Source organism: Pseudomonas sp. R5(2019) (assembly GCF_009905435.1).
GTDB lineage: Bacteria > Pseudomonadota > Gammaproteobacteria > Pseudomonadales > Pseudomonadaceae > Aquipseudomonas.
Genome location: NZ_JAAAMT010000016.1, coordinates 1 through 57671, shown reverse-complemented (window position 1 = coordinate 57671; position 57671 = coordinate 1). Strand labels below are relative to the sequence as shown.

The following is a 57671-nucleotide window of genomic DNA, read 5'->3' as shown; positions in this document are numbered from 1 at the left end:
TGCCAGAACGGGATTTTTATGAGGGCCATCACGAATATCACTACTCGGCGACTAAAAAATGTTTACTTCTATTTGTGAATGATTATTATTACTGGCATTCCGACCTGAAGGACCTGCGTCAGTGATACGAACCTCTCCGGTATTTTCCCGGTTACAAGAAGGGAAAAACGTCTACGGCTTGCTCAATTCTCTACCTTCTCCGATGCTCTGCGAAATGCTCGCGTTTGCGGGCTACGACTTCGTGATTCTCGATCTTGAGCACTTACTGCGCTCCGAAGAAGACATCATGCATTGTGTCCGCGCTTGTGAGGCCGCTGGCATTTCGCCGTGGTTGCGCATACCGCAAGTGGACGAAAAACTGATCGGTCGGGCGCTGGATGCCGGCATCGAAGCCATTGTCCTTTCACGCACCGAAAGTGCTGCGCAAGTTCAGCGCGCCATCGAAGCGGCCCTCTTTCCACCCTTGGGAAAACGCGGAATAACCGGCGGACGTATTACCGGATTCGGTCGCCTGCCATTACCCGAATACATCGATCTGGCCAATCGTCAGACCCCCATTGTTCCCATGATCGAAAGCAGCGCCGGGGTCGACGCTCTCGGCGAGATCCTGCAACTGCCGGGGGTCGGCATGATCATGGAAGGCGCACTGGATCTGTCGCTCGATCTCGATCTGGGACCCGACCCGCTCAATCCTCAAGTCTGGCAAACGCTGCAATACATGGCCGATGCCTGCCTCAGCGCCGGAATACCTTTCTGCGCAAACCCCCGCACTGTTGAACAGAACGCACTGTGGCGCGCTCGCGGGATCCGAAGCTTTCTGGCCGGTGAAGACCGGGGCTTGCTGCATAACGCATTGAAAGCCCGCCTGCACTCTCTTCAACAGCAAAAATGAGCCAACGCAGTTCAAATGAAAACAACAACATCCCTACACTTTTCACTCAGTCTTATCACACTGGGCATCTGCCACGGTGCCATGGCCGCCGATCAATCCGTCGAGTTGTCCACCGGACCTGCCAGCGGCAAGTTACTGGCGCCCATGGTGATTCAGGGTGACGTACTCGGGACGGCCAGCGATCAGGAGGTGCGTACCTATGCCGGCAGCCGCAGCGTTGTCGACTCCAGCGAACTGAAAAAAGCCAGCGCCCGCGGTCTGGACGACGCGCTGCAACGGGTACCTGGCATCAAGGTCTTGGACGAAACCGGCACCGGCGCCTTGCCACAGATTTCGGTACGCGGGCTGTACGAGAGTCGCAGCGGCCGGATTCAAGCGTTGTCGGATGGCATTCCACTGGCACTGGCGCCGTACGGCCAGACCGGTCTGTCGCTGTTTCCAATGACCATGGCCACTGTCGACCGTATTGATATCGTGCGTGGGGGCGCAGCGGTGCAATACGGTCCGAACAACGTTGGCGGGGTGATCAACTTCATCAGCAAGCCGATTGCGCACAAGTGGGCAACCACTGTGCAGGAGAAGATCACATTCAACGCTGGCGGGCGCCAGTTGTGGGACAGCTATCTGGGCACCGGTGGCTACCTGACCGACCACTTCGGCCTGCAACTGGACATCAACACCCTGAGTGGCGAATACGGTCGCGAGCACTCCGACACCGATGTGCAGAACTACCGTCTGCGCGGCCAGTGGAACATCGACGACGATCGCGATCTGAGCTTTGGTATCCAGCGCTACAAGGCCGACATGGACCTGGCCGGAGCGCTCAGCGTGCAGGATTACAAGAATGATCCACGGCAATCGACGCGTCCGCTGGACCGCTTCGAGGGCGACACCAATCGCGTCTGGGGCACCTACACCCAGCGCCTGGGCGCCATGGGGCCGTTCGACTCAGTAGAATTCAGCTGGACCAACTTCGCCCACGACAGCTACCGCAACTTCGTGGTCGGCCTGCCGTTCACCCCGAACAGTACGGCAGTGACCAAACAGGACGGCCCACGCGACTTTAAAGTCTGGGGCACGGAGCCGCGTATCAGTGCCACCATCGATGGCGACACCGTCGGCCAGACCTGGTTGCTGGGCGCCCGTTATGTCAGTGAAGACATCGACTACAAGGTCAACCGCCAGAGCACCGCTACCGGCGTGACGGCGCCGTTCCGGGACTGGAAGTTCGATGACGACGCCCGCGCGTTCTATCTCAGCAACGCCATCAGTCTGCTCGATCATCGCCTGACCATCACCCCCGGCGTGCGGTACGAAAACGCCCGCATGGATTACAGTGACGGCATCACCGGGTTCTCGCGCGAGAACAAATCCGAAGAATGGCTGCCGGGCCTGACTGTGGGTTATCAGGCGACCGACGCCTGGTACGTCTACGCCAACGCCCAGAAGTCCCTGCGTCCTCCACAAGTCACGCAGATCGTCAAGGAAGGCGATGTCGGCGCCGAACTGGCGTGGAACTACGAGACCGGCGTGCGCTATACCCCGTGGGACGGCCTGCGCGTCGACTTCGGTCTGTACCGCATCGATTTCGATGACCAGATCATCTACAACGCCAGGACCGACCGCTTCGACAACCTCGGCAGCACGCGTCATCAGGGTTTCGAGACCGAGATTTTCTGGACGCCGCAAGCAATGCGTGATCTAGACCTGCACGCCAGTTATGCCTACCTCGATGCCAAGCAACGCAACGGCACATTCAAGGACAACGAGGTGCCGTACTCCTCGCGCAATCAGTTCACGGTTGACGGTCGTTACCGTTTTGCCGAGCACTGGACCTACAACCTCGACGGCCTGTACGTCAGCAGTGCTTACACCGATGCTGCTAACTCCAGCGATGAAGATGCCACTGCCAGCGTGGGCAAACTGCCTGCTTACTGGGTCTGGAACACCGCCCTCGAGCGTGAGTTCGTGCTGGCAGACAAGAGCGTCCTGACCGCGTCCGCGGGCATCAGCAACCTGTTCAACCGCGCGTACTACTTCCGTGGTATCGACACCAGTCCATGGGGTCGTCAACCCGCACCAGAGCGCTCGCTCACCCTAGGCGTCAACTACCGCTTCTAAACCGCGCACTTGCGCCCCTGCAAACCAGTTGCCCGATCCTCCGGGACGGGCGACTGCTGCCCCCAGGAAACTGCCATGCAACGTCCATTCGTCATCCTTGCTCACGTCGCCCACCCTGCCATTCTCGAGGGTTTCCTGCCTGCCGCGCACAAACGCGGGTTGCCGATCGTGATCATCACCGACCACGCTCAGGAACACCGGCGCCTGCTCGCCACCTCGCACATTTCGCCGGAACTGCTGCACGTCATCGAATGTGATGTGTTCAATCCGCTCGCTGTCATCGAGACACTCAACAGTCAGGGCTTGCGCCCCGTCGCAGTGTTCTCCAACAGCGATCACCTGCAGACCGCGACAGCGATGGTGGCCGAGGCATTCGAATGCCCTGGCAAGGACTGGCGGCTGTGCTATGCGGCGAAGAACAAGGCGGCCATGCGCGAACGCATGCAACGTCTGGGTCTGCCCGGGCCATGGTTCCAGGTGCTCACATCGAATTCCAAACTGCCGACCGATGCGCCATGGCCGGTGGTCGCCAAGCCTCGTGAAGGCGTCGCCAGCCTGGACGTCAGACTGTGTCACAACGCCGCCGAGCTGACCGCTTACTGCGAGCAGTTCTGGCAGCAGCAACCGGACCGGGCGCTGTTGCTGGAGGCATACATGGAAGGTCCGTTGTTCACCCTCGAAACCCTGGGCGACGGGCGCAATCTGCAAGCCATCGGTGGCTTCGACGTCACCCTTTCACCACCGCCGCATTTCGTAGAACTCGCCGCGCGCTGGAATGGACAACTCAGCCGCGCCCAGCGTGCCGCCGCGCTGGCTCAAGTAGCAGCGTTCGGGGTCAATTTCGGTGTCTGCCACAGCGAATTCATTCTGACCGCTCAAGGCCCGGTACTGGTTGAAATCAACTATCGCAGCATCGGCGATGGTCGCGAGTTCCTGCTTGATCGGCTGCTGCCACAGGGTTGGTTCGACCGCATCGTCGCTTTGCATTTGGGAGACAACCTGATCGACGCGCAACCGGCGCAAGCCGAAGCAACCGTTCATTACCTTGTGGCCGACCGCTCGGGACGTCTGGATCAGGCCAGCGCCAGCTTCAACGTCGAACGTGAGGGCCATTGGTGCGATTACCGTGCACTGCACAATACCGGCGACACCGTGACCATCAGCCATTCCAACAAGGACTACGTCGGCGTACTGAGACTGATCGCGCCGGATGACGTGAGCCTCGAAGCGCAACTGAACTCGACCCTGAACGACCTGAAGTGGGTGGTGGCATGAGCCTGCATCCGGAGGACGCGGATCAGGCGTTCATGACTCGACGCATCATCGATTGCTGCCTGCGCGAGGACATCCGCGGGATCGTCAGCAAAGGACAGATTTGTCGGCTGCCGGAAGAACTGAGCCAACACTTGCAGCATCAGCCCGACGCCAGCTGGCTGCGAATCGCCCATCTGGGCGCCGACGAACTATGGCTGCCGGTGGTCAAGGCGTATCCGTTGCAGGACTGGATCGGTACGGGCGACGCCTGGATCAAGGTGTCGCCGCAAAGCCACGGCGAGGTTCAACGCGGCTACCGGCTCTGGCTGGACCACCTGAGCCACGGTCTGGACGAAGAAAGTCTGACGCTGTTCGCGGCGTATCTGAAAGAAGCGGATTGCGCGACCGAACACCGGACCCTGTGCAATCAGGCGTATGGCCAACATGCGCCCGCGCTGAGCGACGTGACTGACCTGAAGGACTGGTCACAGAGGCTGCTGAAGATCGATCAACTGGCGAGCTACCTGGATCACCCGTTCTATCCAACGGCGCGGGCCAAAAGCGGCTTCGATGCCGCCGCGCTCAAAGGCTACGCGCCGGAGTTTGCGCCGCGCTTCGAACTCAACTGGCTGGCGATTCCCAACAACGCCCTGACCCTGACCAGCCCGCAGCCGCCGCACTGGCCGGACTTCGAGGATGTCGGCTTGTCACCGACCTTGCAAAACAGCCATTCATTACTGCCAGTACACCCGCTGACCTGGGGCGAGCTTGCGCAATACGGCCTGCCTGAAGGCACGCTCAAGGCTCCACGTACTGCCATGCAGGTCGAGCCTACGCTATCCGTGCGCACGGTGGTCTGCATCGATCAACCTCAGTGGCACATCAAACTGCCGTTATTGGTCAGCACGCTCGGTGCGCGCAATTTGCGCCTGATCAAACCCAGCACCCTATACGACGGTCACTGGTTCCAGACCACCCTGCTGGCCTTGACCGAGCGCGATCCGGCACTGGCGTCACGTTATCTGCACGTCGACGAAAAACACGGTGGTCATGCCGCCGAGAGTCGTCATCTGGCCTATATCGTGCGCCGTTACCCGGCGGGTCTGGAGAACAGCACGCTGGTACCTGTCGCCGCGTTGGCCAGCCCGCTTGCCGATGGGCAGCTGTTCCTCGAGCAACTGGCCGAGCGCTTCTATGCAGGTTCGTTGCAACACTGGCTGGACGATTATCTTGATCTGCTGCTGCAGGTCCATCTGCGACTGTGGCTGCATTACGGCATCGCGCTGGAGGCCAACCAGCAGAACGCCGTATTGATGTTCGAACAAGGTCAGCCATTGCGGCTGCTGATGAAGGACAACGACGCCGCTCGCCTGTGGCCTCAGCGCTTCGCCAATGCCTGCCCGGATCTCGCTGATCTGCCGGCCGCCTTGCAGGATGAGCGCATTCGCGTCGACAGCAGCCAACCGTTGGCCGAGATGTTCTGCACCATCACCTTGCAGCTGAACATCGTTGCGATCCTGGAAGCGATAGCGACCGCAGGCCTGGCCTCTCGATCCAGCCTGTATGGCACGCTGCGTCAGCGTCTCATGACCTGTCTGCAAAAACTCGAAGCAGAAGGCATCGACTGTCAAGACGCGCGCCGATGGCTGCTCGACAGCCCGAAACTGCCGGTGAAATACCTGCTCAGCGCCGGCAGCCTGTTCAGCAAGGCGCATTCCGGTGCCAGCGACATCAACAAGTTCTATGGCTACAGCGCGGCGAACTTCCTGCTGGAGGACGCTCCATGCAACGACGTCTGATCACCAGCGTCTTGCTGGGGCACTACCTGTCGGCCTTCACGGCGCTGGGTATTCCGTTGTACCTGCCGCGCATCCTCGCCGACCTCGCACCTGATACACCAGGCTGGGCCATCGGTGTGCTGTTCGTACTGCCGACACTCTGCACCGCACTGGCGGCGCCGATCTGGGGACGCTGGGCCGATCGCAACGGTTGTCGCCTGTCGTTGCTGCGCGCTCATGCCGGGCTGTTCGCGGGCTTTCTGCTGGCAGGCTTCAGTCCCAATCTGCCGGTGTTCGTCCTGGCGTTGATCATCCAGGGCACCTTCGGCGGCGCGATGGCGGCGTCCAACGCCTACCTGTCGACCCAGTTCAAGGAGGGCGATCTGTCCCGCGCCCTGAACTGGACGCAGTATTCGGCACGTCTAGCGATGATCAGTGGCCCGATCCTGTTGGGGCTGCTGACCTCGCAAGGCTTGGGATTAAGCCTGTATCGCTATCTGGCCTGGTTACCGCTGCTGGCCTTTGTGCTCATCCTGCCGCTGCCCAAGGACGCACCCAAACATGCCTTGGGCAGCAAGAAAGCCCAGGCATTGGGCGAACTGCCGGAAGACATGCCGCGGCTGCTGGCGGTGCAGTTTCTGTTCAGCTTCGCGATGGTCGTCACCTTTCCCTACTTCGTGCCCTTCGGCGAGCAACTGGGCATTGGCAACGATGCCTTGATCGGCGTGCTCTACAGCCTGCCGCATCTGGTTTACCTGCTGGCCCTGCCCTGGGTTCAGAAGCATCAGGGCAACCTGCTGTTGCCGGGGCTGGCGCTGCTGGCAATCAGTAACGCGCTGCAATTCTGGAGCGTGCAGGCCGAGCCGCTGTTCGTTCTGCGTCTGCTCAGCGGAGCCGGCATGCTGCTCAGTTTTGTCGGGCTGCACCGCTGCCTGAGCCAGCGCAGCCGCAAAGGCAGCGCCGGTCGCCTGTTCGGCTGGTTCGACTCCAGTGGCAAATGGGCCGGCACCGCTGCCGGTGTCACTGCCGGTCTGGTCAGTCAGACCTGCGGCATTGCGTCCCCCTTTCTCGTTGCGTGCCTGGCGGCCATGGCAGCCATGGTGCTCGCGCGCCCTCTATTGATGACTTCCCGGGAGATTCCGGCATGACGCTCGCTATGAATACCGCATCGCTGAACACCGTATCCCTGCATGACCATGCCCTCGATGGCGAAGCCCAGCGACATGCCGTCGAGTGCCTGCTCAATTGCTATTTGCGCGAATACGCATTGCCACGCAACGAAGCGAACCTGAACTATCAAGCACAGGATCTGCCGATGAGCCTGCGCCAGGCCAACGGCCGTTGCATCAGCATTCGCCTGCCCAGTGGCCGGCTGGTCGTACGCATCGACCGCACCAGCCTTCTGGGCCGTTGCCACTACATCAGCGCACCCTATTTCAAAGGTAACAACCAGAGCTGGCGACCGTTGAACGCCCACGAACTGGCGCGCCTGCTATGTACCCCGCTCAGTGGAGCCGACCGCGTCGGCGAGATGCTGCAACAGGTCGCCAACAGCCTGCAGATCACCCGCACCTTTCTGCGTCATTCACGCCCGGCCAACGAAGCAGCCGACAGCCTGCTGGCGTCCGAGCAACATCAGCTGTGGGGCCACGCCCTGCATCCGACGCCGAAAAGTCGCGAGGGCATCTCCCATGACGATTTGCTGGCCTGCTCGCCGGAAGTCGGGGCGCGCTTTCAGTTGCACTGGTTCAAGGTCGATCCGACGCTGATTCGTCATCAGGGCGAGGATCCGCGCAGTACTCTGCGACAACTGTCGGGGCGCGACGACGCCTATCCGTGTCACCCCTGGGAAGTCGCCCGCGTGCTTGCCGACCCGCTGGTGCAGCGTGCGCAACAACAGGGCTTGATCGAATACCTCGGCCCCCTGGGTCAGGCCATGTACCCGACGTCGTCGGTGCGCACGCTCTACCATCCGCAGATGGCCTATTTCATGAAGTTCTCGATGCACGTGCGCCTGACCAACTGCGTGCGCAAGAACGCCTGGTATGAACTGGACAGCGCCGTCGCCCTCACTCGCCTGCTCGGCCCGATCATGAGCGAGTTGGCGACGCAACAACCGGGCTTCCTATTGATGCCCGAACCCAGCGCCACCAGCCTGGACCTCAGCGCCCTTGGTACGCTGGAGGAGGCCCGCGAAGTCACCGAATGCTTCGGTATAGTTTACCGGGAAAACCTTCCCGTCGCCGACCGCGAGCGGTATCAGCCGCAAGTGGCAATGGCGCTGTTCACCTGGGATCAACAAGGTCGCAGTGTCTGCCGCCAGCAGGTACAGCGCTACGCCGACAACACCGGTTTGAGCATTGAGGAAGCCACGCTGAACTGGCTGGATGCCTATGCCGGTCAGATGCTCGGCGGCGTGCTGTATTGCCTGTTCCGTCAGGGCGTGGTGCTGGAGCCGCATTTGCAGAACACGGTCATCGGCTTCGCTGAAGACGGACTGCCCAGCCAGGTCTGGATTCGCGATCTGGAAGGCACCAAGCTGGTCCCTGAAATCTGGCCCGCCGAACGCCTGAGTGCGCTGGATGAACGTACCCGCAGCTCGGTGTACTACAGCGCGCAAAAGGCCTGGCAACGAGTGGGTTACTGCGCACTGGTGAACAATCTCGGCGAAGCGATCTTCCATCTGGCCAACGGCAGCGACTCGTTGGAACAACAGTTGTGGGCGCGAATCGGCGACCTGCTGCACGCGCAATCCACGCGTCTCGACCATCCGACAGAACTGCGCGAGTTGTGCGCCGGCGCGCCCTTCCCGAGCAAGGAAAACTTCATGACGCGCCTGATGATGCGCGCCGACCGCGAGGCCGGTTACACCTCACTGCCCAGCCCGCTGGCGATCATTGAAAAGAGGAAACGCGCATGAGTCTTCCTGTCTCCGTCACCCGACGCATCGAGCAGCTCAAGACTGAACACGACGCACCATTGTGCGCCTACGTCTACGACCTGCCTGCCCTTGAACGGCACGTAAAGGCAATGCGTCAGGTACTGCCCGAAAACTGCGAATTGTTCTACGCCGCCAAGGCCAACCCCGAAGCCCTGGTGCTGAAAACCCTGGCGCCGTGGGTGGACGGTTTCGAGGCTGCCTCGGGCGGCGAACTGACGTGGCTGCATGAGCAGTGCCCCGACCAGCCGCTGATCTTTGGTGGCCCCGGCAAGCTCGATCGCGAACTGGACATCGCCATGCAGTACCGGATTTCGGCGTTTCACGTGGAGAGCGTGACCGAACTGCGCAGCCTGGCACGCATCGCCCGCGAACGCGGCGTGCGGGCTGCGGTGATGCTGCGGCTGAATCTGAAGCTGGCCCAGGCACCGCAGAGCCGATTGGTCATGGGCGGCAAACCCACGCCATTCGGTCTGGATGAAGAAGGTCTCGCAAGCGCCCTGCAATTGCTGCGCGAAGAGCCATCTCTGGAGCTCAAGGGACTGCACTTTCATTTGCTGTCGCACCAACTGGATGTCGACGCGCACCTTGAATTGATTCGCAGCTACTTCCTGACCTTCCGCCAGCTGTGCGCCGACCACGACCTGCAACTGCCGCTACTGAATGTCGGCGGAGGGATGGGCATCAACTATCAGGACGCGGCGCAGTCGTTCGACTGGCCACGGTTTTGTCAGGGCCTGGAGGGGTTGATCGATGAGTACGACATGGGCGCGACCCGCATACGTTTCGAGATCGGCCGCTTCATCAGCGCTGCATGTGGCTACTACGTCATGCAGGTGCTGGACATCAAAAGCAGCCACGGCGAGTTTTTTGCCATCGGACGCGGCGGTACTCATCACTTCCGCACGCCTGCGGCTCAAGGCCACGACCATCCGTTCACGGTACTGCGAGGCACTCAGCCGGCACAGATCAGCGATCAGTCCGTCACGCTGGTGGGTCAGTTGTGTACGCCAAAGGACGTCCTTGCCAGACAACAACCGGTGGCGCAGCTAGCGATTGGTGACCTGCTGGTGTTCACCCTCGCGGGCGCCTATGCCTGGAACATCTCGCACCAGAACTTCCTGATGCACGAACCGCCGTTGAAGGTTTTTATCGAGGGCTGATTCCACGCTATTGTCAGCCTCTGTGCTGCCATTCCCGTATCTGTGGCTGCTTGTCCGATGTGTCCTTCAAACTCTTCGGACAGGACAGCTTTAATTCTGTCTGAATTCTGTCAATCTGCCGCTGGGCGATTGACAGTCGATCGTTTCTGTTTTGATTGGCGCAAGGCGCTGAACCATCCAAGGTGTGGGCCAAAGCATGGGCTGGATTTTTTATCAGACACGCAGAAACGAAAAAGCCCTGAATAAACAGGGCTCTAACGTATAGGTATGGCGGAGAGATAGGGACTCTCCATGAAACGGTAAAAACCCCAGAAAACACAGTATTCACTGGCCTTCACGTCAATTTTACGTACAATTCCTACGTACAATTGACCATCTAGGGCTCGGCATGGCAAACAATCTCGAAAATCAGGACGGCACTTGGCATGTCCGTCTGGCAATCCCCGCAGATGTACAGAAAGCGTTCGGCGGCAGGAAGATTCTGTCTAAGTCGCTGGGGACTGGCCTGCGATCCGAAGCCATGAATCGGCGCCTACCCTACCTCACCCAATGGAAGGCGGAGATTGCAACAGCTAGAGAACAACTAAAGGCACTCAAAGAGAGCTGGAGGCCTGAACTGGCAGCGGGCAGTCTGATATTGGAAAAGGACCTCGATGGCATGTTGCTGGCGTCAGTGAAACCTGACGAGGACGCAGATAGAGTTAAAGAGGATTTGCTTGCCTTCCTTGACCAACGGAGTCCGGGGCTCAGGACGCAACTTGAAGCAGCGCCCCGCCCCACTGTCGCGCATGTACAGCGTACAACTCAGCTTATCCGTGAGGCCGCAGTGCAGATGGCTGAAGGAACGTACAGCCTTACTGCTGCTGAGGTTGAAGAGGCAAAGAGGATTGTACATCGCCCTTCTTCGTACAAACCGAAGTCACCGATTACCACGGTAAAGTTAGCGGCGTTCCGTTCCTTCCGAGAGGACAGGGCAGTCGATAACAAGACGGTTGATCAGCAGGAGTCGAAGCTTAAGAAGCTATCGGCATTCCTTGCTGAAACCGGCAAGGCCTTGGACTTCGATTGCGTGTCTGCGTGGCTCGACTCTCTCAAGGTCGTCCCCAAGACGAAAGCCCAGTACCTTCTCGCTGGCAACATGTTCTGGAACTGGGCAATGAAGTACGACGCCCAGTGGCGCCAAGACTTCAAGGGCGCCGTTAGCCCGTTTGAGAAACACGACCTGCCCCAGCTACGGGGCAAGGAAAGGGTCGAAGCCCAGCGCTCCGCCTTTGAACTGGCTGAGCTGTCCACACTGCGCGCGAAAGCCCACACGAAGGGATTGCATACACTCGCTGACCTGATCCTCCTGGGAGCGTACACAGGCGCCCGAATTGAAGAACTCTGCCAGCTACGCACCGAACACATCGTGATGGTGGATGGCGTGCAGAGTTTTGATATCAAAGAAAGCAAGACGGCAGCGGGTATCCGAGTAGTGCCTATCCACCCCGCCCTTACGGCTCTGGTGCAACGCCTGAAGGATGACGCACAGGACGGCTTCCTTGTGCCATCCGCCTCCCGCAACAAATATGGCAATCGGTCTGACCCGCATAGCAAAGCGTTCGGTAGACTCAAATCATCGCTGGGATTCGGCTCGCGCCATGTTTTCCATAGCATCCGTGCGACGGTAGTCACCCTGCTATCGAGGGCCGACGTACCATTCTCGTTGATCGCCGAGTTGGTCGGCCATGAAACTGGCACCGTGACCTTCGATGTCTACAGCAAGGGCGCCAGTGCAGCACAGAAGCTGGCAGCAATCTCAAAACTCCCCACCCTGCCAGCCAGCACCCCCTAATCAGCGCGTTCCTACGTGAAATCTGAGTGTCTAACAAGGGCCAAGTGCTACAGATTCCACGCAAGAACGCACGCAAGAAACTACCGATCATCACAAAAGTCTTGACTTTCCAGCATGAAAGTGCTTGACAAAATCAATAAAGTGTGTAGAATAGGTAGCCTGCTTAGATACAACTCCCCCAGCAACTCCCCCTCCAAGTTTCCCCAACTGCTGCAATATAGTCCGGACCCTTCCTTTCCAAACTTGTTGCTCGAAACTTGTTGTCGATCCAAGTGCAGAAGATCGGCAAACTTCAGCGAGAAGACAGCTGCACTGGATGATCAAGGCTTTGGCATATTGGACCTTGCATCTCAAAGTAACCCCCGCCGTGGGTGCAGTGTAACGGCGACTAATTTCTAGATTTGCTGCATTGCAGCATCCCCCGCACTACCCTAGTGCGAACAACCTGAACGCCAACCTCCCCGAAGTCCTACATGGATTTGCGGGTTTTCTTTGGCGTTCGATAAGCACCTACACACTCGGAGTCAACTATGTCGAAGCGTTACCCATTGAAGAGAAAAGCCTGTGATCATTGCGGAAGTACATATTACAGCCGCTCTCATAGATCCCGCTGGTGCAGCCATGTTTGCCAGACACGCAACTGGCGAGCAAGCAACAGTAAAGCAACACCTGAGCAACTTGAGAAAGAGTATCTGCTCCAAGAACAAACTAACAACCAACCACAAGAGACAGCAGCATGAACCTGTTCCACGAGATCAATCCCTCAACTGGCGAGATTGTCCGGCTCTGTGATGGCAAACATGACCCAGTAAATTTTCATTATATCCGCGAGCAGGACTCCGATTGGAGTTTTTTCCACGCTTGGCAGAAATCCTGGCCAACCATCCGCCCCCTGCTCTCAGAGCTGAAAATCTTTAGACGGTACATTAATGCTGATCGCCGCTTCCGGACGGTTGGCGATAGAAAGGAGTTGCAACCACAATGACACAGAAACTATACCTAGAGGTCCTGAAGTCTAACGATGCCATCATGGGGCTGACACATCATCCACGAGAATCAGCCAGCTTCGACTTCGTTGAAGTGACGCAGATGGAACTCGATTATCTCAACGGTCTTGAGGACCATGTTTTCCCAGCCGGGATGATTACAACTCTCAGTGACTTGCTCGACTTTAGAAAGTTGAAACAAGAGTCCAAGATCAAGGCAGCACAGACAGCCGTTGCCAAGTCTGCTCAAGCTCAATCGGCGGCTAAAGTTAAGGTGGACAAAGTTAAGGCCGAACTAAACTTGTTCATGGAGGCAGAAGCTGCAAAGCGAGGCGTCTCCCGTGCAGAGTTAGAGACACTACTCGAAGCCCGCCAGAATAAGCTAGCCAACCCCGCTACAAGACCCGCCAAGGCTGCCAGCAACGCCAGCAACGCCAGCAACGCCAGCAACGCCAGCAACGCCAGCAACGCCAGCAATACTAACCCACCCCCTAGCGACGACAAGGCCCGCCAGAGCCTTATCCAGCAGATTAAAACACGTAACAAGTACAAGTAACTCACAAGGAATAAACTATGACTAACACCACGCAATACCAGTACGGAAAAGATGTAGCAGAAGTCTTCAAACACTCGGAAGATGAACTTCAGGCGCTGATTTCCAAGAAAGAGAGGGAGTACTATGAACGCTCAGAAGGTCTCCATTTTAAGGGCCTTGCCGCACATGTAGACTTTGTTCGCTATTCGCCGCTTGAACAGTCGCTGCCAGAGTTGCAGCAGTTTATCCAAGATGGCTACACGATGGGGACGATCATTAATCGACCACTCTACCTGCATGTGATCTTGCGGAAGCCAAGTTCAATCATTGAGGCCGAACTGCCAGAACTCACCCAACAAGCTGAGGCGGAATACGCAGCAGAACGTTACCAACGCAACGTGGTTGAAACTCAACGTCTTATGGAGGTTACGATTGCCCGCCGCGCGCGGGAAGCTGCTGCAAAGGCCGCAGAAGCTGCTGCAAAGGCTCAGGCGACTGAAGAGAAAAAGGCCCTAGCCGACCTATTAGCTGCATATCACAAGCCCGAGGTAGCAGCGTGAGTAAGGACAAACAGCAATCCAACGCTCACCAGCGATCACTGTCAGTGCGTCTCTCGGATGAGAACTTTCACACCCTCTGTTATCACGCCCGGAAGCACCAGATGGATGCCCGGTCTTTCATCGGGTACATGGCCACCTGTTACGTGACCGCTATGCGGGCGGAAGAAGCAGCATCAAAGTGACCTGCCCCCCTTGACGACTGGAAGAAGTATCGTAGGATAGTTATCCCTCCAGCTCCCACAGAGCTGATTGCCCACATCCCCGAACAACCGCTCCCGACAATCAAGCCGATTTGGCCCACTGATTTCGTCGGTATCGTGCTGCTCGGGGGAAGGGTTTGAAGGTCGGAGGTAGTATAGAGATGTGTCCGCCTTAATTGATCAAACCCGCATGGCATAAGGGCTTCAGCCCAATCCGATATGCGTACTTCCAGAGAAAAACCCCACATAGAGAGGAACGAAATGAGAGTTTCAGTGTACCGGCCTGACCATCAATTCAAGCTGCTCAGCTTGATGGAACACACAGGCGTAAAGAACCCAACCCGTATGGTTGAACAATTGATTGAAGAAGCTGCCATGCGGCTTGATTCCCTAAAGAGTGGAACGAATGTTAACGAACACCAAGGCCAAGAAGGCCAAGTCTACTGAATATGATTACACCTGCTACTCGTGCAAAGATTCCTACAAAGGTAAGCGGGAGCAGGAAGACAAGAGTAAACGCTTCTGCAAAGATGCCTGTAGGAAAGCCAAAGCTAGAGCCGCCAAGAGAGCAGAGAAGAAGCTAACCCGCGTAGAAGCCCAGTTCATCCGCTACTACAAGAGCACTCACGGTAAATACGTCTTCGACTATTGTAGAGATGCGGGTACAGTCGGCATCTTACTAGGCCACACTGCAGCCTCCCTGTTCGAGCTGAAGTCATTACATAACACCAGTTACATGTGCAACGGCTGGGGTCAGGATGAAAAGAAGTCTACATTCCACCGCTGCCACATACAGGCCCATAAAGGTACAGACGGCTCAGTAGGTGCATTGCACCCTATCAACTTGTTCATTGGTGACGGCCACACGAACCAGACGTACGGGAACAAGCTAGTTTCCACTGATGCAGGCCTGAAGATCCCTGCCAGTAAGTTGAAATCGACGTGGCAGGTGTCCAAGACGGACACGAACGAAGAAGTAGCACAGAAGATCCGCAAACTTTTGGGCAAGGAGTTCACTGAATACCTCTCGCAGTCTGATGCCATCGTAATGAATCAAGTGAACACCTTGGCTCAACGTATCTACAACCGCCAGCAGAAGGGCACAGCCGTACAGGATCTAGACCAACGCTACACCAAGGCGGAGCTTGAAGCCTCCCCCCTTGAAGAGCTGGAGTATATGGACGCTTATCAGCGCGGGAAGGATTCAGTATCCAAGCACAAGTCAGAGCGTGCTGCCCGTGCCACCCTCTGTGTATACGCTGATGAACTAGAGCGGATGGCGAACACTTCCCCCTCAGAGCGCCAGCGGGACAACTGCCGCTTCATGTTAGGTCTAGTACGGGTGCTGGGAGTGTTCATCGCCCAGATGGAAGACCAGCAAGGCTTAGCCCACAAGAGTTTCTTGCCGCTGGGCGATACTGAGTGGAAACCGCTGTCTCACTTTTATCTGAACAAGCAGCAGCCGTGGGGCAAGCCATCGCAGCGCCTGATTGATGCAGACCGGGAGTTCCTGATAAAGAACCTTACCGAGCATTGCTTCCATGCTCTAGCTGGCGCGGACATCCCGCAAGGACTCTTAAGGGCTCGCCTACTGAAGCGGCTAGACGTGGCCACACTGGTTCCGACAGTGCAGGCTCCTGCTGATTGGCGGTTCAAGGCGTTCGGCTCCTGGGACAAGTTCATCGAGGGCCTATACGCCGATGCAGAGCCAGTGTGGCAGGCGTTGCTGGACATTGGCCTATGCACCGCTGCGCAGATCGAGGAAGCACGTACGGGGCTGCTCTGGAGTTTGCAGGAAGGGCTTGAGAGAGAGCGCCACCGATACCGCAATCAACCCTGCTTCAAGCGGACGTATAAGGGCAAGTACTACACCCGTTGGGGCTGGAAGGACTACCCCGAGCATCTGGAGTACCCGCCTGTTCTCGCTGAGTTGTTCCTACCGGGTGATGAGGTTGCAGCCCTGCCACTGGCTGCCTGATGCAGAAGCAATGGGAAAGCAATCGATATCTAATGCCCTTGGGGGCCACCCTTACAGCCCCCCGCGCCACCAGATCCTGCCAACCCCAGCAAAACCGGGCACTTCACCACTGGTGGGGTCAAGCAATCCGCGCCACACACGCAGATTTCTCGCTGGAACACTCGCAGCAGTGGCGGACTGATCGTCTTCCCCAGCAATCTAATCTCCTGCAACGCAGGAAGTTGAATTCGCAAGGTCACCCCGGCAAACCAGTGTAGAGCAGGCCAGCAGCCAGCAGCCTAGAGCACTAGTACCAACAAACGACCGACAAACGATACGCTCAAAACACCTGTTTTTCGGCACCATAAAAATAGGCTTTATTTGTTGGTGATACCTTGATACACTGATACCACCTTAAGCGATACCATCGGAGCCACCCGCCATGTCCCGCGCCTTCCTTTACTGCCGCGTTAGCACCTCAACCCAGTTCACAGAGAATCAGGTGCAGGAGGTGAAAAACTCTGGCTTCGAGGTGCAGGCCAGCCGGGTAGTGGAAGAGACTGTCTCAGGCAGCATCCCTGCCAGTGAGCGCCCCGGCTTCCAGAAGCTGCTGGACCGCATGGAGTCAGGTGACGTGCTGATCGTGACCAAGCTTGACCGCCTCGGTCGTAACGCGATGGACGTACGCTCTACGGTTGAGATGCTGGCAGGTCGTGGTATCCGCGTTCACTGCCTCGCCCTTGGCGGTGTGGACCTGACCAGTGCAGCAGGCAAGATGACTATGCAGGTTCTGGGTGCCGTGGCTGAGTTTGAGCGTGACCTGCTGATCGAGCGGACACAGTCGGGGTTGGCGCGTGCGAAGAGTAAGGGCACGAAGCTTGGACGCCCTGAAGCAACAGCCACCACAAAAGAGGTGCAGCGCCGTAGGGCAATGAACATGACGCAAAGCGAGGCAGCGGCTGACCTCAAGATCGGTATCGCTACTGTTAAACGGCACTGGAATAGGGCCTTGGCACAGTAGGCAGTCTACTGCTATCCAGTACGGATGCCACTGTAAGCTCCTGTAGCGCCACCTTAGCAACGATATGCAGGTGGCCTTTGTCACCACGAGATTTTAAAATCAAACTCGTGTAGCGCCTTATAGAAAGCTATGTCGGGTCAAGGCCCTCGCCACATAGTGTCCAGTTCCAGCCGTTTACCAGAACGCCCCTTGATATTATGCCCAGCGATTCATGACCGTATATTAGCGCAGGGCAAGTGGTCGTTTAGAAAAAGTTGGATACTCCCCGATTTTGAAGTTGGTCAATTTCCCGCACTAGACATGATGCGAGTCTTACCTTCATTTACTGCACTGACCGCACAATACCACTTCACTCTTGCGGCATTACAATACGAGCCTCTATCCCGACGCTTTGCAAATAGTGAAGCAGCCCGCCACCATCCACCAGTTCAATAGGTTTTCCTTTAGCGAAATTAAAAGCATCTGGACCGTAGCCGCTTGTGGTCACCAAAATACCCTTATTTGCTCCTTCATTCATCATTGTTCCGTATAGATCGCGTACGGCGGAAACTCCCACAGTATGTCGATATCGCTTCGCCTGGATAACTACTTTGCCACCGATGATAGGGCGGACGTCGTAAGCTACGCAGTCAACACCGCCATCTCTCGACGCCTGAGTTAACTTAGAATCTAACCCCAAGTCTTGAAAAAGCTTCACGATGAGCCTTTCGAATTCGTATGGGTTTAGGCCCATAAGATTCTGGGCAGAGCTAAGAAAAGATACATCTCCTTGATCTACAAATCGTCGGTCATTCATGTTGAACTCGATGATTGGTTTGACCGCCTGTAGCTCTGACGCGCTTCTGGAAACGTGTGCTCCTAGATTTCTCACACAGAGCGCCGGATCGACGTGAGCCAAATCGATACGTTCAAATACCTGCTTGGTCACCCGAGTGGACACTAGGCACGGCCTGACCTTCATTCCTGTAGCCCTGTCTACAGTGTCAAGGTAGCCGTTAAAACAACATACCTCAATATGATTTTCCGTGTCTGATTCAAATACCTCGTAAAGCGATTTCAAAGCGAGCGCCGATATCAGACTAGTATAGTCTGCATCAATATCTCTCTGTTTCCTGCCCCGACCAATAATTTCATCTTTTGATTTAATATAGCGGTAGTCAACTGTTTTAGGGATCACGGCGACCTTGGGCAATGCATATTCCACAATCAGCTGCTTTGACGCAGCAACGTATAGCGTATTGACCTGACGTGATAACCAACTGGGATAGGGTGATAACTCTAGAATCTTCTTTGCGTACGCCGCGACAATAAACTCATCGCCAGCCGCATAGTTTACTGCCAGTCTTTCACGCTTTTGACGGATCAGATCGTTGTGAGATATAGCCGCTGACAGCCTTTCTTCAAACTCTATTCTGAGTTGTACAATGGCGTCCGCCCGACCTTTCTCCTGCTCTTCCCAAGCGATAAGATCATGGTGATATAAGTTTGACTGCTTTTCTTCGGCCATAGCCCTCCTAGCCGCGTAGCCTGGCCAGCACCTACTTATAAAATCATTTACCTTTCGTTGCCGATAATTGTTGAGAGCGGGTCGCGGCAAGGCGCGTGTCAAATGAGCCGGCACGGTGAGAACGGGTAAACTTTGGTAGTCATATAGGGAGTCAAAGTCTAAGTGATGCTGCGCATTAAGAGTATCGTGAAGAATTTCACGGTACGCATAGTGGATCTGGTCATTTTTTTTGTTCTTAGCCGCTGCTTCCGCCTCGCGGCGCCGTAGGTATTGATCTTTCTCCTCCCGGGGAGTGAGCTGGCGATCCTCTGCATTCTCCACCTTCGTCAGTCGGTGTAGTGCTACGGCGCCCCCTGCTCCGCCATCATCGCCTATCGGAGCGAAGCTCCTCCACTTCCTGCGCCCAGCAGCAAAAATCAGATAGGAATAATAGGCAACGAATAGAATAAGGAATGTATAGAGGAATTCCATTTTTCTTGGCTTCCGTGGGTAAACAGACTTGTCGAGGCGTGCAAGCAGATTGCCACCCGTCCACTAGTGAAGCAAGACACGCGAAATGACCCATAACATTTCGCAGATGAAACAGATATTGGCTTAGGCAGACCGTTTGCTTTGACCTATCCGCATCATTCGACTATCTCTACACTCCTGAACGCGCCGCCCAACCACTGCTCATCGATAACGCCCTCGTAATCGCGGTTGATATCCTCGACAGGCTACAGCATTCCACTGCCAGCCACGGTGATCGAACGTTGTCGCGTGCAGACCGCAACGGTTATCAGGAAGCAGCAGCATTGATCAGGGCAAGATAGTTAGAGGGAAAAGGATGCAAGCGTTACGTACAATTCCTACGTACAACCCAGAAACTAAAAAGCCCCGTAGACCTTGATCTACGGGGCTTCACGTATAATGGCGGAGAGATAGGGATTTGAACCCTAGGTACTGTCGCCAGTACAACGGATTTCGAATCCGTCCCGTTCGGCCACTCCGGCATCTCTCCAGTGGCGCGCATCATACCAGCACTTTCGCAGAAGGCGAAGCCCCCAAGCGAAAAAAATTGCGTGCTATCAGGCGCTTGCGTGAACTTGCCGCTTAAAGCGGCACGCCCAGGCGTTTTGCGACTTCTTCGTAGGCTTCGATGACGTCACCGAGGCCCTGACGGAAGCGGTCCTTATCCATCTTCTTGCGGGTTTCCTTGTCCCACAGGCGGCAACCGTCCGGGCTGAATTCGTCACCCAGCACGATCTGGCCGTGGAATACGCCGAATTCCAGTTTGAAGTCGACCAGCAGCAGGCCAGCGTCATCGAACAGCTTGTTCAGCACGTCGTTGACCTTGAGCGACAGCTCTTTCATCTTCGCCAGTTGCTCGGCGGTGCCCCAACCGAACGCCACGACGTGGGATTCGTTGATGAACGGGTCGCCCTTGGCGTCGTCCTTCAGGAACAGTTCGAAGGTGTGCGGGTTCAGCTTCATGCCTTCTTCGACACCCAGGCGCTTGACCAGGCTGCCGGCAGCGTAGTTGCGCACCACGCACTCGACCGGAATCATGTCCAGCTTCTTGACCAGGCACTCGTTGTCGCCCAGCAGTTTGTCGAATTGGGTCGGGATACCCGCTTCTTCGAGCTTCTGCATGATGAAGGCGTTGAACTTGTTGTTCACCATGCCCTTGCGGTCGAGTTGTTCGATACGCTTGCCGTCGAACGCCGAAGTGTCGTTACGAAACAGCAGGATCAAGCGGTCAGCGTCGTCGGTCTTGTAAACCGACTTGGCTTTGCCGCGGTAGAGTTCTTCACGTTTTTCCATGATGGGCTCCGCTTGCTAAATAGATGGGCTAGGCGATTTCGCGCCAGTCGAGCCCAGAATCTTGATCGGCCAATTGCAGCCAGCTCGGGTCACACCCAAGGGTGTCGACGAATCGTTGCCGGGCCAGCTGCGGCAGGTTGTTCTTGCTGCTGAGGTGGGCCAGTACCAGATGTTGCAGGTGCTGCCAGCCCAACTCGGCCACCAGGCCGGCCGCCTGGTGGTTGTTCAAATGCCCCATTGAGCCGCCAACCCGGTGCTTGAGAAAGCTTGGGTAGGGCCCCCTGGCCAACAAATCGCGGCAGTGATTAGCCTCGATCATCAAGGCGTCCACGCCGTCATAACAGTCCAGCAGGTTGCCATCGTACGAACCCAGGTCCGTCAGGAGGCCGAAACGCCTGCGGCCGTCGCTGAACACGTACTGGGTCGGCTCTTGCGCATCATGCGCGACGGCCACCGCGCCAATACTCAGCGAGCCGATCTGCAGGCTTTCGCCACCGGCGATAAAACCCGCCGCCTCGACCGGCTTGCGCATCCCGCGCAGGGTTCCACGACTGAGATAGACCGGTAGATTGTAGCGCCGCGACAGCAACTCGACCCCATGCACGTGGTCGGCATGTTCGTGGGTCACCACCACGGCGCTCAATTGTGACGGGGTGATGCCCAGACGAGCCAGCCGACGCTCGGTTTCTCGCAGGGAGAAGCCGCAATCGACCAGCACACAAGTATCCGAGCTGGCGACCAGCGTACCGTTACCCTTGCTCCCGCTGCCTAATACCGCGAACCGCACTTAACCCAGGTTGTCCTGGATCAGTGTCAATACGCGACGGGCTACATCGGCCGGTGCCACGGTGTTGATGTTCTTCTCGACGGTCACCTGGACGCTGTCGCCCACTTTGCTCAGGCGGACCTGATAACGCTCGGCGCGGGCTTCACGCTCTTCCTTGGTCGGTGCATTGCCAAACAGCTTGCTCAAGAAGCCAGGCTCCTGGTCACGCTGCTCGGCTTTTTCGGCCAGGTTGATGTAGTACAGGCCCAGGCTGCGGTTGATGTCTTCGATACGCCAGTCGCCCTGCTCCAGAGCGCGGCCGACACTGGACCAGGCGCGATCAAGGTCAGCACCCACGTTCAGGACCGGGTTGCCGCTGCCGTCTTCTTCCAGGGTGACGCGCGTCGGTGCGTCGAAATCACGCGCTGCCAACAACGACACCGAACCGCCCTTCTCGGCGCTGCGGGTCATGCTGGCCAACAGCTCATCGGTCAATGCCGCATCGATACCGCTGCCCGACCGCGCCGGGAAGTCGACTTGAGCGGTGCTGCCGGCAGGACGCTCGACGCTGGTCACGTAGACTTCACTGGTGTTGCGCTGCACGCCAGGTTCGATACGCACCCGCACACGGGCTTCGTTGTCGCTGCTGGCTGCACTGCTGGCCAGGCGCTTGGCCATGCTGGCGGACAGCTCGTCGAAACGCTGCCAGGTGGTGTTGAATTCACCCGTTTGCGGGCGCTCTTCAGCGATCCGGAAACCATTGTCTTCGAAGAACTGACGCGCCACCGGCCAGACTTCAGCCGGTGCGTGCTGGGCCAGGACCCAACGCGACTCGCCGCTCTTCTGCAGGCTGTAGTCGCTGGCTTCGGCGGAGGCTTGCAACGGCAGCGGGCGCGGCACTTCGTACTCGCCCTTGACGCTGCTGTCGGCAACATTGCGGGGAATCGGCAGCAGAGGGTCCAGTCGCTTGCTGGTGCTGACATCCGGCGGCAGCTGCATGGCAGCCGTTGGGTGCGCCTCCAGGTAATCGCTGCCACGATCGCGGAAATAGCCATCCTCGCCCCATAACCAGCCGCAACCGCTGGTACTCGAGATCACCAGGGCAAGGGCAGAAAGACCAGCCAATCGCTTCATGCGGTGTACTTCCTCAAATTTTCCGAATGCCGGACGCGCGCAAGGCGTTCCGCACTGTTTCATGATATTTAGCGCTCAACCAGGTCAGCGGCAGGCGGATGCCTTCCTGCATCAGGCCCATGTCGTACAGAGCCCACTTGACCGGAATCGGGTTGGCTTCGACGAACAGGTCCTTGTGCAGCGGCATGAGTTTTTCATTGATGGCGCGTGCGGTCTCGGCATCGCCCTTCAGGGCGGCTTCGCACAGGTCGGCCATTTCGCGCGGGGCGACGTTGGCGGTCACGGAGATGTTGCCCTTGCCGCCCATCAGAATCAGCTCGACAGCGGTCGGATCATCACCGGAAAGCACCACGAACTCTTTCGAAACGCCGTCGAGGATTTGCTTGGCGCGCTCGAGGTCGCCAGTGGCTTCCTTGATGCCGATGATGTTTTTCACGGTCGACAGGCGGATCACGGTCTCGGCCAGCATGTCGCAGGCAGTGCGGCCAGGCACGTTGTAGAGGATCTGTGGGATGTCGACGGCTTCGGCGATGTGCTTGAAGTGCTGGTACAGGCCTTCCTGGGTCGGCTTGTTGTAGTACGGGGTCACCAGCAGGCAGGCGTCGGCGCCGGCTTCCTTGGCGTTCTTGGTCAGATGAACCGCCTCGCGAGTCGAGTTGGCACCGGTACCGGCAATGACAGGGATCTTCCCTGCAACTTGCTTGACCACATGCTTGATGACTGCGATGTGTTCCTCGACATCGAGTGTGGCCGATTCGCCTGTGGTGCCTACCGCAACAATGGCATGGGTGCCGTTTTGCAGATGGAAGTCCACGAGCTTGGTGAGGCTGTCCCAGTCAATGTTACCCTGTGCATCCATGGGTGTGACCAGTGCCACCATACTGCCCGTAATCATGCAACCGCTCCTGCCGGAAAAAGAGAGCCGTAATGGTACTGGCGCCATCAGGCTTGTACAAGCGAAGTCCGGCGCACGAGCATTCCCCTCGGCGATGCTTTTCGCTACCCTTCTGACTTTGATCGGTACGGACTGACATAATTGTCGCCTTGCCGCGTCCCTTTTCGGTGCTATAACCCTGATTCCTGAGCCGCGATTGCTGGTTGCATGCCTTTATTGGAGGCCGGCAACAGCAAGGCCACAGGTATCGCAGGCCCGACGAGATACGCGCCAGCAGGCAGAACCCGCCCTCGACCGTATCGACCGCTCATCGCTTTAGGAATGCTGCATGTCCACCCCCACCGTTCGTGAACAATTTCTCGTCATCAGCGCCCTGGGCCCCAACCCCATGGAGCTGACCAATGTCCTGTGCCGTGCCAGCAACGATAATCGCTGCGCGGTCGTCACCTCGCGCCTGACCCGACACGGCGACTGCAGCGCACTGGTGCTGCAGGTCTCGGGTAGCTGGGATGCCCTGGCGCGCCTGGAGACCGGCCTGCCGGGCCTGGCAAAGAAGCATGACTTCACTGTCAATGTTGTCCGTAGCGCGGCGCTGGACAGCCGTCCACAATCGCTGCCGTACGTGGCCTATGTCAGCGCGGCTTATCGTCCAGACATCATCAATGAGCTGTGCCAATTCTTCATCAACCACAGCGTCGAGCTTGAAAACCTCACCTGCGACACTTACCAGGCCCCGCAGACGGGCGGCACCATGCTCAATGCCACGTTTACCGTGACCTTGCCGGCGGGCACTCAGATCAGCTGGCTGCGCGATCAGTTCCTGGATTTCGCCGATGCCCTGAACCTCGACGCCCTGATCGAACCATGGCGCCCACAAAATCCGATGTAAGGAAACACGAGCATGGCTGTTGAACTCGACCAGACGGTTGCCGACTTCCAGGCCCAGGCCACCAGCGGCAAGACCGTCAATCTGGCTGACCTCAAGGGCCAGCAGGTAGTGATTTACTTCTACCCCAAGGACAGCACCCCTGGCTGTACCACAGAGGGCCAGGGTTTCCGTGATCAATACGAGGCCTTCCGGGCAGCCGGCACCGAGATTTTCGGGGTGTCGCGCGACGGGCTCAAATCCCACGAGAACTTCAAGACCAAGCAGGGCTTCCCGTTCGAGCTGATCAGCGACAAGGACGAGGCGCTCTGCCAACTGTTCGACGTCATCAAGCTGAAAAAGCTGTATGGCAAGGAATACATGGGCGTCGACCGCAGCACCTTTCTGATCGACAAGAACGGTGTTCTGCGAAAGGAATGGCGTGGCGTGAAAGTGCCAGGCCACGTGGATGCCGTGCTGGCTGAAGCTCAGGCGCTGAACGCCTGACTGCTGACTCACCACCTGACTGTGTAGGAGCGGACCTGGCCGCGATGGGCTGCGTAGCGGCCCCCGGGTCTGCTGCGCTGCCAAGCCGGACCGCCCCCCCGCTCCTGCACGTGAATGGCTGATGCTTTAGATAAGCGGCGCTACCGCCGGCTCACGCCGTGGCCAGGCATCGAGCACTGCCTTGAACAGGGTAGCGAGCGGGATCGCGAAGAACACGCCCCAGAAGCCCCACAGGCCGCCAAACAGCAAGACTGCACAGATGATCGCGACCGGGTGCAGGTTGACGGCTTCGGAGAACAGCAGCGGCACCAGCACGTTGCCATCCAGGATCTGGATGATCCCGTAGACCGCCATCAGGTAGATGAATTGATCGCCCCAGCCCCACTGGAACAGCGCAATCAGGGTGACCGGAACCGTCACGACCACCGCGCCCACGTAGGGCACCACCACCGACAAGCCGACCAATAGCGCCAGCAAGGCGGCGTAGTTGAGCCCCAGTGCTACAAAGGCAATGTAGGTGGCAACACCGCAGATAAAGATCTCGATGACCTTGCCGCGAATGTAGTTGGCGATCTGCCGGTTCATTTCCTGGGCCACGCGGGTGATCAGTGCGCGCTCGCGCGGCAGGTAGCCACGCACCCAGTGACCGATCATGGTCCGGTCCTTGAGGAAGAAGAACACCAGGATCGGCACCAGCACCAGGTAGATCATGATGTTGACCAGCAGGGGCAGGCTCGACAGCGAGAAGGTCAGCGCCCATTGCCCGAACTTGCCGATCTCGCCGCGCATCACCTCGATGGCCCGCAACACCTGCTCGTCCGACACCAGATGTGGATAGCGCTCAGGCAACAGCAACAGCAACGACTGCCATTTGCCCAGCATCCCCGGCAGCTCGTTGAACAGGGTGATCAGCTGATGCCAGAGCAGCGGAACCAGCACCAGCAGGAACACCGCCAGAGCGCCCATGAACAAGGCGAACACCACCCCGACAGCTACCCCGGTGGGCACCCGAAAGCGCTCCAGACCGTTCACCAGCCCCTGCATCAGAAACGCCAGGACCATACCGGCCAGCACTGGCGCGAGCATCCCGCCCAGCGTGAGCACCGCGGCGAAGGCAAGAAACAACAGGACCGCCAGCACCACCGCCTCCTCATCGGAGAAGTAACGCTGGATCCAGTCGCGAAGCACTTTGAACATCAAACATCCTTAAAAAACTGAAATCGCCGTGAGTCAGGCCTTTTTCAACCAGTAGGTGTAGACACCGGCATCCACGCTTTCCTGTAACAACGTATGGCCAGCCAGACGGGCAAAGCTACGGAAATCACGCTGCGACCCAGCGTCGGTTGCCGTCACTTTCAACACCGCGCCACTGGCCAGGCGGTTAAGCTCCATCTTCGCCTTGAGCAGCGGCAACGGGCAATTCAGCCCGGTGGCGTCGAGTTCGGCGTCACACTCTACAACGTCGGTCATTGTTTCACTCCACACAACTTCGCGATTTTTCCTGCCAACGATACCTGACTTTCGAGCAGGATCGACAAGCCGGCTAGCATACCCCAAGCCTGGGTGCCTCTGGTCGCAGGCCGGGTAGACAGCTACAGTAGGATCTTTGTCGACCAGAGCTTCGTGCATGACTTTATTGCGCCCCACCCTGCTGACACTGGCCTGCCTGCTGGCTGTTCCAAGCCATGCCGACGACCTGCCGTCACTCGGCGATGCCAGCTCTGCCATCGTCTCCCCACAACAGGAACATCAGTTGGGCCGCGCCTGGCTCAGCCTGTTGCGCGGTCAGGTGGCCCAGCTGTCCGACCCCCAACTCAAGGACTTTGTCGAAACCAGCGTCTACAAACTGGCAGAAACCAGCCAGCTGCAAGACCGGCGCCTGGAATTTATCCTCATCAAAAGCCCCGAACTCAACGCCTTCGCCGCTCCAGGTGGCATCGTCGGCGTGAACGGCGGGCTGTTCCTCAATGCCGAAACCGAGGGCGAATACGCTTCGGTGCTGGCTCACGAACTGGCGCACTTGTCGCAACGCCATTTTGCCCGCGGCGTCGAAGCTCAACAACGCATGCAACTGCCGATGATGGCGGCGCTACTGGCCGGCATCGTGGCCGCCGCCGCAGGCGCCGGTGACGCCGGGATCGCGGCCATTGCCGGCTCCCAGGCAGCCGCCATTCAGGCCCAGCGAACCTTCTCCAGGCAAAACGAGCAGGAAGCCGACCGGATCGGTATCCAGAATCTGGAAAAGGCCGGTTACGATCCACGCAAGATGCCGACCATGTTCGAGCGCCTGATGCGTCAATACCGCTTTGATGCCAAGCCACCCGAGTTTCTGCTGACCCACCCGGTCACCGAATCACGGATCGCCGACACTCGCAACCGCGCCGAACAGGCACCCAAGGGTGGCACCGAAGACAGCTTGCGCTATCAATTGATGCGAGCCCGTGTGCAACTGGCGTTCGAAGATACGCCTGGCCTCGCGGCCAAGCGCTTTCGCGCTTTGCTCGACGAAAATCCCAAACTGGAAGCTGCACGCTATGGCCTGGCCCTCGCCCAGATCAAGAGCGGGCAGTTGAACGAAGCCCGAGAAGGGTTGGGCCAGCTGCTGGCCAAGGCGCCGAACGACGTCACCTATAACCTGGCGCAAATCGACCTGGACCTGACCAACAACCGCCTGGCCGATGCCCAGCAGCGCATGGACAGGATGCTGACCCTCTATCCCAACAACTACCCGCTGAACCAGACCCGCGTCGACCTGCTGCTAAAGCAGAACAAGGCCGCCGAGGCGGAGAAATCGCTGGATAAACTGCTCAAGAACCGCCCGGACGATCCGGATATCTGGTACATGGTCGCAGAAACCCGGGGGCTCTCCGGCAACATCATCGGCCTGCACCAGGCGCGCGCGGAATACTTCGCGCTGGTGGGCGACTTCGACCAGGCTGTGCAACAGCTGGACCTGGCCAAGCGCAAGGCGGACAAGAACTTCCCGCTGCAATCACGCATCGATGCGCGTCAGCGTGAAATGCTGGAGCAGCAGCGAATGGTCAAGGAGATGATGCGCTGAAAAAAGCCGCTCCCAGGGAATATGCCGGTCAGTTAAGGAATAGAACGACGCAACCCTTGTAGGAGCGGACCTGGCCGCGATGGGCTGCGCAGCAGCCCCCAAGGCCGGTGATATCTACGATAAGCCCTGGGAGTGCGGGCGGTTTCGGAATCGCCGGGGCCGCTTCGCAGCCCATCGCGGCCGGGTCCGCTCCTACAGGTGTTACAGCGTTCAATTCCTTAACTGACCGGCATCATTCCCAGAGAGCGGCTTTTTTTATCCATTTGGCTTTACGCGTTGCCGGACAACTTCATGCGCGCAGCCTGCGTGAAATCGAGCATGCGCTTGAGCGGTCGAATGGCGTTGGGGATGAGCGCTGCATCGACGAAAATCTCGTTGGTACCCTCTCGCAGGCACTGCAGGGTGCGTTCCAGCGTGTTCATGGCCATCCACGGGCAATGCGCGCAACTGCGGCAGGATGCGCCGCTACCGGCCGTAGGCGCCTCGATAAAGACCTTGTCCGGGCACAGCTGCTGCATCTTGTAGAAGATGCCGCGGTCAGTGGCGACGATAAAGGTCTTGTTCGGCAGGGTTTGCGCAGCGGCAATCAGCTGACTGGTAGAGCCAACCGCATCCGCCAGGTCGATCACCGACTCGGGTGATTCGGGGTGAACCAGAATCGCGGCATCCGGATACAGGGCCTTCATATCTTCAAGCTGTCGTGACTTGAACTCTTCGTGCACGATGCAGGCACCGTCCCACAGCAGCATGTCGGCACCGGTCTGTTTCTGGACATAGCGGCCCAGGTGCTTGTCCGGCGCCCAGATGATCTTCTCACCGTTGTCCATCAGGCTCTCGACGATTTCCAGCGCACAGCTGGACGTGACCACCCAGTCCGCTCGCGCCTTCACAGCCGCCGAAGTGTTGGCATAGACCACCACGGTCCGCTCAGGATGCTGATCGCAAAACGCCGAGAACTCATCCACCGGGCAACCCAGGTCCAGCGAACAGGTCGCTTCCAGGGTCGGCATCAGCACGCGCTTTTCAGGGTTGAGAATTTTGGCGGTCTCACCCATGAAGCGCACACCGGCTACCACCACGGTCTTGGCCGGGTGCTGGTTGCCGAAGCGGGCCATTTCCAGCGAGTCGGACACGCAACCACCGGTCTCCTCGGCCAGGGCCTGGATGACAGGGTCACAATAGTAGTGCGCCACCAGCACCGCGTCCTGAGCCTTGAGCTCAGCCGCGATGGCGGAACGTAGATGGGCCTCTTCCTCTGGCGTCAGCGGCTTTGGCTGCTTGGCATCGAGGTGGGCTTGTACCAGAAGACGTTCGGAAATTTGCGTCATGTTCGCAAGACCTGCAGGCGCTTGTGCGCGAAAGTCGAGTATACCACCCAGCTCGCGCAGAGCCGGTTAAGTGGAGGCAAGCGGACACATGGCCCGCGAAATTGCCGAAGGCTACAGATAATCGGATGAATTCAAAAGATTTTTTTGACCGTAGGTGAAACGGAATGGAGAAACAAGAATCATTAGTTTTTATCAAGCAGTCTTCCTGGTGCCGTTTGCCCAACTCAGGCTTTTTTCGCCCTCCAACCGCATCATCACTTTGTTGCTCGCATTTCCCTGTGCCATTTTTACAGGACCCGAAGCTTCAAAGAACAGGCGAAGGAGCTGGACATGCAGTGGACCGAAGAACAGCAGCCCGTCATTGAATCCACAGCCGAAAAACTTCTGATCCAGGCGTTTGCCGGCACCGGGAAGACGACCACGCTGGTGGGCTACGCACGCCATCATGCTTCAATGAAGCTGCTGTACCTCTGCTACAACAAATCCGTTGAAATGGCCGCCAAAGGCAAATTCCCTCGCAATGTGGTCTGCAAAACCGCCCACGGCCTTGCCTATGGGAAGTACGGCAGCCTGTACACCGCCAAACAGGTCAACAATCTGCGGCTCACCGATATTGCACGAGTGATCAACACTCAAAACTGGGAACTGGCCCGCGATGTGCTCAGCACGCTGAACAACTTCATGGCCAGTGCTGACCCGGGAATCGACTGCACCCATTTCCCTCGCTTCCAGAATCAACGAGTGTTCACCACTGCACAAAGTCGCTTCATGCAGCAGGCACTGGGTGCCGCTCAGTCCATCTGGAGCAGGATGATTGACCCACAGGATTCAGGCATGCCCATCACTCACGATGGCTATCTGAAACTGTATCAATTGAGCAAGCCAGATCTGAGCCATAGATTTGAGGGAGTACTTTTGGACGAAGGCCAGGACGTGAACCCTGTGATTGCAGACCTCGTGAGAATCCAGCGTATTACGAAAGTGACAGTCGGGGATCCACACCAGCAGATTTATCGGTTTCGTGGAGCTGAAGACGCATTGAACAGCGATTGGATGGCTGATGCCGAGCGACATTACCTGACCCAGAGCTTTCGCTTTGGCCCTGCAGTCGCCCACGTGGCCAACATCATTCTTTCCTACAAAGGGGAACCACGAAAACTCCAGGGGCTGGGGCCAAATACCAGGGTCAAACGTGCGTTACCCGAAGAGCTTGGGCATCGCACCTTCATCCATCGGACCGTCATCGGGGTGATCGAGAACGCACTTGCGCAGGTCATCAACGAACCCAGGATTTTTTGGGTGGGAGGTATCGACAGCTATTCACTAAGGGAGCTTGAAGATCTGTATTTGCTCAGCCGCGGCAGAAACCAGGAGGTGCAGAATCGCAAGCTGTTGCGCGACTACCGCGATTTCAACCAATACGTCGAAATCGCCGAGGCCAGCCAGGACAGTGAAATGCTGCGGTCAATCAAGATCATTTCCTCCTATAGAGATCTGCCAAAGCGGATTCTGACACTCCGATCTCGCACGGTGGATAACGAACTGGATGCAACGGTCACACTCACCACCGGACACAAAGCCAAAGGCCTGGAATGGGACTTCGTCAGCCTTTACGACGACTTCACTACCGATCCACTTTCCCCTGGCATGGATAAAGCCAGGAGAAACGATGAACTGAATCTGCTCTATGTTGCGGTTACTCGAGCAACCAAAATCCTGGCACTCAATTCAATGGTCATATCCGTCATGCAGGCCTATGTCGATGCTCGCACCTGCGCCTCAGGCGACTGAATAGACAGAGAGCCAACAAGCCCTACGTGCAAAGTTACCCCGAAAGCGACGGACAACAAAAAAGCCGCTGTCTAGCATTTAACTAGAAGGCGGCTTTCTTGATGAATCATATGGTGGGTCGTGTAGGATTCGAACCTACGACCAATTGGTTAAAAGCCAACTGCTCTACCAACTGAGCTAACGACCCCGGAAGTGGTGCGTATAATACTGATTTCTAACGGGAATTCAACACCTATCAGAAAAATATTTCAGAAATATCTCGTTGGGTCGCTGACACCGGCCGCAGCAAAACCCTCTGCGCGCAGACGGCAGCTGTCGCACTTGCCACAGGCACGGCCTTGATCGTCTGCCTGGTAGCACGAGACCGTCAGGCTGTAATCCACGCCGCGAGCGATGCCAGCCTTGACGATGTCGGCCTTGCTCAGGTTTTGCAGCGGCGCCTGGATGCGGAAGCCGTTGCCCTCTACGCCCGCCTTGGTGGCCAGGTTGGCCATGCGCTCGAAGGCCTCGACGAATTCCGGGCGGCAATCCGGGTATCCGGAATAATCCACGGCGTTGACGCCGATAAAGATATCCCGAGCTTCAAGCACTTCTGCCCACCCCAGCGCAAGAGACAGGAAGACAGTATTGCGCGCAGGTACGTATGTGACCGGTATGCCTTCGCTCGGCGCCTCGGGGACGTCGATAGAGGTGTCCGTCAAGGCGGAGCCGCCAATGCCGTTGAGGTTCAAGCCTATGACCTTGTGCTCGACCACACCCAGGTCTCGAGCGACGCGAGCGGCCGCATCCAGCTCGGCACGATGGCGCTGGCCGTAGTCGAAACTCATGGTGTAGCAGCTATAACCGTCGGCCTTGGCCATGGCAACCACGGTGGCCGAGTCCAGGCCACCGGACAACAGAATTACCGCGCGTTTTTCGCTCATTGCTTGATCACTCATTTCAACGCCCTGGCTCATCGTTCCAAAGCAATTTATGCAGTTGCATCTGCAGACGCACCGGCAGGTTGTCGGCAACGATCCAGTCCGCCAGATCGGTAGCCCGCAACTCGTGGTGGCTCGGCGAGAACAACACCTCACCCGCCCGCTCATCCAGGCGATACTCGATGAGCTTGGAAACGGCCCAGTCGTAGTCTTCCCGAGAACAGAGAACAAACTTGACCTGATCATTGCGTGTCAGCAAACCGATATTTTCATAGCGGTTGCGCGCCACTTCTTTGGAGCCCGGAGTCTTGAGATCGAGAACGCGGCTGACCCGGGTGTCGACCGCAGAAATATCCAGCGCACCACTGGTCTCGACGGAGACCTCATAGCCGGCGTCGCACAGTTGCTTGAGCAGGGGGATGGCATTGGGTTGCGCCAGCGGCTCGCCACCGGTCACGCACACATAGCGCGGACGAAAGCCAGCCACCTGCTCAAGAATGGAGTCGAGGGTGCGGGTGGTGCCGCCGCTGAAGGCATAGGCGCTATCGCAGTACTGGCAGCGCAGTGGGCAGCCGGTCAGGCGAACAAACACCGTGGGCAGGCCAGCAGTGCGCGTTTCACCCTGCAACGAGTAAAAAACTTCGGTAATACGTAATGTGTCTTGCATAGTCGCCACGGGCGAGACAGCTAAACAGGCCGTCCGCCTCCGTCAGGCACCTTTCTGGACTCGGCATCGCGCAGTTCAGAAAAGCGTATTTCAATAAAAGGGCCAAGATTCTAACGAAAAAACCCGCGACAAGCGCGGGTTTCTTCACATCCAGGCCCTGAGATCAGAGGCGCTGCAGATCCCGCTGCGCCAACTGGGCAGCGGAAGTGCCCGGATATTGGCTCACAATCTGCTGCAAAATACCTTTGACCTTGTCCATGCGACCGAGGCGACGCTCGACATCGGCCAGCTTGTACAGCGAATCAGGCACTTTGTTGTGCTTGGGGTACAGCTGGCTGACTTTGGCAAACGCCTGGCCAGCGCCCTGCAGGTCACCCTTGGCCAGGTTCACTTCACCCAACCAATACTGGGCATTGCCCGCATACTGGCTGTTCGGGTACTTGCGCAGGAAGGCGTTGAACGCCTGGCTGGCCTTGTCGAAGTCTTTGGCCTTGATCAGGTCGAAGGCAGCATCATAGTAGAGCTTTTCCTTCGCCGGATCGCCCGGTTCGCTGCTGGCTGCCGCTTGGCCGGCCGGAGCTACAGGGGTACCGGCGGCGTTGATATCGCCACCGGCTGGAGAATTCTCGGTTGCTGCCGGTGCAGGTGCACCGCCGCTTCCAATGCGCCGATCAAGGTCCTGATAACGCTCCAGGCTCTCTTGCTTGATGCGCGACACTTCGTTTTGCAGGACTTCAATCTTGTCCTGCTGCCGCTCGATCTGCTCCTGCATCTGCTGCAGTTGCAAGAACAGCTGACCCTGCGACGAGGTCGGGGTCGAAACCCCTCCCCCGGCGTAGGCGCCGTTCGTACCGTAACCCGAAGGCGGATAACTACTACCACCGGTGTCATAGCCACCGGCGTTGCTGTCATCGACCACAGGAACCTCAGCCCATGCCAGCAAAGGCAGGGTGAGAGCCAAAACAGTTACAGCACGACGGCACGTTCGCATATCGAATTACTTACGCAGTTCGACGCGACGGTTTTGACCCCAGGACTGATCGTCGTTGCCGGTAGCAACTGGACGCTCTTCGCCGTAGGAAACCAGTTCCAGCTGAGCAGGCGAAACGCCTTGCAGTACCAGGTAGCGTTGAACGGCTTTCGCACGACGCTCGCCCAGTGCCATGTTGTACTCGCGAGTACCGCGCTCGTCGGTGTTGCCTTCCAGCACGACGCGAGCGCCGTTGCCTTTCAGATCCTTGCCGTGAACGTCCAGAGCGCGCATGGCTTCTGGCTTCAGGTCCGAGCTGTCGTATTCGAAGTAGAAGGTGGTGATTGCGCGCAGAGCAGCTTCTTCGCTCAGGCTGCCATCGACGGCGCCGGTGTTTGCACCGTAGCCAGCGTTAGGATCGACTGCAGCGCCTTCACCAGCGTTGTCGCCGCCCTTGGAGGAGCAACCTACAGCTACAGCCATGGCCAGAGCCAGCGCAGCAAACTTACCAAACTTCAGCATTTCCATCGTGAAACTCCTAATGAACCCCAGTGTGTTAAGTAAAACGTACAACTCGCCGCATCAGTTCAGGTAAGGGGACCAGGACGGTTCTCTGACTTCGCCTTGAGCGGTAGGAAGCGGGAGCCTAACTCGCCCATTTAGGGATACGAGCATCAAGACTCCCCGGCCCTGCTGGCGGGTGGCGTAGATTAGCATGGTGCCGTTGGGCGCGACAGTAGGCGACTCATCAAGACTGGTCTCTGTGAGGATCTTTACGCTTCCGCGTTGCAAATCCTGAGCTGCCACCTTGAAGTTGGTGAAGCCATCCTGACGGTGAATCATGACAAGTGTCTTTTCATCAGCCGACAACTTAGGGTTGGCGTTGTAGTTACCAATGAAAGTTACGCGCTCGGCACCACCGCCACCCACACTGGTTTTGTAGATTTGAGGCTTGCCGCCACGATCAGAGGTGAAGTAGATGGTCGAACCATCCTTGCCCCAGAACGGTTCGGTATCGATTGCCGGGCTGTTGGTGACGCGGGTCAGCTGACGCGAACCCAGGCTCATCACGTAGATTTCCGGGTTGCCATCCTTGGACAGCACGAACGCCAGGCGGCTGCCGTCCGGCGAGAATGCCGGTGCACCGTTCAGGCCTTCGAAGTTGGTGATTTGCTCGCGACGACCGGTGTCAATGTGTTGCACGAAGATACGCGGGCGTTTCTGCTCGAACGACACATAGGCAATGCGCTTGCCATCCGGTGCAAAACGCGGCGACAGGATCGGCTCACGCGACTGCAGCAGGGTCACCGCACGAGCACCGTCGTAGTCCGACCGTTGCAGCGTGTAACGGGTGCTGTTGGTGGAGAAGCGCTCGGCCGTCACATAGAGCATGCGGGTAGAGAAAGCGCCCTTGATGCCGGTGAGTTTTTCGAACGACTGGTCGGCAATGAAGTGCGACATGTCGCGCAACTGGTCAGTGCTGCCCGAAACGCTGCCGGTCAGCACTTGCTGCTGGGTGGCAACGTTGAACAGTGCGTACTGAACCTGCAGGCGCCCGCCGGCTGGCGTGATGCTGCCGACCATGACGTATTGCGCGCCCAGCGCCTGCCAGTCACGGAAGATGACTTCGCTGGCCTGGGTCGGCTGGCTAATCATGTTCTGCTTTGGAATCGGCGAGTAATAGCCTGAGTTACGCAGGTCATTACCGATGATTTCCGCCATGTCTTCAGGCAGTACACTGCCGCCCTGCAAGCCGAATGGAACGACGGCGATAGGCGTGGCGCGGTCGCTGCCACTGGTGACCAGGATGTTCTTTTCTTCCGCAACAACCATTCCCGCTGTGCAGCAGAGAACGACCAGCAGTCCTCGAAGAATGTTAATCACAAGGCTAGATCCTCAGGTGTGAATGTCATCTTGAATGAACGATAGGGATTGAACTCGCTCGGTTTCAGGCCCTGCATTTCTGTTAAACGACCAATGTTCTTGACCGCCGCGACTGCCGAATTATCGAAAGGCGCATCACCGCTGGAGCGTGCAACGCTCACGCTGGTAATGGTGCCGTCAGGCAGCATGCCGATCTGCAACACGACCGTCATGTTCTTGCGCGCCGACGGTGGGCGAGCCCAACCTTCAGCAGCACGGGCACGAATCAGATCGTCGAAGTCACCCGCTACCTGATCACCACGCTCATCGGCCAAGGCCTGTTGACGCTCAGTGGTATCCGACAGCAGTTCAGCCAGCGCCTGGGCTTTCTTGTCCTCGGCAGCCTTGCGTGCAGCTTCCGTTGCCTTTTTCTTGGCAGCATCGGCAGCCGCCTTCTTCTTCGCATCCTCAGCGGCTTTTTTCTTCGCTTCTTCGGCTACGGCGGCTTTCTTGGCGTCTTCGGCAACCTTCTTCTTGGCGTCCTCGGCGGCCTTTTTCTTGGCCTCCTCGGCAGCCTGCTTCTTGGCTTCCTCTTCGGCTTTTTTCTTCGCCTCTTCTTCGGCCTTCTTCTTGGCTATATCAGCCAATTGTTTCTCTTCGGCCTTTTTGGCTGCATCGGCTTTCTTGGCCTCGTCAGCTTTCTTGGCTTCATCAGCCTTCGCTGCTTCGGCCTTCGCTGCCTCGGTCTTTTTCGCTTCGTCAGCCTTTTTCGCTTCGTCAGCCTTTTTCGCTTCTTCGGCCTTTTGAGCCGCTTCTTCTTTCTTTTGTTCCGCAGCCTTCACCGCTTCCTGCTTTTGCTGCTCGACCTTTTTCTGCTCCATCTGCTCGACTTCAGTCTGGCGCGAAGCGGTTTTCTTCGCTTCCCCGGCAATCTTCTGATTGGTCTGGGTAGTGGCCTGGCTTTTCGATTTCAACTGGTACAGTGTCGCCTGGACGATAGGCTTGGACGGCGGCAATTCCGGGGTCATGGCGAAGCTGACAAACAGCAGGCCGAACACCAGTACGTGCAGCGCGATGGCCCAGACACTGGGCCAGAAATAGCTTTCCGAGGCGGATGGCTCTCGCTGTTGCATCACGGCGCCTCGGTAATCAAGCCAACATTGCCGACACCCGCCTTCTGCAACCCGCCCATTGCACCCATCACAGCGCCATAGTCGACGGACTTGTCACCGCGAATGAACACCTGGGTCTGCTTGCCCTGGTCGCGACCGGCAGCAATGATCTTGGTCACTGCGCCCGTCATCTGCGGCAGGGTCATGGCCTTGTCCATCTGCTTGTCGGTATCGACTTCGCTGCCAAGGTTCCAGAAGTAGGTCTTGTCGGCCTTGATCGAGATGGTCAGGATCTGGACGTTGTTGTCCTGCGGCAAGGCTTCGCTGGAAACCTTGGGCAGATCAACCTTCACGCCCTGATTGAGCATCGGTGCGGTCACCATGAAGATGACCAGCAGTACCAACATCACGTCGATGTATGGCACCACGTTCATCTCGGCGACCGGCTTGCGTTTGTGGCGAACTCGAGCCATTGGGTCTACCTGCTCACTCTTCGCTGGTGTGCACTTTACGGTGCAGGATGGCTTGGAACTCATCGGCGAACGTGTAGTAACGGCCGATCAGGGTTTCGCTGCGGGCAGCGAAGCGGTTGTAGGCAATAACCGCAGGAATAGCGGCGAACAGGCCGATTGCAGTCGCAATCAGTGCCTCGGCGATGCCAGGGGCCACGGTGGCCAGGGTTGCTTGTTGAGCCGATGCCAGGCCACGGAAGGAGTTCATGATCCCCCAGACGGTACCGAACAGGCCGATATAAGGGCTGGTGGAACCGACGGTAGCCAGGAACGGCAGGCTTTGTTCAAGCTTTTCTTCTTCGCGGGAGATGGCGACGCGCATGGCCCGCCCTACCCCTTCCATGACCGCGTCCGGGTCTACGCCCGGCTGTTGGCGAAGACGGGAAAATTCCTTGAAGCCGGCACGGAATACCTGCTCCACGCCCGAATCAGGATCGGGGTTGCTGCCCGCCTGACGGTACAGCTTGGACAGGTCGATACCCGACCAGAAGCGCTCCTCGAAGCTGTCCAAGGCACGACGACCGGCGCGCAGCATGGTGCTGCGCTGAAAAATCATGATCCATGAGGTAACCGATGCTGCTACCAGGATCAGCATTACCAGCTGCACTAAGATGCTGGCATTACTGACCAGGCTCCACATGGAGGTATGGTCGACGACGTTAGCTTCCACGCTTAATCTCCTGCTCTTTGGTGTGTACCCGGGCTGCTCGCGTCGGCGAAGGCCGCACGCAAGTCGGGGGGAAGGGCCCGGGGTTTCAAACTATCGGCGCGCACACAGGCCACCAGGAACTGCCCCTCACAGAGCAGCGTTGCATCCGCAGCCCGCCTGACCTGCTGACGAAATCGCAGACTGGCGCGGTTCAATTCCATTACATCGGCAGTCACCAGCAGCTCGTCGTCCAGCCGCGCCGGCACGTGGTAACGCGCCTCGCTGGAGTGCACGACAAACAACATGTTCTCGCCCACCAGCTGCGATTGGGCAAAGCCCAGTTCGCGCAGCCGTTCAGTACGGGCACGCTCCATGAATTTAAGGTAATTGACGTAATACACGATGCCGCCCGCATCGGTGTCCTCGTAATATACGCGACAGCGATGTGCGAACGACTGAACCCCATTTTGCGCGCGCATACTCTAGTGCTTACTCCTCAGGTTGCCAATCCGCCCAGGCAACTGTTTTTCATGGTTTATGCCGCTTTCCCCCCATGGCCTTGCCCACACCCGCGGGTAGGACCATGAAAAAAGCAAAAAAATCAGGCCGATGCGGTGAATTACTCGTCGATCCGACCGGTGCCCGTTTCGGTGACCGGCATTTCGCCCATTCGGCTCGGAATATTCAGGCCAAAATGCAGATAGGCATGGCGCGTCACCACTCGCCCGCGCGGTGTACGCATGATGTAGCCCTGCTGGATCAGGTACGGCTCCAGCACATCCTCGATGGTATGCCGCTCCTCGCTGATCGCCGCTGCCAGGTTGTCGACCCCGACGGGGCCGCCATCGAACTTCTCGATCATGGTCAACAGCAGGCGCCGATCCTGATGATCAAAACCACGCTCGTCGACATCCAGAAGGTTCAGCGCCATGTCCGCGACAGGCCGGGTAATCTGGCCCTTGCCACGCACTTCGGCATAGTCACGCACACGGCGCAGCAGGCGGTTGGCGATCCGTGGCGTGCCGCGCGCGCGCCGGGCAATCTCGAATGCCCCGGCGTCTTCGATCGGCAAGCCAAGGATGCCACCGGAACGGCTGACGATGGTGGTCAGGTCTTCGGTGTTGTAGAACTCCAGGCGCTGGACAATACCGAAGCGATCACGCAGGGGATTGGTCAGCATGCCGGCGCGGGTGGTTGCGCCGACCAGCGTGAAGGGCGGCAGGTCGAGCTTGATCGAGCGCGCCGCCGGCCCCTCGCCAATCATGATGTCGAGCTGGAAATCCTCCATGGCCGGGTACAGCACTTCTTCGACGATCGGCGAAAGCCGGTGGATTTCGTCGATAAAGAGCACGTCATGGGGCTCAAGATTGGTCAGCAGCGCCGCCAGGTCTCCAGGCCGCTCAAGCACCGGGCCCGAGGTGCTTTTGATCGAAACGCCCATTTCCTGGGCAATGATATTGGCCAGGGTGGTCTTGCCCAACCCCGGCGGGCCGAAGATCAGGGTGTGATCCAGCGCTTCGTTGCGCCCCCGGGCTGCCTGGATAAACAGCTCCATCTGCTCGCGCACCACCGGCTGACCTATATAGTCGGCCAGGCGGTAGGGGCGAATGGCGCGATCCTGCACCTCTTCACGGTCACGCCCGGAGGCGGCTATCAGTCGGTCGGCTTCGATCACTTAAATCATTCCTTTCAGCGCACGGCGGATCAGCTCTTCACTGCTCAAGCCCTTGGCATCGATGGCGGCGACCGCACGGCTGGCCTCCTGGGGCTTGTAGCCCAGCGAGATCAAGGCGCTGACCGCATCGTTTTCGGCAGTGGCCACCGGCGTTGCCGGTCGGGTTCCGCCAGGTGAGTCGCTCGGCACCAATGCAAACATGCTGGGCACCGACTCCCAGGCCTTGAAGCGGTCCTTGAGCTCGACCAACAGACGTTCAGCGGTTTTCTTGCCGACGCCCGGCACCTTGACCAGCGCGCTAGCATCCTGCGCACTCACGGCCCGGACCAGCTCATCGACCTCAAACCCCGACATCAGGGCCAGCGCCAGCTTTGGACCAACACCATTCAAGCGAATCAGCTCACGAAAGAACTCACGCTCGCGCTTTTCATAGAAGCCGTAGAGTAACTGAGCGTCCTCGCGCACGACCAAATGCGTGTGCAAGGTGACAGGTTCACCGACCGACGGCAAACGATACAGCGTGGTCATGGGCACTTCCAGCTCGTAACCCAGGCCATTGACATCCAGAATCAGGTGCGGCGGCTGTTTTTCAGCCAAGGTGCCGCGCAGGCGTCCAATCACGTTCAGGTCCTTCCTTTGGAGCTGCACTCAAGCGCGCCCCACTGAAACCAACAAGCGTGCTCACAATAATTGCAGCAACAGAGCACCCTGCAAGCGTTAATGTTTTAAACAATGATGCAGTCAGAGCCGCAAGCGCCCACTGCGCCGCCGCGCAGTGCTCAAGCCATGAGGGATCAGACTGGATCGGGTGTGCGCGTGGCACAGGGCAATCGCCAAGGCGTCAGAGGCGTCGATCTGCGGCTTCTGGACCAGCTTCAACAGGTGCATGACCATCATTTGCACCTGTTCCTTGTTGGCCCCGCCGGTGCCGACCACCGATTGCTTGACCTGTGTTGCCGAATATTCTGCGATCTCCAGGCTTTCTTCGGCGGCAGCAACAATCGCCGCCCCGCGCGCCTGGCCCAGCTTGAGCGCCGAGTCCGGATTGCGAGCCATGAACACACGCTCGATGCCCATAGTGACCGGCCCGTAGGTCTGGATCACTTCGCGTACGCCACGGTAAACGATCTGCAACCGCTCATGCAGCAGGCCGCTGCCGGTACGGATGCACCCGGAGGCAACGTACTCACAGCCGCGACCGGTATCGCGCACCACACCGTATCCGGTGATTCGCGAACCGGGGTCGATACCAAGAATAAGGGTCATATTGCCTGCAATGGGAACGAGGCACCTGCAGGTGCCAGCATAAAGACAGAAGCCGCAGACACGCAACGTGACGAGCAGGTTGCAGTGGCTACGGCCTTTTGCGTGTTGCGATTGAAACGGTCAGCCAAGCTTTTCCATGACGTCGTCAGGGATTTCAGCATTGGAGTAGACGTTTTGCACGTCATCCAGATCCTCAAGCATGTCGATCAACTTGAGCACTTTTTCAGCGCCCTCCAGATCAAGCTCGGCGCTGGTGGTCGGGCGCATGATGATTTCGGCATCGGACGCCTTGAAACCCGCTGCCTCCAAGGCACTGCGCACCGCATAGAACCCGGCGAACGAGGTGAATACGTCGAAGGAGCCATCGTCATTGCTGACCACATCATCAGCATCGGCTTCCATGGCCGCTTCCATCAGCGTGTCTTCATCCACGCCAGCGGCAAACGAAATCTGCCCCTTGCGCTCGAACAGGTAGGCCACCGAACCATCGGTACCGAGGTTGCCGCCACATTTGCTGAAGGCATGGCGCACGGCCGCCGCGGTGCGGTTGCGGTTGTCGGTCATGGCTTCGACCATGATCGCCACACCACCCGGGCCGTAACCCTCGTAGCTGAGCTCTTCGACGTTATCCGCCTCGGTGGCACCCGCGCCCCGCGCAACCGCGCGGTCGATGATGTCACGGCTCATGTTGGCGCCCAGCGCCTTGTCCAGAGCCAGCCGCAGACGCGGGTTGGAGCCGGGATCGCCGCCGCCCTGCCTGGCAGCAACGGTCAGCTCACGAATCCATTTAGTGAAGATCTTGCCTCTTTTGGCATCCTGACGCTCTTTGCGGTGCTTGATATTCGCCCACTTAGAATGACCTGCCATAACTCGCTCCGAATTCTTTTTTCAATCACTGCCCTGCCCCGCCGTAGCGACGGGGCAACCAAGGGACCGACAAACAGAAAGGCGCACCGGGGTGCGCCTCGTTCTGCCTTATTCGGCCTTGGGTTGCTCGCGCAAACGAATGTGCAGTTCGCGCAATGCCTTGCCGTCCACCAAGCCTGGCGCCTGAGTCATGACGCAGGCAGCGCTCTGGGTTTTCGGGAAGGCGATCACTTCACGAATCGACTGGGCGCCGGTCATCAGCATGACCAGACGATCCAGACCGAAGGCCAGACCGCCGTGCGGTGGAGCCCCGTATTTCAGCGCGTCGAGCAGGAAGCCGAACTTCTCTTCCTGTTCCTCCGCCTCGATACCCAGCAGACGGAAGACCGCCTGTTGCATTTCCTTGCGGTGGATACGGATGGAACCGCCACCCAGCTCGGTACCGTTCAGAACCATGTCGTAAGCACGGGACAAAGCGGTGGCCGGGTTGGCTACCAGGTCTTGCGGCGAGCACTTCGGCGCGGTGAACGGGTGGTGCAAGGCGGTGAAGCTGCCGTCGTCGTTCACTTCGAACATCGGGAAGTCGACAACCCACAGTGGCGCCCATTCGGTCGTCAGCAGATTGAAGTCGTGACCCACCTTGATCCGCAGGGCGCCCAGCGCCTCGCTGACGATCTTGGCCTTGTCGGCACCGAAGAACACGATGTCACCGTCGACCGCACCGACGCGATCGAGGATCACGTTCAGGTTGGCTTCAGGGATGTTCTTGACGATTGGCGACTGCAGGCCTTCAACGCCCTTGGCGCGCTCGTTGACCTTGATGTATGCCAGGCCCTTGGCGCCGTAGATGCCGACGAACTTGGTGTAGTCGTCGATCCGGCTGCGCGGCATGCTTGCCCCGCCCGGTACACGCAGTGCCGCAACACGGCTTTTCGGGTCGTTGGCCGGGCCGCTGAACACCTTGAATTCGACAGCCTGCAACTGGTCGGCAACGTCAACCAGCTCCAGCGGGATACGCAGGTCCGGCTTGTCCGAGCCGTAGCGACGCATCGCTTCGTCCCAGGTCATGTGCGGGAAATCGCCGAATTCCAGGTCCAGCACTTCCTTGAACAGCTTGCGAATCATGCCTTCGGTCAGGCCCATGATTTCGGATTCGTTCAGGAAGCTGGTTTCGATGTCGATCTGAGTGAATTCCGGCTGGCGGTCTGCACGCAGGTCTTCGTCGCGGAAGCACTTGGCGATCTGGTAGTAGCGATCAAAACCGGCAACCATCAGCAACTGCTTGAACAGCTGTGGCGATTGCGGCAGTGCGAAGAAGCTGCCAGCGTGGGTACGGCTTGGCACCAGGTAGTCACGCGCGCCTTCCGGGGTGGCCCGGGTCAGGATAGGTGTTTCGACGTCCAGGAAGCCGTTTTCGTCGAGGTAACGACGAATGCTGGTGGTCATGCGCGAACGCAAGCGCAGCTTTTCAGCCATTTCCGGGCGACGCAGGTCGATGAAGCGATAGCGCAGGCGGGTTTCTTCGCCCACGTCGGAGTATTCGTTGAGCGGGAACGGTGGGGTTTCGGCTTCGTTCAATACCGTCAGCTCGTAGCCCAGCACCTCAATGGCACCCGAGGCCATGTTGGCATTGACCGCGCCAGCCGGGCGAGGACGGACCTTACCGGTGATCTTGACCACGTATTCGCTGCGAACACGGTCAGCGGCAGCAAAGGACTCTGCGCGATCCGGGTCGAAAACAACCTGGGCCATGCCTTCACGGTCACGGATATCGAGGAAAATGACCCCGCCGTGGTCGCGGCGACGATGAACCCATCCGCAAAGGGTAATTTCCTGACCGTCCAGGCTCTCGTTCAGTTGGCCGCAATAATGGCTGCGCATCATGATGGTGGTTTCGCTTCTCGTGATTCGAATATTCGGTGGAGGCCGTGCTGGCCGCAAAGGGGCTTATAGTGCAAGACCCAAAGGGTGCAGTTCAACTCAATCGGACTTGTCGCCGCCAGCCAGGTTCTTTTTGGCCCCGGTTTTGAAGTCGGTTTCGTACCAGCCGGTGCCGCCCAGACGAAAGCCTGGCATGGACAGCAGCTTTTTAAGCTCCGGCGCCTGACAGGCCGGGCAGTCGGTCAGTGGCGCGTCGCTGATTTTTTGAATGGCTTCGAGCTGGTGATTGCAGGAAGCACACTGATAGTCATACATGGGCATGGGCGTGTCTCGACAACCTGAACGCCACGGCGCAAACCGCGCCTGACGGCAAAAAGCGAGATTATATATGGTTCAGGGGGGCTGTGCAGCCGTATGCCGCAACTGCTCGTCCCCCCGCTACTCTCACCGGCATGACCGCAAGGCTTCACGAGGCCTTGGCAGGATTGAGCAGGTGCACCACACAGACGACCCGGATAAGCCCACTGAAGTTCTTGACCCCGCCATAGCGCAGGTGCACCTCGCGGTCGACATACGAAAGAATCGCATTGACCGAACAATTGTTCGCCCCGGCAATACTCTCCAGGATTTTCCAATAGACCGCTTCCAATCGCAGGCAGGTTGCAAAACCATTCAACCTGACCGACTTTGAGCGCGGCAAGGCCAGCCCCATATTGAAATCTTCCTCAAAAGGGTCGATACCCGCCTTGTGCAGCCGTCCTGCTGCACTCACAACACGTTCAAATGCGCGAGACATAATTACACCATTCCTTTGGCAAACTATTCAAAAAGGCATTTCACTTAACCTGCACGACACCCCGTTATAAAACCGTAGGCCATTCGGTGCAGCCAGCAGATAGGCCTATTGATACGCGTAGGATGCATCCACAAAACACACGCGACTTCTTCACCCTTGTTCAAACCCGGAAAAAACAACCAGAAGACACATAAATAAGCCAGCCCCGACAGTGCTCCAACTAACTGTTTACCCCATGCCGCCCGGATAAACCTGAACGACAAACAGCCGACGCAAGCATTATCGACCCGACACAAACGACAAAGGCCCAGCCCCTGAAACCAAGGGCTGGGCCTCGCATTCGTCATGCCGGCACCCGAGCGGCGCCGTGCCGGAACGCTTTATTTATTTTCCAGCAAGGAGCGCAGCATCCACGCGGTTTTTTCGTGAACTTGCATGCGCTGGGTCAGCAGATCCGCGGTAGGCTCATCGCTTACTTTATCGAGCAATGGAAAAATCCCGCGAGCGGTGCGCACAACGGCCTCTTGACCTTGAACCAACTGCTTGATCATATTTTCAGCAGACGGAACACCCTCCTCTTCCTTGATCGAAGAAAGACGGGCATAGGTGGAATAAGTGCCCGGTGCCGGAAAGCCCAATGCACGAATACGCTCGGCAATGGAGTCAACGGCCAGGGCCAGTTCGTTGTACTGCTCTTCAAACATCAGATGCAGCGTGCGAAACATTGGCCCACTGACATTCCAGTGAAAATTGTGCGTTTTGAGGTAAAGCACATAAGTGTCTGACAACAGACGGGACAAACCTTCCACGATCGATTTGCGGTCTTCTTCGCTGATACCGATATCAATAGCCATATTCAACTCCTGTCTCGGATGGTTTTACCACGCGTTAACCGCCTCACTCTATCAAGACTTGGCGCCCGACGCAGCAAGGCGGGAGGTGGAAAGACCTGACGACTGACCCCAGACCTGATGCCGGTCAGCGCTGGCGACATGAGCCCGAACACCCTGAGTCGACCGTTCAAGCGGCTGATTTGAGTCGCTATCCAGTTTGCTGTTAAATAGACAGCGTGCCACGACTGCGGCTTTTCACGGCAGGCGTGGCATAGGCTGACTTTTTCTCTCACGCAGCGTGCACCTCCTTTATATAAGCGCGCGACGTGAATTCAGCTGTTCCTGTGATCCGCCTAACGTGAGTCATTCAAAATGTTAAAAATCGTCCACCTCCTGACGGGTGCAGCAGCCTTGCTGTTGTCCTTTATCCCTAGCTTGCGAACCGAAGCAATCCCTTACCTGCAAGAACCCGATGCGCTTTACCTGGCCTTGTTTGGCCTGCTCAACCTGACCCTCGCCCCCATGACGCAATATGCCAGCCGCGGCGCGCGTCGCCACCTGCAAAGCCTTGCCAGCATCCTGCTGATCCTGGCCGTTGTACTGCAGACCCTGACGCTGCTTGCACGCCCGGAAATTGGCGGGCAACCGGCAATCCTCTTCAGCCTGCTGTGCGCCGTAGCCGCAACCCTGCTGCACGTGTTTGTCAGCCTGTACAACCCTCGCCCACGCATCAGCCCGGCGTCGTCGACCGACTACGACATGAGCAAGCGCGATACGGGCACCGTGAAGTGGTTCAACACCTCCAAAGGCTTTGGCTTTATCTCCCGGGATTCGGGCGATGACATTTTTGTCCACTTCCGCGCCATTCGCGGCGAGGGCCACCGGGTCCTGGTCGAAGGCCAGCGCGTCGAGTTTTCGGTCATGAACCGGGACAAGGGCCTGCAAGCTGAAGATGTGATCGCCGCCGCTCCTCGGCGCTGATCCCACCGCATGAAAAAGCCCGCAGCTCGCGGGCTTTTTCATGCGGCAACGAAAGGCGCTCCCCTGCGCGTTAATAATGCGGCGGTGGCACATCCTCTCCTTCGATCTGAAACTGACCCTGCATTTCCTCGTGACGCTTGATCAACGCTGCCATTTGCAGCTGCAGACGATCAACCAGCCGTTGCTGCTCGACAAGTACATCGTTGAGCGTTTGCAGGGTGTCGTCCTGAAACGCCAGGCGACTTTCCAGCTCTGTGACGCGCGCTTCCAGACTCATGATTCAACCCTCCACGAACTTGAAGTCCTCAACCCCGCTGAGCAGCGGCCTCAGCCGCTCACGAATGGCGACAACCTGCTCATCCGAATATGGCACCGCTGGATGACGCCCCCAAACAGGGTCCGGCCAGGCAATATCGTCGCGCTTTCGTACTATTACATGCATATGTAACTGGCTGACTACATTCCCCAGGGTTGCGACGTTCATCTTGTCAGCACTGAACTCATCCTTCAGGATTTCAGCCAACACTGTAGTCTCTTTCCACAACTGCAACTGGTCCGCGCCATTAAGCTGGAACACTTCGCTGACACCGGCCAGGCGAGGCACAAGAATAAACCAGGGGTAGTTCGCATCCCGGGACAACAGCAACTGACAGAGGGGGAAGTCCCCGAGTGGCAAGGTATCTTGTTGAAGGCGCGAATCGAGTACGAACACCGAAAATCTCCCGAACAGCAAATAAATAAGCAGCGTTCAACCCCTGAGGGCTACTGCGCGTAACTCAGGATACCCGCGAACGCAGCGACTGGCACTTGCAAGCACGCATCCAGGGAAAAAATCAAAGGGCCGCGCCAACCTCGTCCCGGCGATGCCCTCGCGCACGGCAAAAAGAGCACGCCAACCAACCTCCAGGTGACTGCCTGGTCACTTTCAGCCGTACACCTGCACTCCCCTCCCAAGCCCCAAACCAGTGCAACTTGACGCAAAAGACAGGTACTAGAGCGGGCGGAGTGTAACCGGCCGCCGAAAAAAGCAGCCTGAACGCTACTTTTTTGCACCAAAACAAGGCTGAAACCGCTCGACGACCCCGCCAGCCATCCGCCAACTACCCAAATCAGTGTTCGAGAAGGTAACGCTCAAGCCGCCAGCGCCCAGCCAGCCTTATCGCCGGACTGTCGTCAAGAGCAAACAAAAAGTTCTTAGGCCCCAATGTTTTCGGGGGTTTTGTCAGAAAACACGATCAAAAGTGAAAATTTTGTGAACCGTGCGACCTTTTGTGCACGGTTGTTGCATTGATACACCCATAGTCGGCAAGACCCGTTTGGACACGGCGAACTGCGACAAATAACAACAGCGGTATGGGGTGACCATGGAGTTTTCAGTGAGGGCCTAGATCGACTTTTTCTATGCTTAAACCTTTGAAAACAGCGCTGGCGTTTTAACGGCCCGGCTCCGCCTGGTCGAATTTGCGACATGGACACAACTTTTTGCGACATGGTCGCAAAGAAGCTGAAAGGATTGTTTTGCAAGTATCGCCAACATTGGTCAGCGTGATATAAGTTTGCGCCGACACAAAAAGAAAGAGCCGCCCAGATAAAAACACAGGTGGGACGGCAGTACTCTTCCTAAAAAACCAAAGGAGCAAATCACGATGCGCGTGATGAAGTGGAGCATGATCGCCCTCGCCGTAGCTGCAGCAACCGGCACTCAAATGGCTAGCGCCTCCAGCCAGTCCGAATCGAAGGGCTTTGTTGACGACAGCACCTTCAACGTCACTACCCGTGCGCTTTATTTCAGCCGCGACTTCCGCAACAACGCACCTGGTTCGCGGAGCTACACTCGCGAAACCGGCCTGGGCTTCAACGCTCTATACCAATCCGGCTTTACCCAAGGCACCGTAGGCTTCGGCGTTGACGCCATCGGCCTGCTGGGCGTGAAACTGGACAGCGGTCGCGGCCGCAACGGCACTGGCCTGTTCCCCACTGGTTCCGACGGCCGCTCGCAAGACGAGTACTCCGAAGCTGGCGGCGCGGTCAAAATGCGTATCTCCGACACCGTCCTGAAGGCCGGCGACCAGTACACCACCGTGCCTGTTTTCGCCACTGACGACAGCCGCCTGCTGCCAGAAGTTGCTGAAGGCGTGTCGCTGAACAGCAAGGAAATCAATGGCCTGGAGCTGAACGCCGGTCACTTCACCGCGATCAACGCTCAAAATCAGACCTTCCATGACAGCCTGGGCCTGACCAAGACTGACTTCGTCGGTGGCACCTACGCCATCACCGACAGCCTGAGCGCCAGCCTGTACTACGCAGAAACCGAAGACTTCTGGAAAAAGTGGTATACCAACGTCAACTACGCCCTGCCTCTGGGTGAAGGTACTGGCCTGGTGTTTGACTTCAACCTCTACAACACCAAGAGCGATGGCACTACCAACTACGCGGCGTTCGACGGCGACGAGCTGGACAACAACGCGTACAGCCTGTCGGCAGCCTATACCTTCCTGACCGCTCACACCTTCACCCTGGCTTACCAGAAAGTGCAAGGCGACGGCGACTACGGTTATGGCGTAGACGGCGGCGGCACCATCTTCCTGGCCAACTCCATCGCTCGTTCCGACTTCAACGCTGAAAACGAGAAGTCGTACCAGGTTCGTTATGACCTGAACATGGCAAGCTTCGGCATTCCTGGCCTGAGCTTCATGACTCGCTATGTCAAAGGTACCGACGCACACGTTGCCGGCACCGACAACGGTAAGGAATGGGAACGCGATATCGAAGCCAAATACGTCTTCCAGGAAGGCCCTGCCAAGGACCTGAGCCTGCGCATTCGTCAAGCGACCTACCGCTCGTCCGATGGCGTTTACTACGGCTCGCCTTCGATCGACGAACTGCGCCTGATCGCTCAGTACCCACTGAACATCCTGTAATACGGAAATCAGTGCGTCGCAACACCCTGAAAAGCCCGGCTCTGCCGGGCTTTTCCTTTATATAAGGGAAATGAGCTGACGCGTTGGGGCACCGCAAGCCCGCGCACGCCTGTACGCAACCGGATCACCACCGTACAATGCCGGGTCATTTCAGTCTTCAGCAACCGACAACGGCCAACCATGCGCACCAGTCAATATTTGCTCGCCACTCAGAAAGAAACCCCTTCCGACGCGGTCGTCATCAGCCACCAGCTCATGCTGCGGGCAGGCATGATCCGTAAACTTGCATCCGGTCTTTACACCTGGCTGCCGATGGGCCTTCGGGTGATGCGCAAGGTAGAGGCTGTCGTTCGCGAAGAAATGAACGCCGCCGGAGCCCTTGAAGTATTGATGCCTGGCATCCAGCCTGCCGAACTCTGGCAGGAGTCCGGCCGCTGGGAGCAGTACGGCCCGGAACTGCTGCGCATGAAGGATCGCCACGACCGCGATTTCTGCGCTGGCCCTACCCACGAAGAAGTCATCACTGATCTGGCGCGCAACGAGCTGAACAGCTACAAGCAGCTGCCCATCAACATGTACCAGATCCAGACCAAATTCCGTGACGAAATTCGCCCACGCTTCGGTCTGATGCGCGGACGCGAGTTCATCATGAAGGATGCCTATTCCTTCCACGTTGACCAGGCATCCCTGCAAGTCACCTATGACCGCATGCACCAGGCGTACTGCAACGTGTTCAGCCGCCTGGGCCTGAATTTCCGCCCCGTCCAGGCCGACACCGGTTCCATCGGCGGTACCGGCTCCCACGAGTTCCACGTACTGGCCGACTCCGGTGAAGACGACATCGCTTTCAGCGATACCTCCGACTACGCCGCCAACATCGAGAAAGCCGAAGCGCTGCCACGTGAAACTTCGCGCCCCGCCGCCACTGAAGAGCTGCGTCTGATCGATACGCCTGACGCCAAGACCATTGCCCAGTTGGTGGAAGGCTACGGTCTGCCGATCGAGAAAACCATCAAGACCCTGGTCGTGCACGCTGCCGAAGAAGGCAAGCTGATCGCCCTGATCATTCGTGGCGACCACGAACTAAACGAAATCAAGGCCGCCAACCTGGAACAAGTTGCCAACCCGCTGGTCATGGCCTCCGAAGCCGAACTGCGCACCGCCATCGGTGCTGGCGCAGGCTCCCTTGGCCCGCTGAACCTGCCACTGCCATGCATCATCGACCGTTCCGTTGAACTGATGAGCGACTTCGCCATTGGCGCCAACATCGACGACAAGCACTACTTCGGCGTCAACTGGGAGCGCGACCTGCCGGTTCCGGCCGTTGCCGACCTGCGTAACGTGGTCGAAGGTGACCCGAGCCCGGACGGCCAGGGCACGCTGGTCATCAAGCGCGGCATTGAAGTCGGCCACATCTTCCAGTTGGGCACCAAGTACAGCGAAGCAATGAAGTGCCAGGTGCTGGGCGAGAACGGCAAGCCGGTTACCCTGACCATGGGTTGCTACGGCATTGGTGTCTCGCGCGTCGTTGCCGCGGCCATCGAACAGAATTACGACGAAGGTGGCATTATCTGGAGCGACACCCTTGCACCGTTCCAGATCGCTCTGGTTCCTCTGCGCTACGAGACCGACGTGGTTCGCGAAGCCACTGACAAGCTCTATGCAGAACTGACGGCTGCCGGCTTCGAAGTCCTGCTGGATGACCGTGACAAGAAGACCAGCCCTGGCATCAAGTTCGCCGACATGGAACTGATCGGTATCCCGCATCGCATCGTTGTCAGCGATCGCACCCTGGCCGAAGGCAATCTTGAATACAAGAGCCGTACCGAAGGCGAAGCGCACGCCGTGCCGATCGCCGAGGTACTGTCGTTCCTGCAAGCCCGTATTCGTCGCTGATTACTATCAAGAGCAATCATGTTCAAGCGAAGTAGCATTCACCTCGGGGGCGTCGTACTGTGCGGCGCCATGCTTCTGGGCGGTTGTGCCAACCAGATGTCCCAGCGCAGCGAGCACGAGGACCGTGTCGAGCGCAAACTGCTCGACCATAGCCTGCAGATCGATGTTGGTGAGCCCAAGGTCCTTGAGCTGCCGCAGCGCCGGGTTCGAATTCACGAACAGAAAACCTTCGAAGTGACCGAGTTCGAAGTCACCCGACACTACGATCGCTACACCCCCTACCAGGCCTGGCGGGAAATCTACGAGATTCCGCTGGGTGCGGTCGCGGTGGTGGCCGGTATCGGCGCCAACGTGGTCAACGTGTTGGCGCTTGGCACCCTGCCTGACAGCATCACCCGTGACTGGCTGGGCTATGGCTTTGCCGGGCTCAACCCGTTCATGAACGCGCAGTCCAATGGTCGCGCCCAGCAAAACCTGGCCGGTATCGATGAAACCCAACGGGACAAACGTCGCGAATACACCAGCCTGCCGTGGAGCGAGCGCCCGGTTGAAGTCCAGGCTGGCAAGAAGACTTACGAGTTGAGCACCGATCGCAACGGGGTACTGCGCTTGAACCTGCTGGACAGCCCGTTCTCGGAACAGGACCTGACCCGCGTTGGCACATTGCACTTGCGTATCAACGATGAAGACGAGACGACCCACGCCGATGCCAGCCTGCTCTTGAGCGGCCAACTGCGCAGCAAGCTGGTCGAAGCGCATGCGCTGATTTTCGATGACCTGGAAGACGACGATGTCGGCCAATGGGTTCACCGGGTCAAGCGCCTGTCTGAACTGGGAATGGAAGAAGAAGCCAGCGAACTGGAACAGAGCCTGATCGAGCTGACTCGCAACGACCCGGAACTTCAACAGGAGTTTCTCAAGTCGCTGACCAAGAACGCCGGTCGACTGGTTGCCGACCCCGGCGCCTGAAACTGAACAGCCTGTACCGTGATCGCAGTGCAGGCTGATCTATCGCTCGAACAACTCCAGTTGTTCATGAGCCCCGCGCAGATCCTGCAAACGCACGCCAATCCCCAGCAAGCGAACCGGCTTGTCGCCCCGCGCAAACGCCTGGGTCAACAACTGCTGATAGCTCTCAAGATCACGCCCTGCTCCCGCCTGCTCCAGTGTTGTCTGGGTAAAGTCATGGAACTTCACTTTGACGAAAGGCTTGCCTGGACGATAACTGTCATCGATACGCGCCATTCGCCCAACCAGCGACGCCATCAACTCAGGCAACCTCGCAAGGCAACTGGCAAGGTCAGGCAAATCGGTGTCATAGGTGTTCTCGACGCTGACGGACTGGCGACGGTTATCGTTCTGCACCGGGCGATCATCGATTCCGCGCGCCAGGCTCCAGAGCCGCTCGCCAAAGCTGCCAAACTCCCGCACCAACGCCAGTTTGGCCCAGTCGCGCAAATCGCTGCAGGTCAAAATACCCAGACGACCCAGCTTGTCGGCAGTTACCTTACCGACGCCATGAAGCTTGCTCACGGGCAAGGTCGCCACAAAGTCCTCGACCTCGTTCGGCGTGATGACGAAAAGCCCATTGGGCTTGCGCCAGTCACTGGCAATCTTGGCCAGGAATTTATTGGGCGCCACGCCCGCCGAGACGGTGATGTGCAGTCGCTGGGCGACCTTTCGCCGGATATCTTCGGCAATGCGGGTGGCGCTACCGGAAAAGTGGGGGCTCTGGGAGACGTCCAGATACGCCTCATCCAACGACAGCGGCTCGATCAGGTCGGTGTAATCACGAAAGATGCCCTGGATTTCCCGAGAGACCTCTTTATAGACGTCCATCCTCGGCTTGACGATCAACAAGTCCGGGCACAGTTTGAGCGCATGGCCGGACGCCATCGCGGAGCGAACCCCGAACGCCCTCGCCTCGTAATTACAAGTCGCAATCACCCCGCGCCGATCCGCCGACCCACCCACCGCCATGGGCCGGCCGGCAAGCGTTGGGTTGTCACGCATTTCGATAGCCGCGTAGAAGCAATCGCAGTCGACATGAATGATTTTGCGTTGGGTCATGGCTGGCCGTGGCATATATAGAAGAGAAATCTGACGCAGTATCTCATCGCCCCCTACCCGGCTTACAGCAACGCAGCGGGTTTTCTCTGCAAGCAGCGAATAAATTCGACCGCACAAAAACCACCTATCTGCCCTGAAAGGCCCGGCGCACCTGTCTTGCCGGGCAACAAGACGTCGCTAAGCATCTGAACAAAAAAGAATTTCTCGAAATTAGCATTTGACACAAGCGCTGAACGCTGTAGAATTCGACCACACAGACGCGGGATGGAGCAGTCTGGTAGCTCGTCGGGCTCATAACCCGAAGGTCGTCGGTTCAAATCCGGCTCCCGCAACCAGTTATACGAGAAAGGCCACTTGAAAAAGTGGCCTTTTTTCGTTGCGCGCTATATGACCGCCAGCGATTAATTTATTCAATTTCGTTATTAATCATTGACATGGCATTCGATGTCTATAGAATACGCCCCACAGACGCGGGATGGAGCAGTCTGGTAGCTCGTCGGGCTCATAACCCGAAGGTCGTCGGTTCAAATCCGGCTCCCGCAACCAGTTATACGAGAAAGGCCACTTGAAAAAGTGGCCTTTTTTCGTTGTGTCGAAAAAACTCACCTAGGCTTTCCAGCCAAGACTTGCGGCTTTATGAATATTTTTCCATGGAGACCGCCTGCCATCGCCTAGCTATCACCATGCAGGTAACATCCGGAATCATTTTTTCAGAGGGATTGGTAACGTGGCTGGATGTTTCCATCCTTGGGCGCACAATCCCAGAGGTTATTGATGCGCTCGCAATTGCCTGATGCAGAAGCTCCCGTGACTGCCCCACCCTCCCTGAACCCCAAGCGCCTGCGCTGGCTGGAACTGCTGAGCCAGTATCGCCAGCCTATCGGGCTGGCCGTGACCCTGCTGTTGTTTGGCATCGCCCTGATTGCCTGTCGACACATGCTCAGCGAGCTGGACATCTACGCCCTGCACGACTCACTGCTCAACGTCCCGCTGCCTTCGCTCGCAGGCGCGTTTGCAGCAGCTGTCGCAGGCTTTGTGATCCTGCTGGGTTACGAATGGTCGGCCAGCCGTTATGCCAATGTTCAACTGGCGCCCAGGACACTCGCCATGGGCGGCTTTACCGCATTTGCCATCGGCAACGCCATTGGCCTGTCGTTGCTTTCCGGCGGCTCGGTTCGTTACCGCCTGTATGCGCGCCATGGCGTCGGTGCCGGCGAAGTCGCACGCATGACGCTGTTCGCCAGCCTCTCGCTGGGTTGCGCCTTGCCACCGTTGGCCGCGCTTGCCACCTTGAGCGACTTGCAAGCCGCCTCGACCGCCTTGGGCATCGCGCCAGCATTGTTGGCCGGCGTGTCCGTTGCCGTACTGGCCCTGAGCGTCCTGCTGGGCTATGGCATCTACCGCCGACGCCTGCCGGAACAACCGCTGGCCGATAACCTGCTGGTCAAGATCGGCCGCCGCACGCTGCGCCTGCCGGGTCTGCGCCTGACCCTGCTGCAGCTGGTGATCACCGCGCTTGACGTCGCGGCGGCAGCCACTGTCCTGTATTTGCTGCTGCCCGAAACCCCACCTTTCGCGACCTTCTTGCTGGTCTATCTGCTGGCCCTGGCCGCAGGCGTACTCAGCCATGTCCCCGGTGGCGTGGGTGTGTTCGAGGCGATCCTGCTGGCCGCCTTCGCCAATCAACTGGGCGCCGCGCCGCTGGCCGCCGCCCTGCTGCTCTATCGCCTCTTTTATGTGCTGCTGCCACTGCTGCTGGCTTGCATCATCCTGCTGGGTAATGAAGCCAAGCGCTTTCTGTTCGCCCGCCAAGCCATTCGCGTGGCCTCGGGGCTTGCAGCACCGGTACTAGCGGTGCTGGTCTTTCTGTCTGGCGTGGTGCTGCTGTTTTCCGGGGTAACCCCCGAAATCGACACACGCCTGGAGCACTTGGGCTTTCTGATTCCGCATCGGCTGATCGATGCCTCGCACTTTGGTGCCAGCCTGATCGGCGTGCTGTGCCTACTGCTGGCCCAAGGCCTGCGTCGGCGCCTGTCGGCCGCCTGGATCCTCACCACCGTACTGCTGCTCGCCGGCGCGCTGCTGTCACTGCTCAAGGGCTTCGACTGGGAAGAAGCCAGCCTGCTGACATTGACCGCGTGCCTGCTGGCTGTCTTCCGCCGCTCGTTCTATCGCCCCAGCCGGTTGATGGAGCTGCCCTTCTCGCCGATCTATCTGGTGGCCAGTGCCTGCGTGGTTGGGGCCTCGATCTGGCTGCTGCTGTTTGCCTATCAGGATGTGCCTTACAGCCATCAGTTGTGGTGGCAGTTCACCCTCGATGCGGATGCCCCTCGCGGTTTGCGCTCCGCCTTGGGCAGCGCGGTGCTGCTGGTGATCGTTTCGCTGACGTGGCTGCTGCGCACGGCACGCCCGGTCATCCACCTGCCGAACCAGGACGAGCTGGATAAAGCGGTCAAAGTGCTGATGGCTTCGGACCAGCCCGACGGTGGCCTGGCACTGACCGGTGACAAGGCGCTGCTGTTTCACCCCGATGACAATGCCTACCTGATGTATGCCCGCCGTGGCCGCAGCCTGGTGGCCCTGTACGACCCGATCGGACCGGCACAGCAACGGGCCGAGATGATCTGGCAGTTCCGCGACCTGTGCGACATCCATCATGCCCGCCCGGTGTTCTACCAGGTTCGCGCGGAAAACCTGCCGTTCTACATGGATATTGGCCTGACCGCGATCAAGCTGGGCGAGGAAGCCCGGGTGGATCTCAAGCGCTTTGACCTTGAAGCCAAGGGCAAGGAGATGAAAGACCTGCGCTACACCTGGAACCGGGGTGAGCGCGACGGCCTGAGCCTGGAGATCCACGAACCCGACCAGGCGCCGCTCGATGAGCTCAAAGTGATTTCCGATGCCTGGCTGACCGGCAAGAATGTGCGTGAAAAAGGCTTCTCGCTCGGCAGGTTCAGCCCCGAATACCTGCAGCATTTCCGCATTGCGATTATCCGTTTCGAAGGCCGCCCCGTGGCGTTCGCCAACCTGCTCGAGACCCACAGCCATGAACTGGCCAGCCTCGACCTGATGCGCGCTCACCCCGAGGCGCCGAAGCTGACCATGGAGTTCATGATGGTCGCTTTGATCCAGCATTATAAAAACCATGGATATGCACGCTTCAGTCTGGGCATGGTGCCACTTTCAGGCCTGCAACCCCGGCGCGGCGCACCGATTACCCAGCGATTGGGTTCGATGGTGTTCCGCCGCGGCGAACAGCTCTATAACTTCCAGGGCTTGCGCCGCTTCAAAGACAAATTCCAGCCTGACTGGGAACCCCGTTATATGGCAGTGCCCGCCGGACTCGATCCGCTGGTGGCGCTCGCCGACACTGCCGCGCTGATTGCAGGCGGCCTGACTGGATTGGTGAAACGCTGATGATTCAACGCTACTGGCGACATTTACTGGCAACAGTGATCGTGCTGTTGCTGTCCTGCGGCGCTGCCTTTTGGGTCTGGACCCGCCCTGCCCCGCCGGCCTCTTTGCAAACCCTGACACAAGCGGACGGCAGCGCAATGACGCGCGTCGTGCCGGGCACCAGGATCAAGGCACGGGTAGCCCTGGCCGTACCGGCCGAAGACGCCCTTAACCCCAAGCAACTGTTGAACCTGAGCCAAAGCGGTTCGGCACAGATCGTTCAGGTGATCCTGCCCAAGGATGACTGCACCCTGCAGCAGCAAGCCCTGCAAGGCGCCCTCAAGCAACTGGACGGTCCCGCTACCATCGTGGCCGGCATTGGCCCGGGTGCGGCGCAGGCCTGGAACTGGCTCGCCAACCAGAACGACGACAAGGCCCAGGCCGTCTCGGTCGGTTTCAGCCTCGAACAACCCGGTTGCACCACCGCACTGCCCAAATCCGCCGCCCACGGCCACTGGACCGTTGCCTGGAACGACAACCCGGACGACCCGAGCGCAGCCTTTGTCCGCGATCAGCCAAATGCCGAAACCAGCATCAGCGACTACGACATCCATCTGCCCCAGGTCCTGCAATCCCAACTGAACAAGCTGCTGGTGGGCGAACAGGGCGATGCAGTGAAGATCCCGGTGGTCGAAGTGCCGGCCGGACAAACCACCGACACCGTGACCCTGTTCCTGTCGGGCGACGGCGGCTGGCGTGATCTGGATCGTGACGTGGCCGGTGAAATGGCGAAACTGGGCTATCCGGTCGTCGGCATCGACACCCTGCGCTACTACTGGCAGCACAAGACGCCGGAAGAAAGCGCCGCCGACCTGGTGGAGCTGATGCATCACTACCGGCAAAAATGGGGCACCAGGCGCTTCGTGCTGGCCGGCTATTCCTTCGGCGCCGACGTGCTGCCGGCCATCTACAACCGCCTGCCCGCCGATGCGCAAGAGCGCGTCGATGCCGTGGTTCTGCTGGCCTTCGCCCGCAGTGGCAGCTTCGAGATTGAAGTGCAAGGCTGGCTGGGCAACGCCGGCAAGGAAGCACCGACCGGCCCTGAAATGGCGAAAATGCCGGGCGCCAAGGTACTGTGTGTCTACGGCGAAGAAGAGACCGACGAAAGCGGCTGCACCGACACCACCGCGGTAGGCGAAAAACTGAAATTGCCCGGTGGCCATCACTTCGATGAAGACTACCCGGCACTGGCCAAGCGCATGATCGACGGCATTGAGAAACGCCAGGGAAAGACTGAAGTGGCCAAGGACTAAGGCCTCGCCACAACCTTAAGGTCTTCATCGCGGCGGTGCGGCGTCCCGGCAAGCCCCAATGCCAGTGTAGGAGCGGACCTGGCCGCGATGGGCCGCGCAGCGGCCCCTGAGGCCATTGGCATCTGCGATTGAGCCAGCAAGTGCAGATGATTTCAGAATCGCCGGGGCCGCTGCGCAGCCCATCGCG

Annotated in this window: 50 protein-coding genes, 4 tRNA genes and 1 pseudogene; 25 read left to right on the top strand and 30 right to left on the bottom strand. The window is 58.3% G+C overall.

Features of this window, described 5'->3' with window-relative positions; translation table 11 throughout:
* Positions 1-121: 121 nt before the first annotated feature.
* From GUY40_RS13000 to GUY40_RS12940, 13 genes are all read left to right on the top strand, one after another.
* A complete protein-coding gene (locus tag GUY40_RS13000; RefSeq protein WP_166569348.1) occupies positions 122-892 on the top strand; it encodes an aldolase/citrate lyase family protein in 771 nt (256 codons plus the stop codon).
* 15 nt (positions 893-907) lie between these two features.
* On the top strand, positions 908-3013 hold the full coding sequence (locus GUY40_RS12995; protein WP_166569347.1) for a TonB-dependent siderophore receptor: 2106 nt from the start codon (positions 908-910) through the stop codon (positions 3011-3013).
* Between the two features lie 75 nt (positions 3014-3088).
* Positions 3089-4288: an acetyl-CoA carboxylase biotin carboxylase subunit family protein gene (locus tag GUY40_RS12990; protein ID WP_166569346.1), complete on the top strand. Its 1200-nt coding sequence runs from the start codon at positions 3089-3091 to the stop codon at positions 4286-4288.
* Positions 4285-6066: an IucA/IucC family protein gene (locus GUY40_RS12985; RefSeq protein WP_166569345.1), complete on the top strand. Its 1782-nt coding sequence runs from the start codon at positions 4285-4287 to the stop codon at positions 6064-6066. The genes GUY40_RS12990 and GUY40_RS12985 overlap by 4 nt, the downstream gene beginning before the upstream one ends.
* Positions 6051-7193: an MFS transporter gene (locus GUY40_RS12980; protein ID WP_166569344.1), complete on the top strand. Its 1143-nt coding sequence runs from the start codon at positions 6051-6053 to the stop codon at positions 7191-7193. The genes GUY40_RS12985 and GUY40_RS12980 overlap by 16 nt, the downstream gene beginning before the upstream one ends.
* 8 nt (positions 7194-7201) lie before the next feature.
* Positions 7202-8965, top strand: a complete 1764-nt coding sequence (locus GUY40_RS12975) for an IucA/IucC family siderophore biosynthesis protein (RefSeq protein WP_256675726.1) — start codon at positions 7202-7204, stop codon at positions 8963-8965.
* The gene (locus tag GUY40_RS12970) at positions 8962-10146 is read left to right on the top strand and encodes a type III PLP-dependent enzyme (RefSeq protein WP_166569342.1); all 1185 of its coding nucleotides are present in this window, start codon (positions 8962-8964) and stop codon (positions 10144-10146) included. The genes GUY40_RS12975 and GUY40_RS12970 overlap by 4 nt, the downstream gene beginning before the upstream one ends.
* Before the next feature lie 388 nt (positions 10147-10534).
* On the top strand, positions 10535-11980 hold the full coding sequence (locus GUY40_RS12965) for a site-specific integrase (RefSeq protein ID WP_166569341.1): 1446 nt from the start codon (positions 10535-10537) through the stop codon (positions 11978-11980).
* 736 nt (positions 11981-12716) lie between these two features.
* Complete coding sequence (locus GUY40_RS12960; protein ID WP_166569340.1) at positions 12717-12965, top strand: hypothetical protein; 249 nt, start codon at positions 12717-12719, stop codon at positions 12963-12965.
* Positions 12962-13522 (top strand): hypothetical protein, encoded by a 561-nt coding sequence (locus GUY40_RS12955; protein ID WP_166569339.1) that lies wholly within the window; start codon positions 12962-12964, stop codon positions 13520-13522. Before GUY40_RS12960 ends, GUY40_RS12955 begins: the two co-directional genes overlap by 4 nt.
* Positions 13523-13539: 17 nt before the next feature.
* On the top strand, positions 13540-14061 hold the full coding sequence (locus GUY40_RS12950; RefSeq protein ID WP_166569338.1) for a hypothetical protein: 522 nt from the start codon (positions 13540-13542) through the stop codon (positions 14059-14061).
* 606 nt (positions 14062-14667) lie between these two features.
* Positions 14668-16239 (top strand): hypothetical protein, encoded by a 1572-nt coding sequence (locus GUY40_RS12945; RefSeq protein ID WP_166569337.1) that lies wholly within the window; start codon positions 14668-14670, stop codon positions 16237-16239.
* Between the two features lie 421 nt (positions 16240-16660).
* On the top strand, positions 16661-17239 hold the full coding sequence (locus GUY40_RS12940; RefSeq protein WP_166569336.1) for a recombinase family protein: 579 nt from the start codon (positions 16661-16663) through the stop codon (positions 17237-17239).
* A 349-nt stretch (positions 17240-17588) separates the two neighbouring features.
* Here the strand turns inward: GUY40_RS12940 and GUY40_RS12935 are convergent, their stop codons facing one another.
* The 6 genes from GUY40_RS12935 to dapA form a co-directional block, all read right to left on the bottom strand.
* Positions 17589-19217 carry a restriction endonuclease gene (locus tag GUY40_RS12935; RefSeq protein ID WP_166569335.1) on the bottom strand — a complete coding sequence of 543 codons (1629 nt, stop codon included), beginning with the start codon at positions 19215-19217 and terminating at the stop codon, positions 17589-17591.
* A gap of 439 nt (positions 19218-19656) precedes the next feature.
* Positions 19657-19746: transfer RNA gene (locus GUY40_RS12930), tRNA-Ser, on the bottom strand.
* A 92-nt stretch (positions 19747-19838) separates the two neighbouring features.
* The gene (gene purC, locus GUY40_RS12925) at positions 19839-20549 is read right to left on the bottom strand and encodes a phosphoribosylaminoimidazolesuccinocarboxamide synthase (RefSeq protein ID WP_166569334.1); all 711 of its coding nucleotides are present in this window, start codon (positions 20547-20549) and stop codon (positions 19839-19841) included.
* A gap of 28 nt (positions 20550-20577) precedes the next feature.
* Entirely contained in the window at positions 20578-21336 is a 759-nt protein-coding gene (locus GUY40_RS12920) for an MBL fold metallo-hydrolase (protein WP_166569333.1), read from the bottom strand.
* Positions 21337-22449, bottom strand: coding sequence for an outer membrane protein assembly factor BamC (gene bamC / locus GUY40_RS12915; protein WP_166569332.1), 1113 nt, complete (start codon positions 22447-22449; stop codon positions 21337-21339).
* Positions 22450-22462: 13 nt separating this feature from the next.
* Positions 22463-23344, bottom strand: coding sequence for a 4-hydroxy-tetrahydrodipicolinate synthase (gene dapA / locus GUY40_RS12910; RefSeq protein WP_166569331.1), 882 nt, complete (start codon positions 23342-23344; stop codon positions 22463-22465).
* Between the two features lie 328 nt (positions 23345-23672).
* On the opposite strand from dapA, the gene GUY40_RS12905 reads away from it, so the two are divergent.
* Complete coding sequence (locus GUY40_RS12905; RefSeq protein WP_166569330.1) at positions 23673-24233, top strand: glycine cleavage system protein R; 561 nt, start codon at positions 23673-23675, stop codon at positions 24231-24233.
* Between the two features lie 12 nt (positions 24234-24245).
* A complete protein-coding gene (locus GUY40_RS12900) occupies positions 24246-24716 on the top strand; it encodes a peroxiredoxin (protein ID WP_166569329.1) in 471 nt (156 codons plus the stop codon).
* A gap of 126 nt (positions 24717-24842) precedes the next feature.
* Here the strand turns inward: GUY40_RS12900 and GUY40_RS12895 are convergent, their stop codons facing one another.
* On the bottom strand, positions 24843-25913 hold the full coding sequence (locus tag GUY40_RS12895) for an AI-2E family transporter (RefSeq protein ID WP_166569328.1): 1071 nt from the start codon (positions 25911-25913) through the stop codon (positions 24843-24845).
* 33 nt (positions 25914-25946) lie between these two features.
* A complete protein-coding gene (locus tag GUY40_RS12890; protein WP_166569327.1) occupies positions 25947-26186 on the bottom strand; it encodes a sulfurtransferase TusA family protein in 240 nt (79 codons plus the stop codon).
* A gap of 157 nt (positions 26187-26343) precedes the next feature.
* On the opposite strand from GUY40_RS12890, the gene GUY40_RS12885 reads away from it, so the two are divergent.
* On the top strand, positions 26344-27777 hold the full coding sequence (locus GUY40_RS12885) for a M48 family metalloprotease (RefSeq protein WP_166569326.1): 1434 nt from the start codon (positions 26344-26346) through the stop codon (positions 27775-27777).
* Positions 27778-28046: 269 nt separating this feature from the next.
* Here GUY40_RS12885 and nadA read toward each other — a convergent pair whose 3' ends face one another.
* Positions 28047-29105, bottom strand: coding sequence for a quinolinate synthase NadA (nadA, locus tag GUY40_RS12880; protein WP_166569325.1), 1059 nt, complete (start codon positions 29103-29105; stop codon positions 28047-28049).
* Positions 29106-29435: 330 nt separating this feature from the next.
* Between nadA and GUY40_RS12875 the strand changes: the two genes are divergently transcribed.
* The gene (locus GUY40_RS12875) at positions 29436-30896 is read left to right on the top strand and encodes a UvrD-helicase domain-containing protein (protein ID WP_166569324.1); all 1461 of its coding nucleotides are present in this window, start codon (positions 29436-29438) and stop codon (positions 30894-30896) included.
* 111 nt (positions 30897-31007) lie between these two features.
* On the opposite strand, the gene GUY40_RS12870 is transcribed toward GUY40_RS12875, so the two are convergent.
* From GUY40_RS12870 to GUY40_RS12785, 18 genes and pseudogenes are all read right to left on the bottom strand, one after another.
* Positions 31008-31083 (bottom strand) — tRNA-Lys (locus GUY40_RS12870).
* Between the two features lie 61 nt (positions 31084-31144).
* Positions 31145-31819: a 7-cyano-7-deazaguanine synthase QueC gene (queC, locus tag GUY40_RS12865; RefSeq protein ID WP_166569399.1), complete on the bottom strand. Its 675-nt coding sequence runs from the start codon at positions 31817-31819 to the stop codon at positions 31145-31147.
* Positions 31820-31835: 16 nt separating this feature from the next.
* Entirely contained in the window at positions 31836-32483 is a 648-nt protein-coding gene (queE, locus tag GUY40_RS12860) for a 7-carboxy-7-deazaguanine synthase QueE (protein ID WP_166569323.1), read from the bottom strand.
* Between the two features lie 163 nt (positions 32484-32646).
* Positions 32647-33474, bottom strand: coding sequence for a tol-pal system protein YbgF (gene ybgF, locus GUY40_RS12855; RefSeq protein ID WP_166569322.1), 828 nt, complete (start codon positions 33472-33474; stop codon positions 32647-32649).
* 6 nt (positions 33475-33480) lie between these two features.
* Positions 33481-33981: a peptidoglycan-associated lipoprotein Pal gene (gene pal / locus GUY40_RS12850; RefSeq protein WP_166569321.1), complete on the bottom strand. Its 501-nt coding sequence runs from the start codon at positions 33979-33981 to the stop codon at positions 33481-33483.
* A gap of 54 nt (positions 33982-34035) precedes the next feature.
* Positions 34036-35286, bottom strand: coding sequence for a Tol-Pal system beta propeller repeat protein TolB (gene tolB / locus GUY40_RS12845; RefSeq protein ID WP_218585449.1), 1251 nt, complete (start codon positions 35284-35286; stop codon positions 34036-34038).
* 47 nt (positions 35287-35333) lie between these two features.
* Positions 35334-36449, bottom strand: a complete 1116-nt coding sequence (gene tolA, locus GUY40_RS12840) for a cell envelope integrity protein TolA (protein ID WP_178117804.1) — start codon at positions 36447-36449, stop codon at positions 35334-35336.
* Entirely contained in the window at positions 36449-36901 is a 453-nt protein-coding gene (gene tolR, locus GUY40_RS12835; RefSeq protein WP_166569318.1) for a protein TolR, read from the bottom strand. The genes tolA and tolR overlap by 1 nt, the downstream gene beginning before the upstream one ends.
* A 13-nt stretch (positions 36902-36914) precedes the next feature.
* Positions 36915-37610 (bottom strand): protein TolQ, encoded by a 696-nt coding sequence (tolQ, locus tag GUY40_RS12830; protein ID WP_166569317.1) that lies wholly within the window; start codon positions 37608-37610, stop codon positions 36915-36917.
* Positions 37600-38068 (bottom strand): annotated as a pseudogene (gene ybgC, locus GUY40_RS12825) (tol-pal system-associated acyl-CoA thioesterase). The gene tolQ and the pseudogene ybgC overlap by 11 nt, the downstream one beginning before the upstream one ends.
* Before the next feature lie 140 nt (positions 38069-38208).
* Positions 38209-39264, bottom strand: coding sequence for a Holliday junction branch migration DNA helicase RuvB (gene ruvB, locus GUY40_RS12820; RefSeq protein ID WP_166569315.1), 1056 nt, complete (start codon positions 39262-39264; stop codon positions 38209-38211).
* Positions 39265-39885, bottom strand: coding sequence for a Holliday junction branch migration protein RuvA (gene ruvA / locus GUY40_RS12815; protein ID WP_166569314.1), 621 nt, complete (start codon positions 39883-39885; stop codon positions 39265-39267). It abuts the gene before it with no gap.
* A 120-nt stretch (positions 39886-40005) separates the two neighbouring features.
* Complete coding sequence (ruvC, locus tag GUY40_RS12810; protein ID WP_166569313.1) at positions 40006-40530, bottom strand: crossover junction endodeoxyribonuclease RuvC; 525 nt, start codon at positions 40528-40530, stop codon at positions 40006-40008.
* A gap of 120 nt (positions 40531-40650) precedes the next feature.
* Positions 40651-41397 (bottom strand): YebC/PmpR family DNA-binding transcriptional regulator, encoded by a 747-nt coding sequence (locus tag GUY40_RS12805; protein WP_166569312.1) that lies wholly within the window; start codon positions 41395-41397, stop codon positions 40651-40653.
* A 108-nt stretch (positions 41398-41505) separates the two neighbouring features.
* Positions 41506-43281 carry an aspartate--tRNA ligase gene (aspS, locus tag GUY40_RS12800; protein ID WP_166569311.1) on the bottom strand — a complete coding sequence of 592 codons (1776 nt, stop codon included), beginning with the start codon at positions 43279-43281 and terminating at the stop codon, positions 41506-41508.
* A gap of 96 nt (positions 43282-43377) precedes the next feature.
* Positions 43378-43599: an FmdB family zinc ribbon protein gene (locus tag GUY40_RS12795; protein WP_166569310.1), complete on the bottom strand. Its 222-nt coding sequence runs from the start codon at positions 43597-43599 to the stop codon at positions 43378-43380.
* 145 nt (positions 43600-43744) lie between these two features.
* Positions 43745-44074, bottom strand: coding sequence for a ribbon-helix-helix domain-containing protein (locus GUY40_RS12790; protein WP_166569309.1), 330 nt, complete (start codon positions 44072-44074; stop codon positions 43745-43747).
* A 380-nt stretch (positions 44075-44454) separates the two neighbouring features.
* Complete coding sequence (locus tag GUY40_RS12785) at positions 44455-44928, bottom strand: Dps family protein (protein WP_166569308.1); 474 nt, start codon at positions 44926-44928, stop codon at positions 44455-44457.
* Positions 44929-45279: 351 nt separating this feature from the next.
* Here GUY40_RS12785 and GUY40_RS28565 point away from each other — a divergent pair, with 351 nt between their 5' ends.
* The gene (locus GUY40_RS28565; protein ID WP_166569307.1) at positions 45280-45888 is read left to right on the top strand and encodes a cold-shock protein; all 609 of its coding nucleotides are present in this window, start codon (positions 45280-45282) and stop codon (positions 45886-45888) included.
* 70 nt (positions 45889-45958) lie between these two features.
* On the opposite strand, the gene GUY40_RS12775 is transcribed toward GUY40_RS28565, so the two are convergent.
* Both GUY40_RS12775 and GUY40_RS12770 read right to left on the bottom strand, forming a co-directional pair.
* Positions 45959-46165, bottom strand: coding sequence for a SlyX family protein (locus GUY40_RS12775; RefSeq protein WP_166569306.1), 207 nt, complete (start codon positions 46163-46165; stop codon positions 45959-45961).
* Between the two features lie 3 nt (positions 46166-46168).
* Positions 46169-46600 (bottom strand): HIT domain-containing protein, encoded by a 432-nt coding sequence (locus tag GUY40_RS12770; protein WP_166569305.1) that lies wholly within the window; start codon positions 46598-46600, stop codon positions 46169-46171.
* A 934-nt stretch (positions 46601-47534) separates the two neighbouring features.
* On the opposite strand from GUY40_RS12770, the gene GUY40_RS12765 reads away from it, so the two are divergent.
* The 3 genes from GUY40_RS12765 (at position 47535) to GUY40_RS12755 (ending at position 51674) form a co-directional block, all read left to right on the top strand.
* The gene (locus GUY40_RS12765) at positions 47535-48809 is read left to right on the top strand and encodes an OprD family porin (protein WP_166569304.1); all 1275 of its coding nucleotides are present in this window, start codon (positions 47535-47537) and stop codon (positions 48807-48809) included.
* Positions 48810-48989: 180 nt separating this feature from the next.
* A complete protein-coding gene (locus GUY40_RS12760) occupies positions 48990-50705 on the top strand; it encodes a proline--tRNA ligase (RefSeq protein ID WP_166569303.1) in 1716 nt (571 codons plus the stop codon).
* Between the two features lie 18 nt (positions 50706-50723).
* Complete coding sequence (locus GUY40_RS12755) at positions 50724-51674, top strand: hypothetical protein (RefSeq protein ID WP_166569302.1); 951 nt, start codon at positions 50724-50726, stop codon at positions 51672-51674.
* A gap of 39 nt (positions 51675-51713) precedes the next feature.
* Here the strand turns inward: GUY40_RS12755 and dinB are convergent, their stop codons facing one another.
* Positions 51714-52775 carry a DNA polymerase IV gene (gene dinB / locus GUY40_RS12750; protein ID WP_166569301.1) on the bottom strand — a complete coding sequence of 354 codons (1062 nt, stop codon included), beginning with the start codon at positions 52773-52775 and terminating at the stop codon, positions 51714-51716.
* Between the two features lie 258 nt (positions 52776-53033).
* Between dinB and GUY40_RS12745 the strand changes: the two genes are divergently transcribed.
* The 4 genes from GUY40_RS12745 to GUY40_RS12730 all read left to right on the top strand — a co-directional run bounded on the left by GUY40_RS12745 (position 53034) and on the right by GUY40_RS12730 (position 57484).
* Positions 53034-53110 (top strand) — tRNA-Met (locus tag GUY40_RS12745).
* 134 nt (positions 53111-53244) lie between these two features.
* A tRNA-Met gene (locus tag GUY40_RS12740) sits at positions 53245-53321 on the top strand.
* 228 nt (positions 53322-53549) lie between these two features.
* Positions 53550-56192 (top strand): bifunctional lysylphosphatidylglycerol flippase/synthetase MprF, encoded by a 2643-nt coding sequence (gene mprF / locus GUY40_RS12735; RefSeq protein WP_166569300.1) that lies wholly within the window; start codon positions 53550-53552, stop codon positions 56190-56192.
* Entirely contained in the window at positions 56192-57484 is a 1293-nt protein-coding gene (locus GUY40_RS12730) for a virulence factor family protein (protein ID WP_166569299.1), read from the top strand. The genes mprF and GUY40_RS12730 overlap by 1 nt, the downstream gene beginning before the upstream one ends.
* The last annotated feature ends 187 nt before the right edge of the window (positions 57485-57671 follow it).

Excerpts from the sequence above, each read along its gene's own strand:
- dinB (WP_166569301.1), bottom strand. The coding sequence starts at position 52,775 with ATGACCCAACGCAAAATCATTCATGTCGACTGCGATTGCTTCTACGCG.
- GUY40_RS12970 (WP_166569342.1), top strand. The coding sequence starts at position 8,962 with ATGAGTCTTCCTGTCTCCGTCACCCGACGCATCGAGCAGCTCAAGACT.
- GUY40_RS12760 (WP_166569303.1), top strand. The coding sequence starts at position 48,990 with ATGCGCACCAGTCAATATTTGCTCGCCACTCAGAAAGAAACCCCTTCC.
- queE (WP_166569323.1), bottom strand. The coding sequence starts at position 32,483 with ATGCAAGACACATTACGTATTACCGAAGTTTTTTACTCGTTGCAGGGT.
- GUY40_RS12935 (WP_166569335.1), bottom strand. The coding sequence starts at position 19,217 with ATGGAATTCCTCTATACATTCCTTATTCTATTCGTTGCCTATTATTCC.
- GUY40_RS12990 (WP_166569346.1), top strand. The coding sequence starts at position 3,089 with ATGCAACGTCCATTCGTCATCCTTGCTCACGTCGCCCACCCTGCCATT.
- GUY40_RS12875 (WP_166569324.1), top strand. The coding sequence starts at position 29,436 with ATGCAGTGGACCGAAGAACAGCAGCCCGTCATTGAATCCACAGCCGAA.
- GUY40_RS12765 (WP_166569304.1), top strand. The coding sequence starts at position 47,535 with ATGCGCGTGATGAAGTGGAGCATGATCGCCCTCGCCGTAGCTGCAGCA.
- pal (WP_166569321.1), bottom strand. The coding sequence starts at position 33,981 with ATGGAAATGCTGAAGTTTGGTAAGTTTGCTGCGCTGGCTCTGGCCATG.
- tolR (WP_166569318.1), bottom strand. The coding sequence starts at position 36,901 with ATGGCTCGAGTTCGCCACAAACGCAAGCCGGTCGCCGAGATGAACGTG.
- GUY40_RS28565 (WP_166569307.1), top strand. The coding sequence starts at position 45,280 with ATGTTAAAAATCGTCCACCTCCTGACGGGTGCAGCAGCCTTGCTGTTG.
- dapA (WP_166569331.1), bottom strand. The coding sequence starts at position 23,344 with ATGATTACGGGCAGTATGGTGGCACTGGTCACACCCATGGATGCACAG.
- GUY40_RS12795 (WP_166569310.1), bottom strand. The coding sequence starts at position 43,599 with ATGCCCATGTATGACTATCAGTGTGCTTCCTGCAATCACCAGCTCGAA.
- ruvC (WP_166569313.1), bottom strand. The coding sequence starts at position 40,530 with ATGACCCTTATTCTTGGTATCGACCCCGGTTCGCGAATCACCGGATAC.
- GUY40_RS12775 (WP_166569306.1), bottom strand. The coding sequence starts at position 46,165 with ATGAGTCTGGAAGCGCGCGTCACAGAGCTGGAAAGTCGCCTGGCGTTT.
- GUY40_RS12995 (WP_166569347.1), top strand. The coding sequence starts at position 908 with ATGAAAACAACAACATCCCTACACTTTTCACTCAGTCTTATCACACTG.
- GUY40_RS12950 (WP_166569338.1), top strand. The coding sequence starts at position 13,540 with ATGACTAACACCACGCAATACCAGTACGGAAAAGATGTAGCAGAAGTC.
- aspS (WP_166569311.1), bottom strand. The coding sequence starts at position 43,281 with ATGATGCGCAGCCATTATTGCGGCCAACTGAACGAGAGCCTGGACGGT.
- GUY40_RS12955 (WP_166569339.1), top strand. The coding sequence starts at position 12,962 with ATGACACAGAAACTATACCTAGAGGTCCTGAAGTCTAACGATGCCATC.
- mprF (WP_166569300.1), top strand. The coding sequence starts at position 53,550 with ATGCGCTCGCAATTGCCTGATGCAGAAGCTCCCGTGACTGCCCCACCC.
- GUY40_RS12755 (WP_166569302.1), top strand. The coding sequence starts at position 50,724 with ATGTTCAAGCGAAGTAGCATTCACCTCGGGGGCGTCGTACTGTGCGGC.
- GUY40_RS12730 (WP_166569299.1), top strand. The coding sequence starts at position 56,192 with ATGATTCAACGCTACTGGCGACATTTACTGGCAACAGTGATCGTGCTG.
- GUY40_RS12895 (WP_166569328.1), bottom strand. The coding sequence starts at position 25,913 with ATGTTCAAAGTGCTTCGCGACTGGATCCAGCGTTACTTCTCCGATGAG.
- tolB (WP_218585449.1), bottom strand. The coding sequence starts at position 35,286 with ATGGTTGTTGCGGAAGAAAAGAACATCCTGGTCACCAGTGGCAGCGAC.
- tolA (WP_178117804.1), bottom strand. The coding sequence starts at position 36,449 with ATGCAACAGCGAGAGCCATCCGCCTCGGAAAGCTATTTCTGGCCCAGT.
- GUY40_RS12985 (WP_166569345.1), top strand. The coding sequence starts at position 4,285 with ATGAGCCTGCATCCGGAGGACGCGGATCAGGCGTTCATGACTCGACGC.
- GUY40_RS12905 (WP_166569330.1), top strand. The coding sequence starts at position 23,673 with ATGTCCACCCCCACCGTTCGTGAACAATTTCTCGTCATCAGCGCCCTG.
- GUY40_RS12885 (WP_166569326.1), top strand. The coding sequence starts at position 26,344 with ATGACTTTATTGCGCCCCACCCTGCTGACACTGGCCTGCCTGCTGGCT.
- bamC (WP_166569332.1), bottom strand. The coding sequence starts at position 22,449 with ATGAAGCGATTGGCTGGTCTTTCTGCCCTTGCCCTGGTGATCTCGAGT.
- GUY40_RS12965 (WP_166569341.1), top strand. The coding sequence starts at position 10,535 with ATGGCAAACAATCTCGAAAATCAGGACGGCACTTGGCATGTCCGTCTG.
- GUY40_RS12805 (WP_166569312.1), bottom strand. The coding sequence starts at position 41,397 with ATGGCAGGTCATTCTAAGTGGGCGAATATCAAGCACCGCAAAGAGCGT.
- GUY40_RS12785 (WP_166569308.1), bottom strand. The coding sequence starts at position 44,928 with ATGGCTATTGATATCGGTATCAGCGAAGAAGACCGCAAATCGATCGTG.
- ybgF (WP_166569322.1), bottom strand. The coding sequence starts at position 33,474 with ATGCGAACGTGCCGTCGTGCTGTAACTGTTTTGGCTCTCACCCTGCCT.
- GUY40_RS12960 (WP_166569340.1), top strand. The coding sequence starts at position 12,717 with ATGAACCTGTTCCACGAGATCAATCCCTCAACTGGCGAGATTGTCCGG.
- GUY40_RS12940 (WP_166569336.1), top strand. The coding sequence starts at position 16,661 with ATGTCCCGCGCCTTCCTTTACTGCCGCGTTAGCACCTCAACCCAGTTC.
- GUY40_RS12975 (WP_256675726.1), top strand. The coding sequence starts at position 7,202 with ATGAATACCGCATCGCTGAACACCGTATCCCTGCATGACCATGCCCTC.
- purC (WP_166569334.1), bottom strand. The coding sequence starts at position 20,549 with ATGGAAAAACGTGAAGAACTCTACCGCGGCAAAGCCAAGTCGGTTTAC.
- nadA (WP_166569325.1), bottom strand. The coding sequence starts at position 29,105 with ATGACGCAAATTTCCGAACGTCTTCTGGTACAAGCCCACCTCGATGCC.
- GUY40_RS12890 (WP_166569327.1), bottom strand. The coding sequence starts at position 26,186 with ATGACCGACGTTGTAGAGTGTGACGCCGAACTCGACGCCACCGGGCTG.
- GUY40_RS12945 (WP_166569337.1), top strand. The coding sequence starts at position 14,668 with ATGTTAACGAACACCAAGGCCAAGAAGGCCAAGTCTACTGAATATGAT.
- queC (WP_166569399.1), bottom strand. The coding sequence starts at position 31,819 with ATGAGCGAAAAACGCGCGGTAATTCTGTTGTCCGGTGGCCTGGACTCG.
- GUY40_RS12790 (WP_166569309.1), bottom strand. The coding sequence starts at position 44,074 with ATGTCTCGCGCATTTGAACGTGTTGTGAGTGCAGCAGGACGGCTGCAC.
- GUY40_RS12900 (WP_166569329.1), top strand. The coding sequence starts at position 24,246 with ATGGCTGTTGAACTCGACCAGACGGTTGCCGACTTCCAGGCCCAGGCC.
- GUY40_RS12980 (WP_166569344.1), top strand. The coding sequence starts at position 6,051 with ATGCAACGACGTCTGATCACCAGCGTCTTGCTGGGGCACTACCTGTCG.